The organism is Accumulibacter sp., assembly GCF_029255125.1.
Taxonomy (GTDB): domain Bacteria; phylum Pseudomonadota; class Gammaproteobacteria; order Burkholderiales; family Rhodocyclaceae; genus Accumulibacter.
The window spans coordinates 1-55,410 of record NZ_JAPUVR010000086.1; the positions used below are offsets into that span (position 1 = coordinate 1).

At 66.2% G+C, this 55,410-nt stretch carries 50 protein-coding genes; 21 read left to right on the forward strand and 29 right to left on the reverse strand.

The features are described 5' to 3' along the window. The first annotated feature begins 588 nt into the window (after nt 1–588). On the forward strand, nt 589–1,011 hold the full coding sequence (locus tag Q1L59_RS06790; protein ID WP_300329909.1) for a PEP-CTERM sorting domain-containing protein: 423 nt from the start codon (nt 589–591) through the stop codon (nt 1,009–1,011). Between the two features lie 402 nt (nt 1,012–1,413). Here the strand turns inward: Q1L59_RS06790 and Q1L59_RS06795 are convergent, their stop codons facing one another. Continuing rightward, nucleotides 1,414–1,554 (reverse strand): hypothetical protein, encoded by a 141-nt coding sequence (locus tag Q1L59_RS06795; RefSeq protein WP_300329912.1) that lies wholly within the window; start codon nt 1,552–1,554, stop codon nt 1,414–1,416. A gap of 74 nt (nt 1,555–1,628) precedes the next feature. Beyond that, entirely contained in the window at nt 1,629–3,407 is a 1,779-nt protein-coding gene (locus Q1L59_RS06800; protein WP_300329914.1) for an alpha/beta hydrolase, read from the reverse strand. Between the two features lie 260 nt (nt 3,408–3,667). Here Q1L59_RS06800 and Q1L59_RS06805 point away from each other — a divergent pair, with 260 nt between their 5' ends. Continuing rightward, a complete protein-coding gene (locus Q1L59_RS06805; RefSeq protein WP_300329917.1) occupies nt 3,668–4,867 on the forward strand; it encodes an OmpA family protein in 1,200 nt (399 codons plus the stop codon). Nucleotides 4,868–4,901: 34 nt separating this feature from the next. After that, a complete protein-coding gene (locus tag Q1L59_RS06810; RefSeq protein WP_300329919.1) occupies nt 4,902–7,898 on the forward strand; it encodes a caspase family protein in 2,997 nt (998 codons plus the stop codon). Here Q1L59_RS06810 and Q1L59_RS06815 read toward each other — a convergent pair. From Q1L59_RS06815 to gloA, 5 genes are read right to left on the reverse strand one after another with little or no spacing between them, the layout of a single operon-like run. After that, the gene (locus Q1L59_RS06815; protein WP_300329922.1) at nt 7,895–8,434 is read right to left on the reverse strand and encodes an HD domain-containing protein; all 540 of its coding nucleotides are present in this window, start codon (nt 8,432–8,434) and stop codon (nt 7,895–7,897) included. The genes Q1L59_RS06810 and Q1L59_RS06815 overlap by 4 nt on opposite strands. Then, nucleotides 8,427–9,476: a sterol desaturase family protein gene (locus Q1L59_RS06820; RefSeq protein ID WP_300329925.1), complete on the reverse strand. Its 1,050-nt coding sequence runs from the start codon at nt 9,474–9,476 to the stop codon at nt 8,427–8,429. Before Q1L59_RS06820 ends, Q1L59_RS06815 begins: the two co-directional genes overlap by 8 nt. Then, nucleotides 9,473–10,225, reverse strand: coding sequence for a polysaccharide deacetylase family protein (locus Q1L59_RS06825; RefSeq protein ID WP_300329928.1), 753 nt, complete (start codon nt 10,223–10,225; stop codon nt 9,473–9,475). The genes Q1L59_RS06820 and Q1L59_RS06825 overlap by 4 nt, the downstream gene beginning before the upstream one ends. Beyond that, nucleotides 10,222–11,196 (reverse strand): YncE family protein, encoded by a 975-nt coding sequence (locus Q1L59_RS06830; RefSeq protein WP_300329931.1) that lies wholly within the window; start codon nt 11,194–11,196, stop codon nt 10,222–10,224. The genes Q1L59_RS06825 and Q1L59_RS06830 overlap by 4 nt, the downstream gene beginning before the upstream one ends. A gap of 7 nt (nt 11,197–11,203) precedes the next feature. Beyond that, nucleotides 11,204–11,590 carry a lactoylglutathione lyase gene (gene gloA, locus Q1L59_RS06835; RefSeq protein WP_300329934.1) on the reverse strand — a complete coding sequence of 129 codons (387 nt, stop codon included), beginning with the start codon at nt 11,588–11,590 and terminating at the stop codon, nt 11,204–11,206. A 166-nt stretch (nt 11,591–11,756) separates the two neighbouring features. Here gloA and Q1L59_RS06840 point away from each other — a divergent pair, with 166 nt between their 5' ends. Then, complete coding sequence (locus Q1L59_RS06840) at nt 11,757–12,422, forward strand: OmpA family protein (RefSeq protein ID WP_300329936.1); 666 nt, start codon at nt 11,757–11,759, stop codon at nt 12,420–12,422. Nucleotides 12,423–12,484: 62 nt separating this feature from the next. Here the strand turns inward: Q1L59_RS06840 and Q1L59_RS06845 are convergent, their stop codons facing one another. After that, entirely contained in the window at nt 12,485–12,850 is a 366-nt protein-coding gene (locus Q1L59_RS06845; protein ID WP_300329939.1) for a carboxymuconolactone decarboxylase family protein, read from the reverse strand. Between the two features lie 33 nt (nt 12,851–12,883). Between Q1L59_RS06845 and Q1L59_RS06850 the strand changes: the two genes are divergently transcribed. Next, a complete protein-coding gene (locus Q1L59_RS06850) occupies nt 12,884–13,435 on the forward strand; it encodes a hypothetical protein (protein WP_300329940.1) in 552 nt (183 codons plus the stop codon). Between the two features lie 77 nt (nt 13,436–13,512). Here Q1L59_RS06850 and Q1L59_RS06855 read toward each other — a convergent pair whose 3' ends face one another. Together Q1L59_RS06855 and argH are read right to left on the reverse strand one after the other, a co-directional pair. Next, nucleotides 13,513–14,799 (reverse strand): serine/threonine-protein kinase, encoded by a 1,287-nt coding sequence (locus tag Q1L59_RS06855; protein ID WP_300330084.1) that lies wholly within the window; start codon nt 14,797–14,799, stop codon nt 13,513–13,515. Between the two features lies 1 nt (nt 14,800). Beyond that, nucleotides 14,801–16,216, reverse strand: a complete 1,416-nt coding sequence (gene argH / locus Q1L59_RS06860) for an argininosuccinate lyase (protein WP_300329943.1) — start codon at nt 16,214–16,216, stop codon at nt 14,801–14,803. A 62-nt stretch (nt 16,217–16,278) separates the two neighbouring features. Here argH and Q1L59_RS06865 point away from each other — a divergent pair, with 62 nt between their 5' ends. The 7 genes from Q1L59_RS06865 to Q1L59_RS06895 all read left to right on the forward strand — a co-directional run bounded on the left by Q1L59_RS06865 (nt 16,279) and on the right by Q1L59_RS06895 (nt 22,984). Beyond that, a complete protein-coding gene (locus tag Q1L59_RS06865; RefSeq protein ID WP_300329945.1) occupies nt 16,279–17,313 on the forward strand; it encodes a histidine kinase in 1,035 nt (344 codons plus the stop codon). Next, nucleotides 17,310–18,086: a LytTR family DNA-binding domain-containing protein gene (locus Q1L59_RS06870; protein ID WP_300329948.1), complete on the forward strand. Its 777-nt coding sequence runs from the start codon at nt 17,310–17,312 to the stop codon at nt 18,084–18,086. The genes Q1L59_RS06865 and Q1L59_RS06870 overlap by 4 nt, the downstream gene beginning before the upstream one ends. Nucleotides 18,087–18,179: 93 nt before the next feature. Continuing rightward, the gene (locus Q1L59_RS06875; protein ID WP_300329950.1) at nt 18,180–18,854 is read left to right on the forward strand and encodes a c-type cytochrome; all 675 of its coding nucleotides are present in this window, start codon (nt 18,180–18,182) and stop codon (nt 18,852–18,854) included. A gap of 113 nt (nt 18,855–18,967) precedes the next feature. After that, nucleotides 18,968–19,915, forward strand: a complete 948-nt coding sequence (hemC, locus tag Q1L59_RS06880) for a hydroxymethylbilane synthase (protein ID WP_300329953.1) — start codon at nt 18,968–18,970, stop codon at nt 19,913–19,915. Continuing rightward, a complete protein-coding gene (locus tag Q1L59_RS06885; protein WP_300329956.1) occupies nt 19,912–20,688 on the forward strand; it encodes a uroporphyrinogen-III synthase in 777 nt (258 codons plus the stop codon). Before hemC ends, Q1L59_RS06885 begins: the two co-directional genes overlap by 4 nt. Then, on the forward strand, nt 20,685–21,821 hold the full coding sequence (locus Q1L59_RS06890) for a uroporphyrinogen-III C-methyltransferase (protein WP_300329959.1): 1,137 nt from the start codon (nt 20,685–20,687) through the stop codon (nt 21,819–21,821). Before Q1L59_RS06885 ends, Q1L59_RS06890 begins: the two co-directional genes overlap by 4 nt. Then, nucleotides 21,818–22,984, forward strand: a complete 1,167-nt coding sequence (locus Q1L59_RS06895) for a heme biosynthesis HemY N-terminal domain-containing protein (protein ID WP_300329962.1) — start codon at nt 21,818–21,820, stop codon at nt 22,982–22,984. The genes Q1L59_RS06890 and Q1L59_RS06895 overlap by 4 nt, the downstream gene beginning before the upstream one ends. A 16-nt stretch (nt 22,985–23,000) precedes the next feature. On the opposite strand, the gene hemF is transcribed toward Q1L59_RS06895, so the two are convergent. From hemF to Q1L59_RS06955, 12 genes are all read right to left on the reverse strand, one after another. Next, the gene (hemF, locus tag Q1L59_RS06900; protein WP_300329965.1) at nt 23,001–23,918 is read right to left on the reverse strand and encodes an oxygen-dependent coproporphyrinogen oxidase; all 918 of its coding nucleotides are present in this window, start codon (nt 23,916–23,918) and stop codon (nt 23,001–23,003) included. Between the two features lie 40 nt (nt 23,919–23,958). Further along, nucleotides 23,959–25,236 (reverse strand): phosphoribosylamine--glycine ligase, encoded by a 1,278-nt coding sequence (gene purD, locus Q1L59_RS06905; protein ID WP_300329968.1) that lies wholly within the window; start codon nt 25,234–25,236, stop codon nt 23,959–23,961. 96 nt (nt 25,237–25,332) lie between these two features. Continuing rightward, nucleotides 25,333–26,898, reverse strand: coding sequence for a bifunctional phosphoribosylaminoimidazolecarboxamide formyltransferase/IMP cyclohydrolase (purH, locus tag Q1L59_RS06910; RefSeq protein WP_300329971.1), 1,566 nt, complete (start codon nt 26,896–26,898; stop codon nt 25,333–25,335). Nucleotides 26,899–26,947: 49 nt separating this feature from the next. Beyond that, nucleotides 26,948–27,196 (reverse strand): helix-turn-helix domain-containing protein, encoded by a 249-nt coding sequence (locus tag Q1L59_RS06915; protein WP_300329974.1) that lies wholly within the window; start codon nt 27,194–27,196, stop codon nt 26,948–26,950. Then, on the reverse strand, nt 27,193–28,242 hold the full coding sequence (gene dusB, locus Q1L59_RS06920) for a tRNA dihydrouridine synthase DusB (RefSeq protein WP_300329976.1): 1,050 nt from the start codon (nt 28,240–28,242) through the stop codon (nt 27,193–27,195). The genes Q1L59_RS06915 and dusB overlap by 4 nt, the downstream gene beginning before the upstream one ends. 50 nt (nt 28,243–28,292) lie before the next feature. Beyond that, the gene (gene minE, locus Q1L59_RS06925) at nt 28,293–28,559 is read right to left on the reverse strand and encodes a cell division topological specificity factor MinE (protein ID WP_300329979.1); all 267 of its coding nucleotides are present in this window, start codon (nt 28,557–28,559) and stop codon (nt 28,293–28,295) included. A 1-nt stretch (nt 28,560) separates the two neighbouring features. Further along, complete coding sequence (minD, locus tag Q1L59_RS06930; protein WP_300329982.1) at nt 28,561–29,382, reverse strand: septum site-determining protein MinD; 822 nt, start codon at nt 29,380–29,382, stop codon at nt 28,561–28,563. 101 nt (nt 29,383–29,483) lie between these two features. Next, the gene (minC, locus tag Q1L59_RS06935; protein WP_300329985.1) at nt 29,484–30,338 is read right to left on the reverse strand and encodes a septum site-determining protein MinC; all 855 of its coding nucleotides are present in this window, start codon (nt 30,336–30,338) and stop codon (nt 29,484–29,486) included. A 128-nt stretch (nt 30,339–30,466) separates the two neighbouring features. Then, complete coding sequence (locus Q1L59_RS06940; RefSeq protein WP_300329988.1) at nt 30,467–31,618, reverse strand: FAD-dependent monooxygenase; 1,152 nt, start codon at nt 31,616–31,618, stop codon at nt 30,467–30,469. After that, the gene (locus Q1L59_RS06945) at nt 31,611–32,918 is read right to left on the reverse strand and encodes an aminopeptidase P N-terminal domain-containing protein (RefSeq protein ID WP_300329991.1); all 1,308 of its coding nucleotides are present in this window, start codon (nt 32,916–32,918) and stop codon (nt 31,611–31,613) included. Before Q1L59_RS06945 ends, Q1L59_RS06940 begins: the two co-directional genes overlap by 8 nt. Continuing rightward, nucleotides 32,915–33,607 (reverse strand): N-acetylmuramate alpha-1-phosphate uridylyltransferase MurU, encoded by a 693-nt coding sequence (murU, locus tag Q1L59_RS06950; protein ID WP_300329994.1) that lies wholly within the window; start codon nt 33,605–33,607, stop codon nt 32,915–32,917. Before murU ends, Q1L59_RS06945 begins: the two co-directional genes overlap by 4 nt. Beyond that, entirely contained in the window at nt 33,607–34,638 is a 1,032-nt protein-coding gene (locus Q1L59_RS06955; RefSeq protein ID WP_300329996.1) for a phosphotransferase, read from the reverse strand. Before Q1L59_RS06955 ends, murU begins: the two co-directional genes overlap by 1 nt. Before the next feature lie 109 nt (nt 34,639–34,747). Here Q1L59_RS06955 and lptD point away from each other — a divergent pair, with 109 nt between their 5' ends. Genes lptD through rsmA form a run of 4 tightly spaced genes read left to right on the forward strand, consistent with a single transcriptional unit; the run spans nt 34,748 to nt 40,670 of the window. Continuing rightward, nucleotides 34,748–37,525, forward strand: a complete 2,778-nt coding sequence (gene lptD / locus Q1L59_RS06960) for an LPS assembly protein LptD (RefSeq protein WP_300329999.1) — start codon at nt 34,748–34,750, stop codon at nt 37,523–37,525. Between the two features lie 24 nt (nt 37,526–37,549). Then, on the forward strand, nt 37,550–38,860 hold the full coding sequence (locus tag Q1L59_RS06965) for a peptidylprolyl isomerase (protein WP_300330002.1): 1,311 nt from the start codon (nt 37,550–37,552) through the stop codon (nt 38,858–38,860). 2 nt (nt 38,861–38,862) lie between these two features. Beyond that, nucleotides 38,863–39,876 (forward strand): 4-hydroxythreonine-4-phosphate dehydrogenase PdxA, encoded by a 1,014-nt coding sequence (gene pdxA / locus Q1L59_RS06970; RefSeq protein ID WP_300330005.1) that lies wholly within the window; start codon nt 38,863–38,865, stop codon nt 39,874–39,876. 14 nt (nt 39,877–39,890) lie between these two features. Beyond that, nucleotides 39,891–40,670: a 16S rRNA (adenine(1518)-N(6)/adenine(1519)-N(6))-dimethyltransferase RsmA gene (rsmA, locus tag Q1L59_RS06975; RefSeq protein WP_300330008.1), complete on the forward strand. Its 780-nt coding sequence runs from the start codon at nt 39,891–39,893 to the stop codon at nt 40,668–40,670. A gap of 109 nt (nt 40,671–40,779) precedes the next feature. Here rsmA and Q1L59_RS06980 read toward each other — a convergent pair whose 3' ends face one another. The 3 genes from Q1L59_RS06980 to xth all read right to left on the reverse strand — a co-directional run bounded on the left by Q1L59_RS06980 (nt 40,780) and on the right by xth (nt 42,521). After that, nucleotides 40,780–40,977 (reverse strand): DUF2892 domain-containing protein, encoded by a 198-nt coding sequence (locus tag Q1L59_RS06980; protein ID WP_300330010.1) that lies wholly within the window; start codon nt 40,975–40,977, stop codon nt 40,780–40,782. A gap of 99 nt (nt 40,978–41,076) precedes the next feature. Next, the gene (locus Q1L59_RS06985) at nt 41,077–41,754 is read right to left on the reverse strand and encodes a Crp/Fnr family transcriptional regulator (protein ID WP_300330014.1); all 678 of its coding nucleotides are present in this window, start codon (nt 41,752–41,754) and stop codon (nt 41,077–41,079) included. Then, nucleotides 41,754–42,521, reverse strand: a complete 768-nt coding sequence (gene xth / locus Q1L59_RS06990; RefSeq protein WP_300330017.1) for an exodeoxyribonuclease III — start codon at nt 42,519–42,521, stop codon at nt 41,754–41,756. The genes Q1L59_RS06985 and xth overlap by 1 nt, the downstream gene beginning before the upstream one ends. A gap of 200 nt (nt 42,522–42,721) precedes the next feature. Between xth and Q1L59_RS06995 the strand changes: the two genes are divergently transcribed. The 5 genes from Q1L59_RS06995 (at nt 42,722) to Q1L59_RS07015 (ending at nt 50,609) form a co-directional block, all read left to right on the forward strand. After that, nucleotides 42,722–45,235, forward strand: a complete 2,514-nt coding sequence (locus tag Q1L59_RS06995; RefSeq protein WP_300330020.1) for an FtsX-like permease family protein — start codon at nt 42,722–42,724, stop codon at nt 45,233–45,235. 126 nt (nt 45,236–45,361) lie between these two features. Then, nucleotides 45,362–46,327 carry a histidine phosphatase family protein gene (locus tag Q1L59_RS07000; RefSeq protein ID WP_300330023.1) on the forward strand — a complete coding sequence of 322 codons (966 nt, stop codon included), beginning with the start codon at nt 45,362–45,364 and terminating at the stop codon, nt 46,325–46,327. Nucleotides 46,328–46,584: 257 nt separating this feature from the next. Continuing rightward, nucleotides 46,585–47,847 carry an NnrS family protein gene (locus Q1L59_RS07005; RefSeq protein WP_300330026.1) on the forward strand — a complete coding sequence of 421 codons (1,263 nt, stop codon included), beginning with the start codon at nt 46,585–46,587 and terminating at the stop codon, nt 47,845–47,847. Nucleotides 47,848–47,960: 113 nt separating this feature from the next. Then, nucleotides 47,961–49,088 (forward strand): FIST N-terminal domain-containing protein, encoded by a 1,128-nt coding sequence (locus Q1L59_RS07010; protein WP_300330029.1) that lies wholly within the window; start codon nt 47,961–47,963, stop codon nt 49,086–49,088. Nucleotides 49,089–49,127: 39 nt separating this feature from the next. Then, entirely contained in the window at nt 49,128–50,609 is a 1,482-nt protein-coding gene (locus Q1L59_RS07015) for an ATP-binding protein (protein ID WP_300330032.1), read from the forward strand. Here the strand turns inward: Q1L59_RS07015 and Q1L59_RS07020 are convergent. The 4 genes from Q1L59_RS07020 to Q1L59_RS07035 all read right to left on the reverse strand — a co-directional run bounded on the left by Q1L59_RS07020 (nt 50,606) and on the right by Q1L59_RS07035 (nt 55,401). After that, entirely contained in the window at nt 50,606–51,505 is a 900-nt protein-coding gene (locus Q1L59_RS07020) for a recombination-associated protein RdgC (protein WP_300330037.1), read from the reverse strand. The genes Q1L59_RS07015 and Q1L59_RS07020 overlap by 4 nt on opposite strands. A gap of 152 nt (nt 51,506–51,657) precedes the next feature. Beyond that, the gene (gene lolA, locus Q1L59_RS07025; RefSeq protein WP_300330040.1) at nt 51,658–52,314 is read right to left on the reverse strand and encodes an outer membrane lipoprotein chaperone LolA; all 657 of its coding nucleotides are present in this window, start codon (nt 52,312–52,314) and stop codon (nt 51,658–51,660) included. Then, a complete protein-coding gene (locus tag Q1L59_RS07030; RefSeq protein WP_300330087.1) occupies nt 52,311–54,656 on the reverse strand; it encodes a DNA translocase FtsK in 2,346 nt (781 codons plus the stop codon). The genes lolA and Q1L59_RS07030 overlap by 4 nt, the downstream gene beginning before the upstream one ends. Before the next feature lie 34 nt (nt 54,657–54,690). Continuing rightward, nucleotides 54,691–55,401, reverse strand: coding sequence for a Crp/Fnr family transcriptional regulator (locus Q1L59_RS07035; protein ID WP_300330042.1), 711 nt, complete (start codon nt 55,399–55,401; stop codon nt 54,691–54,693). Between the last annotated feature and the right edge of the window lie 9 nt (nt 55,402–55,410).

Here is a 55,410-nt window from a genome sequence, read left to right on the forward strand (position 1 = left end):
GATCCGTTCCAGGGTCGAGAAGTCGGCCTCGGCCAGCCATTCGCCGGGCACCCAGTCGCGCAGCAGGTCGCGCACCATCTCGGGGTGCGCAAAGAGGCGCTTGTAGCCGGTATCGTGGGTCATACAGGAATTGTACGGTCAACTCCCTGCCAAGACTCGGCTTCGGCAGACGCACGCGGTCGGAATGCGGGCGCCGGCGGCATCTCTGCTTGCCGCTCGCGCTGGTCAAACGGCACTGGCTGGTTTCCCCGGCGTGGGACGCGCCGCAAGCTCGCGTGAATCTTGAGCCTGCAGGCGCGTGCGCAGAATCTTGCTCAGCTCAAGCTCATTGTCGCTGGGTAGCACCGGATTCGTCTGCATGTTGCCCGCACGGCGGGCGACGAAGACGCGCGGCACTTTGGCCAGTCCGACGCCGTCGGCCGACAGGAGAGCGGCATCGCCAACAACTCGCCCGGCAGTGCAGCCGGCTGTCGACGAGCTAGCGGCAGGCGGCGGGATCCGTCAAGTCATTCTGTCTGGCGAAGCGACGACCGACCTCGGCGCACCTGCGCTGAGCCGGGTGCTCCGGTGCGCGCTTCGAGCGCGGGGATGCTGGCAGCCGTCGTCGCAGCGACCAGCGTACCGCAGGCGACGGTTGCCGACCACTCCTTCCTGACCAGCGACACGCCGAGCGGCGCCGCTGTGCCCAGGTATTTTGCGATCCAGTTCGAATCGCCGATTTCCTTTTTAATTTTGACGATGATCGGTTATGCCAACGGCGTCGGTGGCGTCGGCCCTATGGACGGCGATTTCGAGTACTCGATCGGAAAAGGGCCGTTCAGTCAATCGGAACCGCGTTCGAGGCCGGATTTCAACATCGCCGTGCTGCGTCTGGACACACCGGATAGCAGCGTCGGCTTCGACAATCTGATCATCGGTGGTCATGACGTCCCCGAACCGGCCGCCTGGTCGCTGTTGGCGGCGGGTCTTGGCCTGCTCAGCTTCAGCCTTGCCAAGGGGCGTCGCGGCTAGGGCAAGGCGGGCGCGTCCACTCGGTAAGATCCGCGCTCGCCAGTTTGGCGTCGGAGAATTTTTCGGTTTTTCGGCTCCTCAAGCCGCATTCCAGCAGCTTGAGTCGGCGCGACCGGCAATGATGCCGATGGTCGACATGACGTTCGACACCTGCAAGCTCGCGTCGCAACATGTTGATGCGCGATGAGGTTCCGTTCGGCGGCACGGCGGGCGGAAAAGGTCGCTGCTCCCGAGGCGTCGGCTTCTGCGCCGGATACACCCTGGCGGCTATCGCAGGAGAATTCGAGCCACGTGGCGAGATACATTCGCACGCTGCGCTAGCGCGCGTACGGAAGTCGCTCGACCACATACAGGCACGAGCTGCAAACGACCGAAAGCAGGCCGAAGCGCTGCGGGCGACGCTCATTGCGGCGCGCTCGGTGGGCGCGGCGGGCTCGCGCGATACTGCGTGTAGGCGTCGCTCAGGCTGGTCTGGTGGCGCAGGCTGAAAAGGGTGAAGGAAAGGACCAGGGCCGCGGCTGCGGCGAGCAGGAGACGTTTCATGCGCTACTTTCCTGACTGGGGGAGGGCGCTGGCCGGGCCGGTCGGGGCTGGCCGCTGGCGGTGGCGACGAGGGTTCACTTTGCCCGGCTCGAGGGCGGAGCGCTCGGCGCATATTTCTTGACCAGTTCCCAGGTGAGCTGGCCGGTTTCGCGCGTGTAGATGTCGCTGTGCGCGTCGCCACCGTGATACGGCGTGTCGTAGCGGACAAATCCGGCGCCGTCGATCAGCAGGACTCGCCGGTCGTGCGCCGCGAGCTGACGGACGCGTGAAATGACTTCGCTGGACGGGGGAAGCGGGCTGCGGTCGTCGCCGGCTGCCGGGTCGTCGAGATGCTGAAAGAGGTCCTGATTACCCGGCGCGCGCGTACGTTCGACTTCGTTGTTGCCGCCGATCATCGCCGACAGCGAGGTGGCGCTGTCGTAACGCGACCAGAGGTACGCCTGTTTGGCACGATACGCGGCAAACTGCGAGTAATCGGTGTAGGGGATGCCTTCGTGATGCATGGGGTGAACGGCGATCGCTTCCTGCCAAGCGGGAGAAAGCCCATGCCGGAAGCGGCTGCGGCCGAAGGCCGACTGCAGCCCGACGACGAGGTCGACGGTGTTCTGGCAGTCGCCCGGCGTGGCCAGCCAGGGGCAACTGTACAAGGCGCGCGAGACGGCGCGCGCGCCGAAGCTGTGCCCGACGAGTACGACGCGCAGCCGCTCGTGCACTTGCTTGATTCGGGTCAGCACCTCGTTGACCAGATAGTTTGCCCAGGTCGTGCCGAGTTCGTCGGCGTCGTTCTTCTTGTTCCAGAAGCTGACCCCGCGGACGAACTGGTCCCAGGCGCTGGTTCCGAACGACCAGGTGGAGGGCCAGGTGAGGCCGATGAAGAGCGGGCGGAAGTGGCTGCCGGCGCTTGCGTCGACCGCAGCGGCGTCGAGCAGGTAGCCGAACAAGGCATTGAAATTTTCGATCGACGCCGCTTCGCCCGTGTTCCAGCCCATCACGTAAACGAAAACGTGCGAGTACGGCTTGCCGCTCTGCTGCGCGCTGAGCAGGTCGGCGCGCAATGCGTTTTCGAGTTCGGCGAGCCCCTGCGCGCGACCGGCAAAGAAGACGCCCTTCTCCCATGCCGGCGGCTGCCCGGTGGCGGCTGCCTGCTGGATCGTACACAGCAGGTCGTTGCGCGCATAGGCATCGTAGAGGACGGCGCCGCCAATGCGCGTCGTGGCGTTGGCGTTCAGCGTGCGGAAGGCAACGACGTGCGAGAGGAACATCCGCCGGCGATCGTCCAGGCGGCGTTTGAGCAGGCAGGTGGGATCGTCGAAGCCGCCGCCGTTGCGCAGCGGAACACGCAGAAACGCCTGCCGGAAGATGTCTTCGCTGTCGCTGTCGGAGCAGGCGCCAAAAGGCCCGCCGAGCAGGCCGAGCGTCTGGCGCGAAGTCTTCTCGACGCCGAGCAGATAGCCCGGGAAGTGCAGACCCAGGCCACGTACCGCGATCTCTCCGGGCTGTCGGGGGGCCAGCCGGCAGAAGTCGGGCGGGCGCCTCGCGCGCTGCCCGCCGTCCGGCGCTGCGCCGCCCGGCGTCGGCCGGGTATCCGCAGGCGCGGCCGGCAGGTCGTTGTCGGTGCTTTTGTACTCGAGCAAGGCATGGAAGTTCCAGGCGAGTTCTTCTTCCGCCGTGCCCAGGACCTGTTCGGCGAAGCGCAGGTGCTTCGGCTCGCTCACCGGTTCGCCGGCGCAACCGAGCAGACCGCCGAGGAGTAGCGCCAGCAGGCCAAAGCGCACGCCGGCTGGGAGGCGGGCGAAGTTTGGTCGGCCGGCGCGCCGCGTCGGCGGGTGCAAGCAAGCGGGTATCTGAGTCATGTTGCCCTCCTGTCAACACGAATGCTGGCGTCTACGTGCGAAACGGCAGACCACCCGCGCACTGTCGCGCGGACGTATGCGCGTGTCAAGCCGGCCGGCCGAGCCGCCTTGGCCGGTATCGGCGAAGCCGTCTTTGCCGGAGCTGGCGAAAGCACCTTGACCGCGCCGCGCGCGAACGCGACGGCGAGCGCCGTGTCTAACCGCCACCGGCGGGCGGAAGGCCGGCGGCATACCGAACAATCAACAGGGGGAGTCGTCCAATGTCGAGCAAGTCGAGTCTACTGGCCAGCGTTGGTCTGGCCATTGTCATTGCAGCCGCTGGCTGCAGCACCACCGAGGAAAAGCCGAAATCCGCCGCAGCGCCGGCGCCGGCGCCGATCGTCGCGCTGCCTTACGAGCAGGCGGTGCGCAAGGCGGCACAGGATCTGCTGGCGAACGCCAATCTGGCGCGCGACCAGAAGTACAGCGTAGTCGTCGATCCGCTGGTCGACGGGAACAGCGGCGTGCAGAGTGAGGCGACGGCGGCGATGGAGCAGTCGGTCGTGCAGGTGATCCGGGAGAATTATCAGCAGATCGAGGTCAAGCCGTTCACCAGCGAGACGGTGTCGGGTCTGCCCTTGCTGATGGTCGGCACATTCACGCCGATCAATCTGCAGGGCAAGGCGGACGGCGAGCGCGACGCCTACCGCATCTGCTTCGCGCTGGCCGACCTGAAGACGGGCAAGATCATCAGCAAGGGGCTGGCGCGCTCGCTGCCCGAGGGTTTCGATCCGACGCCGCTCGCCTTCTTCCGCGAACTGCCGGTCTGGTCGAAGGACAGCGCGGTCGACGGTTACATCCGGACGTGCCAGGGGACGAAAGCGGGCGACCCGATCAATCCGGCGTACGTCGACAGCGTGCTGGCGGCGGCGACGATCAACGAGGCGCTGCGTGCTTACCAGGCAAAGCGCTACAAGGATTCGCTGGCGATCTACCAGTCGGTGCTGACCAATCCGGCCGGCAAGCAGGCGCGCGTGCACGCCGGCATCTACCTGAACAACCAGAAGCTTGGGCGCAAGCAGCCGGCGCTGCAGGCTTTTGGCCGGCTGGTCGAGATGGGGCTGGCGACCGATCGCCTGGCCGTCCGCTTCGACTTCAAGCCGGGCGCGACGGCGTTCACCCAGGAGCAGCAGCCGTACGCGCAGTGGCTGGGCGAGATCGCTCGCCAGTCGGCGCGCCAGGACGCCTGTCTGGAGGTCGCCGGACATACCCGGCGCGGGCCGTCGGAACAGATCGACGACCGGCTCTCCTTGCAGCGCGCCGAATTCGTGCGTCAGAAGCTGGTCGCGCTCAATCCGTCGCTCGCCAAGCGCACGTCGGCGCGTGGCTACGGTTCGCAGCGGGCGATCGTCGGCACCGGCAAGGCGAACGAATCCGATGCGCTCGATCAGCGCATCGAATTCAAGAAGGTCTCGTGCTGATCGTGCGCGTGACTGACGCCGCGGGGGGCGTGTGATGCTGTTGCGGGCACGCGAGCCGGCTGGCGGGGCCGGGGCGGTGTGGGCGCTGGGGCGCGCGCTGGCGGCCGGCTTCGTGCTGCTCGCGCTGCTGGTCGGGATCAGCGCGCCAGCAAAGGCGGATCAGGAAGCCGGCGCGGGGGCGAGGGAGGGTGCTGGCGCGCCGAGTCTGCGCATCGAGATCGGTGCACACCTGGCGCCGATCCGCTCGCTGGTCGCCGACCGCAGCGGCGTGCATGTGGTTACGGCTGCCGAGGACAAGACGGCGCGTATCTGGGACGCGGCGACGGGTGCGCTGCTTTCGGTTTTCCGCCCGCCGTCGGGTCCTGGTAACGACGGCAAGCTGTACGCCGTCGCCATGCTGCCGGACGCTTCGCTGTTTGCCACCGGCGGTTGGTCGGCTGGCAACGAGGTGTATCTGGTCCGGCGTAACGACGGGCGCATCGTACACCGCCTGCCCGGCTTGCCCGAGGTCGTCACGCATCTGTCGTTTTCGCCCGACGGCCGGATGCTCGCAGTCGGCCTCGCCGGGCGCAACGGCGTGCGTGTCTTTCAGGCGGTCGATGCGTGGACCGGCGCGCGCGAACTGGCGGGCGACGCGCAGCTTGCCGGCGAGGTCAACGCAACCGCCTGGGCGCCCGACGGCAAGACGCTCGTCGTCAGCAGCGCCGACGGCTACGTCCGCGCTTACGAGGCGACGAGTCAGGGACTGCGCCGACTGGCCAGCGCTGCGCTCTCCGGCGCCGGCGTTCCCTTTGGCCTGGCGTTTTCGCCCGACGGAGCGACGATTGCCGTCGGCACCGCCGATCAGGGGAGCATCGACCTCTTCGAGGCGCGCACGCTGAAGCTGCGACGCGTCCTGCCGCCACCGAGCGAGCGGCCGGGACGGAGTCTGAGCGTCGTCGCCTGGGCGGCGGACGGCCGCCACGTCTTCGCGGCGGGAAGCTGGACCGACGAGCGCGGACGCTTCGTCGCTTGCCTCTGGCCCGCGCGCGGCGACGGCGCGGCGCGCCTGATCCCGCTGGCGCGCAATACGATCACCGCGCTGCACGCGCTGGCCGACGGCCGGCTGCTGTTTGCCGCCGCCGATCCGGCGTGGGGAGCGCTGGGTGCCGACGAGCGCGTGGCGTTTGTCAGTAGCGCCGGCTTGCTCGACTTTCGCCACCAGCGCAGCCGCTTTCGCCTGGCGCCCGACGGCAGCGCGATCAGCCTGCGCGAGCGTTCGGCGGCGGGCGACGACGCGTTCGACCTGCGACAACTCGCCTGGGGCCGTTCGGGCAAGGAGTGGTCAGCGCCACGCCACGCGGCCGGGCGAACGACGGTGGATGACTGGTTCGAGCGCCAACGGCCGCTGATCAACGGCAAGGCGCCAACGCTGGCGGCCAACGAGTGGTCGCTTTCGGCCAGCGTCTCGCGCGACGGCAATCGCGTCGCGCTGGCGACCAGCCAGTATCTGCGTTCCTTCGACCGCAACGGCAACGAGCGCTGGAAGACGCCGGTGCCAGCGACGCCCTGGCAGATCAATACGAGCGACGACGGCCGCTGGCTGGTCGTCGGTTTCAGCGACGGCAGCCTGCGCTGGTACCGGCAGGAAGACGGCAGCGAGCAACTCGGGCTTTTCCAGCACGCCGACGGCCGGCGCTGGGTGGCGTGGACGGCAGCCGGGAATTTCGCCGCCAGTCCGGGCGGCGAGGATCTGGTCGGTTGGCAGGTCGGGCACGGGCCGGCGCAGGCGGCCGACTTCTACCCGGTGTCGCGCTTCCGCTCCGACTACTATCGGCCCGAACTGATCGGCGAGATGTTCGGCAAGAGCGCTGCGCCGGCGGCGCCGGCGAATGCCGGGCAGGCGATCCGGCAGCGTCTGCCACCGACGCTGCGCATCGTTTCGCCCGACGCGCTGAGCACGCAGCGCAGCAGCGAAGTGAAGGTCAAGCTCGCTGTGCGCTCGTCGGCCGAGGCGCCGGTGACGCGCTTGCGGGCGCGCGTCAATGGCCAACTGGTCGCTCTGCCGCAGATCGCAGCGCTGCCCGCGACGCGCTCGGAGCAGGCGGACGAGACGGTGTATGAAGTGGCTTTGCCGCTGCCCGGGATCGAGGCGCAGATCATGCTTTTCGCTGAGAACCGCTACGGGGTCTCACCGGAGGCCATGCTGATCGTCAAACGGCCACCCGCCGAGCCGGCCGCGGCGACCGCCGATTCAGCGGCTGCCGTTAGCAGTTCGCCGGCAGCTCCCGGCGTCGATCTGCGGCCGGCGCTTTATGTTCTGGCAATCGGCATCAGCAGGTACCAGGACCCGTCGATCCAGCTCGAATTCGCCGCCAAGGATTCGACCGATCTGGCGAATTTCTTCAAGGCGCAGGAGGGCGGGCTGTATCGCAAAGTCGCTGTCCGCCTGCTTACCGACGCCGGTGCCAAGCGCGACGACGTACTCGACGGCCTCGAATGGATACGCCGCGAACTGACCGCGCGCGATGTGGCGATGGTCTTCATTGCCGGGCACGGGGTGAACGACGCCGACGGCACGTACTACTTCCTGCCGCAGGACGTCAATGTCAAGCATCTGAAACGCTCGGCGGTGATTTTCACCGAGATCCGCAATACGCTCGTCGCGCTGCCCGGCAAGGCGATGTTCTTCATCGATACCTGTCATTCCGGCAACGTGCTCGGCACCGGGCTGCGCTCCTTGCGTCTCGACACGACGGCGGTGATCAACGAGCTGTCGAGTGCCGACAACGGGGTCATCGTCTTTGCCGCGGCGACCGGACGCCAGTATGCGCAGGAATCACCCGAATGGGGCAACGGCGCTTTCACCAAGGCGATCCTCGAGGGTCTGCGCGGCAAGGCCGACTACAACCGTTCGGGTCGGGTGACGCACAAGATGCTCGACCTTTACGTTTCCGAGCGCGTCAAGGCGCTGACCGAAGGCGCCCAGTCGCCGGTGACGATCGTTCCCAGCGGCGTGCCCGATTTTCCGCTCGTGCTCGGCCAGCGCTAGGCCGGCGCGCGGCTCGCCGGCGCGTCCGGCGTCGACCCGGCGCCGGCGAGCAGGCGGTCGAGTTCGGCCCAGAAAGGCTCGCACAGGCCGGGGCGATACGCCGCCTGACGGAAAGCCGGGTATTCGTCGCGATAGACCTCGCGCAGGCGACGTCCGTGCTGTCCGTCGTCGCGCTGGCAGGCGCGCACGTTGGCCAGCCGGTCGGCGACCTTGACCAGCAGCGCCAGTTCCCCCTCTCCGTTGACGCGGGCCAGCCGGCTGTAGGTGGCCGCCTTGCGCTCGGCACGCGTTGCGCCGGGCGCATCGGTCAACAGCGCGACGCAGTCGGCAATCGGCGCGCCGAAGCGAGCGCGTACCTCGCCTTCGGTGACTGCGGTATCCTCGACGACGTCGTGCAGGTAGGCGATGACTTGCGCTTCGTTTCCGTACGGCGCGAGCAGCTCGGCGACCGCGTCGAGATGGACGACGTAGGGACGCGATCCGTAGCGCTGGTCGCCGTGCGCGGCAAGAGCGAAGGCGCGCGCTTCCTCAAGCATGGCTGCCCTCGGTCTGCTCGCTGCGCTCGGCCTTCGCCGAACGCTCGGCGCTGATGCTTGCCGGCTCGCTGGCGAGAGCGACGCGCTGTGGGCGGAGCGCCGCCACCAGGCCGCGTATCCCTTCCCATTGCTGTCGCCAGTAGCCGCTGTCGGCGTGCGTCAGCGCCGCCGGGCCTTCCTCGATGCCGGTTGGCGGCAGCGCGCGCGCCATGTACTGCGTGCCGAAGATGCGATCCCAGATCGGGAAGAGAACGGCGAAGTTGCATCCGTAGCGAAATCTGCGCTCGGCCGGCAGGGCGAGTGCATGGTGCCAGCGATGGTAGCGCGGGCTGACCAGGACGTGCTCGCCGAAGCGCCCGAAAGACAGCCGGGCGTTCAGGTGCGAGAGGTTTTCTATCGTCCGCACGACCATCAGCAGGCCGACGAACTGGCCCGGCGGAACGCCGACGAGCAAGGCGACGATGGCGAACCAGAAGCCGTTGCTGAGGTCGTCGAACCAGTGGTTGCGGCTGTCGGTCCACAGCGTCATCTGGCGCTGGCTATGGTGAATCGCGTGCAGCGCCCACCACCAGCGCCAGGTGTGCGAAAGGCGGTGACGCCAGTACTCGGCAAAATCGAGAATCACCAGATAGACGAAAAAACTGAGCAGCGGGCGGCTTTCCAGCGCCGGGATCAGGTCTTCGATCTGCCACGGAATGTAGCCGTGGAAGCGCAGCCAGCCATCGATCGCAACGAAGAGCGGTGCGAGCAGCGCAAAGACGGCGAGCGGGACGACGCCGAGCCGGTCGAGCAGCGTATAGATCACGTCGACCCGTACTGCCTTGCGATCGGGCCAGACCTCGATGGGTTTCCAGGTCTCCAGCGGGCGCAGCAACAGGTAGGCGGCGCTGATCTGCAGCACGCCGCAGAGAAAGAACTCGATGCCGTCGAAAGCCAGTTCGAGGTAGCTGCCGAAGCCCAGCGCGAGCAGCGGCGGCTGGACGAGGTGCTCGAGCAGCCAGCCTTGCAGGCGGACGAAGATCTCGATCAGTTGGTCGATCACGGGCGTTCCCGCAGCGGCGCGAAGCAGAAACCCTTGGCGCGCAGCGCGCCGAGCAACGGATCGAGCATTGGCGCGAAAGGATCCTTGCGCGACCAGATCCCCAGGTGCGCCATGACGATGTCGCCGTCGCGCAGGCGCGTCAGCGCGCGCTCGACGAGCATCGCGTTGGGATGCGTCTCGGACGGGAGTTCATCGCCGAGGAAGCCGGCGCCGGCCCAGCCGACGTGCTCGTAGCCGCATTGGCGCGCGGCAGCCAGCGTGTTGCGCGTCGTGCGCCCGCCGGGCGCGCGCCACAGGCGATCGAGGCGGCGTCCGGTCAGGTCCTGGAAGCGCGCGTCGCTGCGCGTGAGCTCGTCGCAGACGCCCTGCGCGTCGAGCGCTTCGTGGCGCCCATCGACGAAATACTGCACGCGCTCGCCGACATCCTGCCGAAAGCTGCCGTGCCGCCAGGTGTGCGTGCCGAATGCGTGGCCTTCGGCAACGCGCGCCTGCCAGTAGGACGCCCAGCTCGCGTCGAGCGAGTGATCGCCGCGCATCGTCTTTTCCTGCGCGACGAAAAAAGTCGCCTTGGCGCCGTGCCGCGCCAGCGTCTGCGCGATCAGTTCGGCGTGTCGCATGTTGCCCGTGTCGAAGGTCAGGTAGAGCGTTCCCTTGCAGTCGGCGCTGCTCGCAGCAGTCGCCGACGCGCTGCCCACCGCAGTGAGCAGAGCCAGCCCGCCGACGGTACGGAGAAACGGCGCGCGGCTCATCTGAGGCCGGCGTGGTTGAGGAAGAAAACGCCGTGCGGCGAACTGCCGACCGGAATCGATTGCTTCAGTTTCTTGCTGACCAGATCGATCACCTGCACCTTGCGCGCGAAGCGGGCGGTGGCCCAGATTTCCTTGCCGTCGGCGCGGACGATCATGTCGTCGGGCCCGCCGGGAACCTCATACTTCTCGACGACGCTCATCGTCTTGCTGTCGAAGAGCGAGATGCTGCCATTGATCGAGCGGTTGGAGACGTAGAAATGGCGCCCGTCGCCTTTCGGTTGCAGGTTATGCGCAGCGGTATCGGTGGGAACTTTCTTGACGCTCTTCTGGAAGCGCCATTCGATGACCTCGACGACGCCATCGCCCATGCAGGCGACGAGCAGGTGCCGGTTGTCAGGCGCCATGACGATGCCGGCAGGCGTCTTGCCGACCGGCATCACCCAGGCGACCTTCTGCGTTCCCAGGTGAATCGCCATCACTTCGTTCGAATCCTGCAGCGTGATGAAGACGAACTCGCTGGCGTTGTCGAAAGCCATGTGCGACGGTGTGCGCGGCGCCGGCAGGCGCGCCTTCAGACGGAAATCGACCGGATCGTAAAGGTCGACGCGGTCGAGGCGCAGCGAGTTGACGACGAACCATTTGCGATCCGGCGAATAACCCAGGTGGTAGGGGTCGGAAACGTCGCGTATGCGCTTCTGTTCGCGACCGCTGGCCGGGTCGAAAAAGACCAACTGGTTGGCCGCCGCGCAAGCGACGATCAGCGACTTGTCATCCGGCGTCGGCAGCAGGTGGTGCGGCTCCTTGCACACCGTTGCCGTGCCGGTCACCTGGTAGGTTTCGGTGTCGATCAGGCTGATCGTGCCGTCACCCGAATTGAGTGCGATCGCCAGTCCGGCATACACAGGAAAGTTCAGGCCGGCAAGCAGGGCGGCGAGCCAGGCCGGCCGGCGGAGCAGGTGCGGGAAAGTCATCGTCGCTTCAGGTCTTTTTCTGGATCAGTTCGATTTTATACCCGTCGGGGTCTTCGACGAAGGCGATGACGGTGCTTCCGTGCTGCATCGGACCGGCTTCGCGGACCACTTTGCCGGCGCGCGCCTTGATCTCGGCGCAGGCGGCGTAGGCATCATCGACTTCGATCGCGACGTGGCCAAAGGCGTTGCCGAGTTCGTAGGCGGCGGTATCCCAGTTGTGCGTCAGTTCGAGCACGGCGGCTTGCGTTTCGGCGTCGTAGCCGACGAAAGCCAGCGTGAAGCGCCCGCCCGGATAGTCCTGGCGGCGCAACAGGCGCATGCCGAGAACCTCGGTGTAAAAGGCGAGCGAGCGTTCGAGGTTGCCAACGCGCAGCATCGTGTGCAGAATCCTCATTTCTTTCCCCAGGTTGCTTGCGGTGGCGTGGCGCGCCGGCCGCTTTTTCGGCGTATCGTCCGGCGAGACCGGAATGATGCGCGAAGATACACGAGAAGCGCCGTTTTTGCTTGCCGACGTGCGACGTTCATCGTCTGCGACGCCAATCAACGGAGGTTCGAAGAGAATGAAGAAGCTGATCATCACCCTGAGCGCCGCGGCGCTGGCTGCCGGCGGGCTCACCGGTTGCGCCAACATGAGCGAGACGCAGCGCGATACGGGCACGGGCGCTGCGATCGGCGCGGTTGCCGGAGCGGTCATCGGGATGGCCACCGCCGGCGGCCATTCGGGCCGCAGCGCCGCCACCGGCGCGGCCGTCGGCGCGGCCGTTGGCGCTGGCGGCGGCTACCTGTGGTCGCAGCACATGCAGCAGCAGAAGGCAGCGATGGAGCAGGCGACACGCGGAACCGGCGTCGGCGTCTCGCAGACCGCCGACAATCAGCTCAAACTCGATATTCCGAGCGATGTTTCCTTCGACGTGGGCCGCGCCGACATCAAGCGGAACATGGCGCCGGTGCTCGATCGTCTCGCCGCCAGCCTGACGCAGCACCCGGTGACGACGGTCAAGATCATCGGCCACACCGACAGCACGGGCAGCGACTCGATCAACGAACCGCTTTCGGTCAACCGTGCGGCGGCGACGCGCGACTATCTGGTGGCGCGCGGGGTCGGCGGCAGTCGCATCGCGATCGACGGCCGCGGAGCGCGCCAGCCGGTCGCCGACAACGCGACGGCGGGCGGACGGGCGATGAATCGCCGGGTGGAAATCTTCATCGGCGAAGCCGCGCGCTGAGCCGGGCTGGGCGCGCGCCTCGCGCGTTGCGGCCGGCGGCGTGGCGCGCGGCGCAGGTCTACTCAGGCACCGCCAGCCGCCGCTTTGCCGCCGGTGAATTCCTCGTAGGCGCGCACCGCTTCAGCGGCGTACATCAGTGCCGGTCCGCCGCCCATGTAGGTGCACACGGCCAAGGTTTCCATCAGTTGTTCGCGGCTGACGCCGAGGCGGATCAGCGCTTTGACGTGAAAACCGACGCACGCGTCGCAGCGGCTGGTGACGCCGATCGCCAGCGCGATCAGCTCCTTGTCGAGGGCAGACAGCACGCCGGGAGACAGTGCCGCCTTGGACAGAGCGTTGAAACCCTGGATCGTTTCCGGAATGTCGTGGCGCAGCGTGCCCAGTGCCTTCGAGACATCGTGCGTGATGGTGGAAAAGGACTTGCTCATCGTCGGAGGATTCCTGTGAATAAGAAAACGCTAATGTACCTCAGCCGTTGCGTGTCGGCAATCGTCGCCCGCGTCGGCCGCGCGTTGCCGCTTGCCGCTACGCTGGTGCTCGTCGGCTGCGCTGGCTACAGCGGCAGCGGGCTGCAACCCGGGGTGGCGACGCTGGCCGACGTTCTGGCGCTGATGGGCAGTCCGGCGCTCGCCTGGCGCGATGCCGACGGGAGCGAGCAACTGGCGTTTCCCCGCGGCCCCGCCGGGACGCAGACGTTCATGGTCTTCATCGCGCCGGATGGGCGCTTGCGCGCCCGGAAAGGCGTGCTCGACACCGAGCACTTCGCACGCATCGAAGCAGGCCGCAGCAACCAGGACGCGGTGCTGCGCCTGATTGGTCCGCCGGTGGCGCACTGGACGGCGTATTTTCCGGCGCGCAACGAATTGGTCTGGGAATGGCGCTTCTGCGATAGCTGGAACCAGGTGGCGCGCTTCGCGGTGCTGTTCGATGCCACGACAGGTATTGTCCGGACCACCCAGCAGCACCAGGAACTGGCCGGCTTTGACGGTGTGGCGCCTTTCTGCGGGCATTAGCCGGGGCGTGCCGCGGACGATGCGCACGCGCGCGAGAGGCACTGCCGAGCCCGCCAGGCGGGCTCGGCAGTGTTTGGTCAGAAGGAGACCAGGCGAATGTTGGCCGAGGTCAGGCGCTGGCTGAGGACGGTCAGGAACGATTGGTAGAAGTGCATGCGGCAGGCATCGGACGATTTGCGCAGTGCTTCTCCGGTGATCGTCACCAGCTTGACGTTGGTCAGTGTGACGATGTCGGCCCCGCGCCGCGAGGCGGCGTTACCGAGCACCGCCATTTCGCCGAAGCAGTCGCCGCTCGACAGCACATCGAGAATCACGCCATTCTTGAGCACCTTCAATTCGCCCTCGGCAACGAAGAAGAAGCAGTCACCCGCTTCTCCGTCCTGAATCACCGCGGTGCCCGGGGCGACCTTGCTCCAGCGCGCGAAACGCAGCGCTTCCCAGATCTCGACGTCGGAAAATGCAGCGAAGAAGGGAAACGAACGCAGCGTGTCGAATTTCTCGGAGTCAGCGACCTGGTCGCGCGCCATGGTCAATTGGCGCTCGCGGAAAGTGCGCGCCAGATCGTGCGAGAACTCTGGCCAGCTTGCGTAGCGCGCCTCGACATCCTTGTGCATGGCGCGCGCGACGATCGCTTCCAGCGCCGGCGGAATTCCGCTGCGCAGCGACGACGGTCTGGCCGGTTCGGCGTTGATGATCTGGTAGATCATGTCGTAGCTGTTGCGCGCCTGAAACGGTAGCCGCCCGGTGAGCAACTGGTACATGACGACGCCCAGCGAATAGATGTCGGTCTGCTGGTCGAGCGTTTGCTCCTTCACCTGCTGCGGCGACATGTAGGCTGGCGAACCGATACCAAGGACCAGCGTACGGTCGGGCGCGCCGGTGATCGCGGCGCCGAAGTCGGAAACCTTGATGTCGCCGAGCATAGGATCGGTGCTGGCAAAGAGGATGTTCGCCGGCTTGATGTCGCGATGAATGATCCCGGCGTGCACGGCAAAGTCGAGCGCGCGCGTGCACTTGAAGATGATCTCGACGACACGTTCGATCGGCAGCAGGCGATCCGGCGTACAGACGGCCTCCAGCGTTCCGCCCGGAACGTACTCCATGACGATATAGCAGATATTGTCGTCGACCACCGCGTCGTAGGTCTGCACGATGTGCGGGTGCTGTAATTTGCCGACCAGCGCTGCTTCGTTGAGGAATTGGTGCGAATACAGCCTGCCGCGCACGGGGTCTTTGAGGACGCCCGGAAAAGCCATCTTGATCGCGACGCGACGTTGCGTGAAGGGATCGTGCGCCAGGTGTACCGTCGACGTCGCGCCGCGCCCGATCTCGCAGAGCAACTCGTACTTGCCGATCTTGTCCATTCTATCCATCAGCCGGGCCAGGTGCGCCAGCCAGCGTGCGACGCGCGCGGTCGATCGCCGCCAGCACCTGGGTGGGCGCCGTGCCGCCCGGGTGCTGGCGCGCGGCCAGCGAGCCGTCGATGCTCAGCAGGCGATCGACATCATCCTCGATCAGCGGCGAGAAGCCCTGCAGTTCGGCGAGCGGGAGTTGCGCCAGATCGACCCCCAGCTCTTCCGCGCGCCGCACGGCCCGGCCGACTACCGCGTGCGCGTCACGGAAAGGCAGACCCCGGCGGGTCAGGTAATCAGCCAGATCGGTCGCCGTCGCATATCCCTGGCGCAAGGCGGCGCGCATGTTGGCGGGCTCAGTGGTGATTCCCGGAATCAGTTCGACAAAGACGCGCAGGGTGTCGGTCAGCGTGTCGACGGTGTCGAACAACGGCTCTTTATCTTCCTGATTGTCCTTGTTATAGGCGAGCGGCTGTCCTTTCATCAGGGTGAGCAAGGCGAGCAGATGGCCAAAGACTCGCCCGCTCTTGCCGCGTGCCAGTTCGGGCACGTCGGGGTTCTTCTTTTGCGGCATGATCGAACTGCCGGTGCAGAAACGATCGGCGATCCGGATGAAGCCGAAACGCGGGTTCATCCAGAGGACGAGTTCTTCCGCCAGGCGCGACAGGTGCATCATCAGCAGCGAGCCGGCGGCACAGAATTCGATCGCGAAGTCGCGGTCGGCGACCGCGTCGAGCGAGTTGGCGCAGATTTCGTCGAAGCCGAGGAGTTCGGCGACCAGGTGGCGGTCGATCGGGTAGCTCGTGCCGGCCAGCGCGGCCGCGCCGAGTGGCAAGCGATTGGTGCGCGCGCGGCACTCGGCGAAGCGTTCGCTGTCGCGCCGGGTCATCTCGAAGTAGGCGAGCAGGTGGTGACCGAAAGTGACCGGCTGCGCCACCTGCAAGTGCGTGAAGCCGGGCATCGCGGTTGCCGCTTCCTGCTCGGCGAGCTCGAGCAGAGCGGCCTGAAAGCGGGCGAGGAGGGCAAGGATCGCGTCGATCGCCTCGCGCAGGTAGAGCCGGATGTCGGTGGCCACCTGGTCGTTGCGCGAGCGGCCAGTGTGCAGTCGCTTGCCGGCGTCGCCGACCAGCGCGGTCAGGCGCTTTTCGATGTTGAAATGCACGTCTTCCAGGTCTACCGACCAGACGAATTCGCCGGCTTCGATTTCCCGGGTGATCTGCGCCATTCCCCGTTCGATGTCGGCGAGGTCGTCCTGGCTGATGATGCCCTGCCGCGCAAGCATCGTGGCGTGTGCGAGCGAAGCGCGAATGTCCTGCCGCCACATGCGACAATCGAAGGCGACCGATGCGGTGTAGCGGGCGACGAGTTCGGAGGTTGGCTCGGAGAAGCGGCCCGCCCAGGTGTACTGGGGCAAATCTGATCGGCTCATTGAGGAAAGGTTTCCTGGGCTAAAATCACTCGTGGAACCTTGGACAGGCGCGACGGCGAGCAATGAGAAGTATAAAGCAAAACCTGGCCGCTCAGCCCTTGCCCGATTTTCGCAACGCCGGCGTCATCCTGCGCATTCTGCTCGGGGTCAACCTCCTTGCGCTGGCCGCGGCACTCGTACAAGGTCAGGGCGTCGACGAATGCGTGCAGCGCTACATGGAAATGGCCGTCTGGGTGCAGCCTCTGCTGCTCGCCAACGTGGCCTGCCTCGCCTGGCTCGACGGTGCTCTCCGTCGCCTGGCGGTGTGGCCGGGACGCCTGCTGGTCGTTTTCCTGGCGGCAGTCTCGGCCGTCGGCTTCGTCGAACTGTGGGCGGCGGCGGGTTTCGACGCCGGCGGCGCGCAGCGCCTGTTGCGCGCCGGCCTGCTCGCCGGCAGCGCGGCCGCGGCTCTCCTCTGGTACTTCGCGCAGCGGTCGAGCGTACTTTCGCCGGCGTTGGTCGAAGCGCGCCTGCAAGCGCTGAGCGCGCGCATCCGGCCGCACTTTCTGTTCAACAGCTTGAACGCCGTGTTGGCGCTGATTCGCGTCGATCACCAGCGCGCCGAGACGGCGCTTGAGGAACTGGCCGAGCTCTTTCGTGCGCTGATGCGCGACCACCGCGAAATGGTTCCGCTGGCCGACGAAATCGCCCTCTGCCGGCAATACCTCGATCTCGAAACCTTGCGCCTGGGCGAGCGGCTGCGCGTCGAATGGGAGCTGCACGACATCCCGGAAAGACTCAATGTACCCCCCCTGATGATGCAACCCTTGATCGAGAACGCGGTTTACCACGGCATCGAACCGGGCAGCACACCAGGGACGATCCGCATCCGGCTTGCCCGTCAGTCCGACGAGCTGCACATCGAACTGGTCAATCCCTGCCACGCCGACGGCGATCACCAGCGCGGCAACCGCATGGCCTTGGAAAACATCGGCGAACGCCTGTCGCTGTACTACGATCTGGAGGCGCGCCTGGAGACCGGTGAAGTCGTGTTGGCCGACGGTGCGCGCGAATACCGGGTGCACATCGTCCTGCCGTGCCGAGGCGAGCGCACATGAACGACGCGTCGCCGCTCCTCACGCTGCTGATCGTCGACGACGAAGCGCCTGCCCGCCTGCGTCTACGCGAGCTGCTCGCCGATCTGGCCGGCGAGTTGCCCAACCAGGTGCTCGCCGAGGCGGCCGACGGCCTGGCCGCGCTCGCCGCGCTCAGCCAGCAGCGGGTCGATGTGGCGCTGCTCGACATTCGCATGCCGACGATGGACGGGATCGAGTTTGCCCGCCATTCGTCGCAACTCGCCGATCCACCGGCGATCATCTTCGTCACTGCTTTCGACGCCTATGCAATTCAGGCCTTCGAACTCAACGCGATCGATTACCTGCTCAAGCCGGTGCGTGCGCCGCGCCTGCTCGCTGCCCTGCGCAAGGTGGGTGGCCGCCGTCCGCCGGCTCCAGACGTGCTCGCCAGCCTGTCGCTGGGCGCGCGCCGCCACCTTGCCTGCCATGAACGCGGGCGCCTGCTGCTGATCCCGTTGGGCGATATCATCTACTTCCGGGCTGACCTGAAATACGTTGCAGCGTGCACGCGCGAGCGCGAGTACCTGCTCGACGAGTCGCTCAATCATCTCGAGGACGAGTTTCGCGAGCGCTTCATTCGCCTGCACCGTAGTGTGCTGGCGGCAAAGGAGGCGATCTGCGGTTTTCAGCGCAACGCCCTGGACGATAGCGATGCACAGTGGCAGGCGATCCTGCGCGATATTCCGGAGCGGCTGCCAATCAGCCGCCGGCAGTGGCCGGTGGTCAGGTCGCTGCTGCGCGCAGCGCGCGCGTGACCGCCGCTGGTGCAGCTCCTCGGCGCCTTGATTCTCATCAAGGCAAGGCGCGGCGGCTTGCCTAAAATGGGCCGTTTTTTGGACCCGGTCTTCATGCGCCCGACTCTTCGTTTTTCTGGCGCGCTGTTCGCCGTCGCGCTTGCCTCGCCGGTTGTGGCGCTCGACCTTGAACGCGCGAAGGACATCTACGGCCCGTGTGCCGCCTGCCATGGCGAATTCGGCGCGGGCGGCAAAAAGGGCGAGTATCCGCGTGTCGCCGGGCAGTTGCCGAAATACCTCGAACAGCAACTGAAGGCGTTTCAGAAACAGCAGCGGGTCAACCTGCCGATGTACCCTTACGCCAACGAGCGCGAGCTGCCCGACGACGACATGAAGCTGGTTGCTGCCTATCTGGCGCAGATCGAGCTTCCCACCCGACCGCCCGAGTTCAAGGCCGGCGACGACGCGCTGACGCGTCTGCTGGCGATGGAAAAGGTGATGATCATCGCGCGTGCCGAAGGCGACATCGAGAACGGCCGCGTCGTCTACCAGAAGCACTGCGCCGCCTGCCACGGGCGGAACGGGCGGGGGCGGGGAATGTTTCCGATGCTCGTCGGGCAATACACGAACTACCTGAAGAAGCAGATCGACGCCTACCTGAAGGCTGATCGGCCGCACGACGAGGAGGGCGCACGCGAAGGGGTGCTGTACACGCTATCGGCGAAGGACATCCAGGACGTGCTCGCTTATCTGACCGCGATCCAGGAAGTTCACGAAGCCGATCGCTGAGCGCGCGCCGGCGGGCAGGGCAGGTCGCCTGACCCGGGCATGTTAGAATCGCGCCTTCGCTCGCGCCAGCGTCGGCGCTGCGCGCCTGATGGCGTTTCGAATGGAATCGTCCCGTGCCCTCTGAACCGTCCACCGCTGCCCGTCTGGTCATCGCTTCGCGCGAGTCACGCCTTGCCCTGTGGCAGGCCGAACACGTCCGACAGCGGCTGCGCGAGGCGCACCCGCAACTGACCATCGACATCCTCGGCATGACGACGCGGGGCGACCGGATTCTCGACCGTCCGCTCGCTGCGATCGGTGGCAAGGGCCTGTTCATCAAGGAACTCGAGCTGGCGATGGTGGAAGGCTCGGCCGACCTGGCGGTCCATTCGATGAAGGACATGCCGATGGAGATGCCCGAGGGCTTTCTCCTGGCGGCGATCTCGCCGCGCGAAAACCCGTGCGACGCCTTCGTGGCCAATCGCTTCGCGACGCTCGACGAACTTCCGACGGGGGCCGTCGTTGGCACCTCCAGCCTGCGCCGCGAGGCGGTCCTGCGCGCGAACCATCCGCGACTCGTGGTCAGAAGCCTGCGCGGCAATCTCGATACCCGTCTGCGTAAACTGGACGCCGGTGAGTACGACGCGATCATTCTCGCCGCCGCCGGTTTGCTGCGCCTCGGTCTGGCGCATCGGATCAAGTCGCTGCTCACGCCCGAACAGTCGTTGCCGGCGCCCGGGCAGGGTGTCCTCGGGATCGAGGTGCGCGCCGCGCGTGGCGATGTCTGCGCGCTGGTCGCCGCGCTCGACGACGCCGACAGCGCACGTTGCGTGCGTGCCGAGCGGGCTTTTTCGCGCGCGCTTGGCGGCAGTTGTCAGGTTCCGCTGGCGGCGCACGCGGTGCTCGAGCAGGGAATGCTCTGGCTGCGCGGTTTTGTCGCGCTGCCCGACGGCAGCCGGATGATCCGCGGCGAACTGCGCGGCGAGGCGGATGCGGGCGAAGCGATCGGCCAGGAACTGGCGCAGATGCTGCGCGAGCGCGGCGCCGACAAGATACTCGCGGCGCTCGCCGGCAGTCGATGAGCAGCGCCTTGGCTGGCCGGCGCATCGTCGTCACGCGGCCGCGCGCGCAGGCGGCGCGCCTGGCCAGTCTGATCGCCGAACGCGGTGCTTCCCCCTTGCTTTTTCCGCTGCTGGAAATCGCGCCCGACGAAGACCCGGCGCCACTGCAGGCGGCCATTGCGCGCCTCGACGAATACTCGCTGGCGATTTTCATCAGCCCGAATGCGGTCGACTACAGCCTGCCGCACATTCTTGCTCGACGGGCTTGGCCCGGCGCTCTGTCGGCGGCGGCAATCGGCCCGAGCACCGTCGAGCGCCTGCACGCGTATGGCGTCAGGCAGACGCTGCTACCCGTCGACCGCTTCGATTCGGAGGCGCTGCTCGAACTGCCCGAGCTTCAGGCGGAGCAGGTGGCGGGCCGGCGCATCGTCCTCTGGCGTGGCAACGGTGGGCGCGAACTGCTCGCGGCGACGCTGCGCACGCGCGGCGCCGAGCTGGACGCAGTTGCCTGCTATCGCCGTTCGGCGCCGGCCGATGTGGCAGCCTGGCACGCGCTGCACGCGGGCGGCACGATCGACGCGTGGACGATTTCGTCCAGCGAGGGCCTGCGCAATCTCTACGAACTGCTCGACGATGCGCAGCGTGAGCGCCTGTGCAGCACACCGGTGTTCGTTCCGCACGCGCGGATTGCCGAGGTGGCGCGCCAGCTCGGCTTGCGCGAGGTCGTTCTCGGCGCTGCGGCAGACAGCGGAATCGTCGCTGCTCTGGGTGCCTACGACTGGCCAGCGCGATGAACGACGGCGAGCGCGAGACGCCGCGCGCCGCTCCGGTCGAGGCGGCTCCGGCGGCGCCGCCAGCGGCTCCCTCGGGACCGGCAGCGCCGCTGCCAGTAGCGCCGGTGGTTGCCCCGACAGCCAGTTGGCGGGCTGACCCCTGGCTGCTGATCGCTGTTTTCGCGCTCGGCCTGGCCGCCTGGCAGTGGTTTGAAACGCGTCTGAAGCTGAGCGACACGCAACAGGAACTGGCCCGCCGCCTGGCCGAGAGCGAAGCGCTGGGCGCCGAGAGCCGCGCCTTGGCGAAACAGGCGCAGGAACAGCTTGCCGGCGTGCTCGGCCGGCTGGGGGCGCTGGAAGGCCGCATCGCCGATTCGCAGAGTCAGCAGGCATTGCTGGAGAGCCTCTATCAGGATCTCGCGCGCAGCCGCGAGGAATGGGTGCTGGCCGAGGTCGAACAGGGCGTCACGCTGGCCGCGCAGCAGTTGCAGCTTGCCGGCAACGTGCAGGGCGCGGTGCTCGCGCTGCAAACGGCCGACGCCCGGCTGGCAGCGAGTAGCCGACCGCAGTTCATCGCTTTGCGCAAGGTCTTTACGCGCGATCTCGAGCGTCTGCGCGCCTTGCCGCAGGTCGATGTGGCAGGGATGAACCTGCGCCTGGAGAACGTGATCAACGCGATCGATGGCTTGCCCTTGGCGGTCGATGGGCGCCCGCGTGTAAAGGAAGAGCCGGTCACCCCCGCGGCCGAGTCAACCGACGAGCCTGCTTCTGCGGTCAGCCTCGCCTTCTGGCGCCGCTTGGCGGGCGAGTTCTGGAGCGAGCTCAGGAGCCTGGTGCGCATTCAGCGTTTCGATCGCGCCGAACCGGCTTTGCTGGCGCCAGGGCAGGATTTCTTTCTGCGCGAGAACCTCAAGCTGCGCCTGCTGAATGCACGCCTCGCCTTGCTTGCGCGCGACCAGTGGACCTTCCGCAACGAGTTGAGACATGCCCAGGCCTGGCTGGAACGCTATTTCGACCCGCATAGCGCGGCGCTGCCGACGGCGCAAGCGGCGATCAGGCAACTCGCCTCGACCGAGATCAGCATCGAGTTGCCAACGCTCGGTGAAAGCCTGGCCGCGATCAAGACCTTCCGGCTGGGCAAGGAACGCCGTTGAGACGCCTGTTCCGGCTGCTTGCCCTGTTTGCGCTGGCAGTCGGTATTGCTGTTGCGGTGCGCTTCAACGAAAGCTATCTGCTGCTCGTCGTGCCACCTTACCGGGTGGAGGTATCGCTTGCCCTGGCGCTCTTTGTTCTCGTCCTTGCCTTTCTGCTTTTCTACGGCGTCGTGCGCGGCATTGGTCTGGCGCTCGCCTTGCCCGCGCGGGTCGGCGGCTTTCGCCGGCGCCGGCAGCGCGAGAAAGCTGCCGAAAGCCTGCGCGAAAGCTGGCGATTGCTTTTCGAGGGTCGTTATTCGCAGGCCATGCGCCTGGCCGGCGAGGCCCGCGCGGCGGGGGAGTCGCCCGGGCTGGCGGCGCTGCTCGCGGCGCGCGCGGCGCAGCATCTGCGCGAGGTTGGCAAGGCGCAGTACTGGCTGGAGCAGGTTGATCGTGACGATCGGCGGATGACGCCGGCGCGCCTGATGGTCGAGGCCGAGATCCATCTCGAGTCGCGCTGCTTTACCGAAGCAGCCGAGACCCTGCAGCGGTTGCAGGAGATTTCCGGCCGGCACATTGCCGCGCTGCGTCTGGAACTGCGCGCGAACGAAGGCTGCGGCAACTGGTCGGAGGTCATCCGTCTGACGCGCCTGCTCGAGAAGCGCGCCGCGCTGGCACCCGAGATCGGCGAGCAGATCAAGCTGCGCGCGTACCGCGAACTGATTCGCCAGCGCAGCGACCTCGGCCAACTGCTCAAGATGTTGCGCCGCTTGCCGGAGGCCGAGGGCAGCGGGCGTCTGGCCAGCCTCTTTGCCGAAGCGCTGCTCGCCGACGGTGCGCACGACGAGGCGCAGAGCCTGATCGAAGGGCGGCTCGCTGTCGAGTGGGAGAGCGCACTGGTCAGGCTTTACGGCCAGTTGTCGCCGAGCGATCCGACCGCCTGCATCGCGCGTGCCGAAAGCTGGCTGCCCGAGCATCCGGACGACGCTGAACTGCTGCGCAGCCTGGGTCGTCTCTGTCTGCAGCAGCGCCTGTGGGGGAAGGCGCAGAGCTACCTGGAGGCCTCGCTGGCTTTGGCCGATCGGCGCGAAGTCCGCCTCGAGCTGGCGCGCCTGTTCGAGCAGACCGAGCGCGCGCCGCTGGCGCTACCTCATTACCGGGCGGCGGCCGAGCAAGCAAGCTGAAGCGCGTCCGGCGCGGCTAGACCCAATTGCGCGGGGTCAGCACCTCGGCGAGTTGCGCCTCGGGCGAACCCGGTTGCGGGTGCCAGTCGTAGCGCCACTTGACGACCGGCGGGAGCGACATCAGGATCGATTCGGTGCGCCCGCCCGACTGCAGCCCGAACAGGGTGCCACGGTCGCAGACCAGATTGAACTCGACGTAGCGGCCGCGCCGGTACGCCTGGAAGTCGCGCTCGCGTTCGCCAAACGGGGTCTCCCGGCGACGTTCGACGATCGGCAGATAGGCGTCGGCGAAGGCGTTACCGACCGCGCGGGTGAGCGCGAAACAGCGCTCGAATCCGCCCTCGCTCAGGTCGTCGAAAAAGATGCCGCCGACGCCGCGCGCTTCCGCGCGGTGCTTGAGGAAGAAATACTCGTCGCAGGATTGCTTGAAGCGCGGGTAGAGTTCGCCGCCAAAGGCTTCGAGCGCGTCGCGGCAGACGCCATGAAAGTGGCGGATGTCTTCGACGAAGGGGTAATACGGCGTCAGATCCATGCCGCCACCGAACCACCAGGCAGGCGCTTCGCCATCGCTCGTGGCGAGCAGCGCGCGCACGTTCATGTGCGCCGTCGGGCAGTAGGGATTGGCCGGGTGAAAGACCGCTGAAACGCCCATGGCTTCGAAGGCGCGGCCGGCCAGCTCGGGGCGTCGGGCGCTCGCTGAGGGGGGTAGCGCATCACCACGCACATGCGAGAAGGCGACGCCGGCACGCTCGAAAACGGCACCGCCCTCGACGATGCACGTGCGCCCGTCGCCGCTCAGCGTCTGCGTCGCCGGTTTTTGCCAGGGATCGCTGCGAAAGCGCGCGCCGTCGTCGTCAGCCAAGGCTTCAGCGGCCGCGACCAGGCGCGTTTGCAGATCGGTGAAAAAGCCGCGTAGCGCGAGCGGATCGATCATCGCGCCGTTCCGTCCGCGCGTCGGCGCGCTGGTCGCCGGTTCACCGGCCGAGCGCGCGATGGCCGATGTCGCGGCGATATTGCATGCCGGCGAAACGGATCTCGTCGATCAGGCTGTAGGCGCGCTTCTGCGCCAGCCTGATGTTGTCGCCGAGCGTCGTGACGCAGAGCACGCGACCGCCGGCGGTGACTATCCGACCCTCGCTTTCGCGCGTTCCCGCGTGGAAGACGTGACTGTCCTCGCTGCTTTTCGGCAAACCGCTGATCTCGTCACCCAGGCGCGGCGCGTCCGGGTAGTTTGCGGCAGCGAGGACGACGCCGAGCGCGACGCGTCGGTCCCAGTTCGCCTCGATCCGGTCAAGCCGGCCGTTGACCGCGTGTTCGAGCAGTTCGAGCAGGTCGGATTTCAGGCGCATCATGATCGGCTGCGTTTCCGGGTCGCCCAGGCGGCAGTTGAACTCGACGGTCTTCACTGATCCGTCAGGCGCGATCATCAGCCCGGCGTAGAGGAAGCCCGTGTAGGGAATTCCTTCGGCGGCCATCCCGCGCACCGTCGGGAGGATGATTTCGCGCATCGTTCTCGCGTGCACCTCGGGCGTCACGACCGGGGCCGGCGAATAGGCGCCCATGCCGCCGGTGTTCGGACCGCGGTCGCCGTCGCTAATCCGCTTGTGGTCCTGACTGGAAGCGAGCGCCAGAACATTCTTTCCATCCACCATGACGATGAAACTGGCTTCCTCGCCTTCAAGGTACTCCTCGATCACCACGCGTGCCGGCGCGCCGGCTTCTGGCGCGTCGAGTGTCGGCGGCAGGATGCGGTCGAGCGCAGCGTGCGCAGTCGCCAGGTCCATGGCGACGACGACGCCTTTGCCGGCGGCCAGTCCGTCGGCCTTGATCACGATCGGCGCACCGTGTTCGTCCACGTGTGCGTGCGCCGCGGCGCGGTCGGCAAAGGTCGCGAAACGCGCCGTCGGGATCTGGTGCCTGGCCATGAAGCGCTTGGCAAAGTCCTTCGAACTCTCGAGTTGCGCTGCCTCGCGCGTTGGACCAAAAATGCGCAGACCGCGGGCGCGAAACAGGTTGACGATGCCCCCGGCCAGCGGTGCTTCGGGCCCGACGACAGTGAGCTGGACGCGCTTATCTTCGGCAAAGTCGGCGAGCGTCGCGGGATCGCTGAGTGCGACGTTTTCCAGTTCGTGCTCGCGCGCCGTGCCGGCGTTGCCGGGGGCGACGAAAACCTTCGGCCGGCTGGGCGACCTTGCCAAGCGCCAGGCGAGCGCGTGCTCACGGCCGCCGGAGCCGACGATCAATACGTTCATTGCTCTCCTTTCACGGCGCTTGGCCGTTGGCCAGCGCTGGTCGGCGTGCTGCCCACCGGCAGCCGGATGAGTTCGCGCACGGTGCCGGCAAGAGACTCAGTGCCGGAAGTGGCGGGTGCCGGTGAACACCATCGTCAGGCCGTGTTCGTTGGCCGCCGCGATCACTTCCTCATCGCGCAGCGAACCGCCGGGCTGGATGACCGCTGTCGCTCCCGCCTCGGCAAGAACGTCGATCCCGTCACGGAACGGGAAGAAGGCATCCGAGGCGACGCACGATCCGCGCACCTCGAGTCCGGCGCTCGCCGCCTTGCTGGCCGCGATGCGCGTCGAATCGACGCGGCTCATCTGACCAGCGCCGACGCCCAGCGTCATGCCGCGGGCGCAGAAGACGATGGCGTTCGATTTGACGAACTTGGCCACCCGATAGGCGAAAAGCAGGTCGGCGATCTGCTCGGCCGTGGGCGCCAATTGGGTGACCACCCGCAGGTTGGCGGCCTGCACATTGAAGCGGTCGGGCGTCTGTACGAGCAGTCCGCCGCCGACACGTTTCATTTCGCAAGCGTGATGAGCACGTGCCAGCGGCAGTTCGAGAACGCGCAGATTCTGTTTGGCAGCGAGCAGTTCGCGCGCGGCGGGCGTGAAGCCGGGCGCGAGGAGGACTTCGACGAAATGCTTGCGCGCGTTCATGGCCGCGACGACGTCGACGTCGACCGTGCCGTTGAAGGCGATGATGCCGCCGAACGCCGATGTCGAGTCAGTTTGGAAAGCCTTTTCATAGGCGCTCAGCAGGCGATCATCGATCGCCACGCCGCAGGGATTGGCGTGCTTGACGATGACGCAGGCCGGCGCGTCGAAAGTCTTGACGCACTCCCAGGCCGCATCGGCGTCGGCAATGTTGTTGTAGGACAGCTCCTTGCCCTGCAGTTGGCGATAGTCGGCAATCGCGCCCGCGGTGTGCCACTGATCACGATAGAAAGATGCTTGCTGGTGTGGGTTCTCCCCGTAGCGTAGCGTCTCGACGCGGTCGAAAGCAAGCTGCAGGTGCTCGGGAAACTGTTGCGGCTGTCCGCCTTCATCGAGTGCGGTCAGCCAGTTGGCGATCGCCGCATCGTAGCGCGCGGTATGCACAAAAGCCTTCTTGGCCAGCGCAAAGCGGGTTTCCAGGCTGAGGCTGCCGCCGTTGGCGGCGAGTTCGGCGAGTAGCGCCGGATAGTCGTCGGGGTCGGTGACGACGGCCACGCCGCCGTAGTTCTTGGCCGCCGAGCGGACCATCGCCGGCCCGCCGATGTCGATGTTCTCGATCGCTTCGTCGAGCGTCACGCCGGGCCGGGCGACCGTCTCGCGGAAGGGGTAGAGGTTGACGCAGACCAGGTCGATCGTCGGGATGGCGTGCTGCGCGATCGTCTGCACATGCTCGGGTAGATCGCGGCGGGCCAGAATGCCGGCATGAACTTTCGGATGCAGCGTCTTCACGCGTCCGTCGAGCATTTCCGGGAAACCGGTGTAATCACCCACCTCGGTGACCGGCAAGCCGGCCTCGCGCAGCATCTTGGCCGTGCCGCCGGTGGACAACAGGGTGACTCCCTGCGCGACGAGACCGAGGGCGAACTCGCGCGCTCCGGTTTTGTTGGAAAGGCTGATCAGGGCTTGGCGGATTTTCATGGTGGGCGGGAAGGAATCGATGAGGGACGAGGAAAGTGTCGGGTGCGCGTCAAGCAACGATCTGATGATCGAGCAGCTTCTTGCGCAGCGTATTGCGGTTGATGCCGAGAATCTCTGCCGCCAGCGTCTGGTTGCCGCCGGTCATTTCAAGCACGACCTCGAGCATCGGACGCTCGACGCTGCGGATCACCATGGCATAGACGGCGGCCGGTTTTTCCCCGTCGAGCTGCTGAAAATAGGTCTGCAAGGCGGCGCGCACGCAGGCGGCGATGTCATTGTCACGAGGCGTCGGGATCATGCGGCGAGTTCCTGGCGATCGTCGGCAGCCGCGAGAGAGGCCGACGGTTGCGGCGACGCCGGCAGATACTCCGTTTCACCGGCGAGGAGGAAGAAGAAGTCATTCACCGCCTGGCGTTGCCCGCTGGCGGTCGGCACGCGGTTCATCGCCCGGCGGAAAGCGGCCGAACCCGGCAGCCCGCGCGTATACCACGAGATGTGCTTGCGCGCCATCAGGACGCCGGTCGCGCAGCCATAGAACGAATACAGGTCTTCCAGGTGGGTGAGCAGGATTTGGTGGATCTCGGCGATGCGCAAGGCTGGCGCGTGCCGGCCGCTGCGCAGGAAATGGGCAATCTCGCGAAACAGCCACGGCCGGCCTTGCGCCGCGCGCCCGATCATCAGCGCGTCAGCGCCGGTCGTGGCGAGAACGAAGCGCGCCTTCTCGGGTGAATCGATGTCGCCATTGGCGATGATCGGGATGCACGCCGCCGCCTTCACCGCACGGATCGTCTCGTATTCGGCCTGTCCGCTGTAGCCACAGGCGCGCGTCCGGCCATGCAGGGCAAGCGCTCTGACTCCGGCGGCTTCCGCGATGCTCAGGATGCGGCCGGCGTTGCGGCTGTTCTTGTCCCAACCGGTGCGGATCTTCAGCGTCACCGGCGTCGTCGGGACTGCGTTGACGACGGCCTCAAGAATCCGGCCGACGAGCGGCTCGTCGCGCAGCAGCGCGGAGCCGGCCATCACGTTGCAGATTTTCTTGGCCGGGCAGCCCATGTTGATGTCGATGATCTGCGCTCCGCGGTCGACGTTGTAACGCGCTGCGTCGGCCATCATCGCCGGATCTGCGCCGGCAATCTGGACGGCGATCGGGGCCACTTCACCATCATGGTTGGCGCGCCGCCGCGTCTTCACGCTGCCGTAGAGCAGAGAGTTCGAAGTCACCATCTCGGAGACCGCCAGGCCGGCACCCATGGTCTTGCAAAGCTGGCGGAAGGGGCGGTCGGTGACCCCCGCCATGGGCGCGACGAAGAGGTTGCTGGGCAGCGAAAAACCGAGGAATTGCATGGCCGAGAGGTGCCGGTAGCGAGCGGGAAAAGGAAGAAAAAGGAAGAATTTTACAGCTTGCCGGCTTTGTCCGGCATGACGATATTGACTTCCAGGACCTCGCAGTTCCCCTGTTTTTCGAGCGACACCTTGATGTCGTCCTCGCTGACCGACACGTACTTCGAAATGACCGCGATCAACTCCTTCTGCAAGGCCGGCAGGAAATCCGGCGTTCCGTTGCTTGCCCCTCTTTCATGGGCAATGATCAGTTGCAGACGTTCCTTGGCGATCGCCGCCGTCTTGGGCTTGTTGCCGAATATCAGCGAAAACAGCGACATCCTACTTACCCCCGAACAGTCGCTTGAACAGACCGGGCTTTTCGTAGTCGACGTAACGCAGCGGGATCGTCTCGCCGAGGAAGCGTCCGACGACGTCGAGATACGCTCCAGCAACATCGGTTCCGGCGAGATGCACCGCCGGCGTACCAGCGTTCGACGATTGCAGGACCGCCTCGGATTCCGGAATGACGCCGATCACCGGGATGCGCAGGATTTCTTGCACGTCCTTGTACGAGAGCATTTCGCCTTCATTCACCCGCTTCGGTGAGTAGCGGCTGATCAGCAGATGTTCCTTGACCGGTTCGCCGCCAAGCAGTGCGCGGCGTGACTTCGCCTGGATGATGCCGAGGATGCGGTCGGAGTCGCGCACCGACGAGACCTCGGGGTTGGTGACGATCAGCGCCTCGTCGGCGAAGGTAAGCGCCATGACCGCACCGCGTTCGATGCCGGCCGGCGAATCGCAGACGACATAGTCGAAACCCATGTGTTCGAGTTCCTTGAGCACGCCTTCGACGCCCTCTTCGGTGAGCGCGTCCTTGTCGCGCGTCTGCGAAGCGGGCAGCACGAACAATTGGCCGTTGCTGCAATGCTTGTCCTTGATCAGCGCCTGGGTGAGTGTCGCTTCGTGGTTAAGTACGTTGACCAGGTCGTAGACGACCCGGCGTTCGCAACCCATGATCAGGTCGAGATTGCGCAGACCGACGTCGAAGTCGATCACCGCCGTCTTGTAGCCGCGCAGGGCGAGGCCCGAAGAGAAGCTGGCGCTGGTGGTGGTCTTGCCGACCCCGCCCTTGCCGGACGTTACGACGACGATACGGGTCACCGGTCATCCTCCGCAAAATAAAGGCGAGATTCTACTCGCAGAAAGCGTCTTCTGCCGCAAGCGGCGGCGCGCGTCGTTGCGACCTGCCTGGCGCGCGTCGGTCAATCGGTCTTCATCGGCTCGACCAGCAGCGTGCCGGCCGCATCGCCGCTTCCGCCGGCCAGTCTGACCTGGACCGCATGGCCGGCGAGTTCGGTGGGAACGCCGCCATCAAAGGTGCGGTAGAGGCCGGCGATGGACACCAGTTCGGCATCGAAGCGCGTGCACAGGATACGTGCGCCATTGTCACCAGCGGCGCCGGCGAGCGCGCGCCCGCGCAGCGGTGCGTAGATATGGATGCTGCCGTCGGCAATCACTTCGGCGCCGGCGTTTACCGCGCCGAGGACGACCAGATTGCTAGCGCGTGCGTAAACCTGCTGGCCAGAGCGCAGCGGGCGGTCGATGAACAGCGTCGGAAGGGGGCTGAGCGGCGGCTTGGCGGCGGCTGGCGTGGTCGCCGAAGCCTCTGGTGCTGCCAGGGTCGCCGGTGCTTCCGAGGTGGTCGGCGCTGCTTGTGCCGGCGTTGCTGCGGGTGAAGTGGCGCTCGCCGCCGCACACGCCTCGGCTTCGTCGGCCGCGGCTGGCGCGCGCGCGGCGCGTGCACTCGTCGCGTACGTCGGCAAGGCGGATGCCGCGGCACTTGCGCGCAGCGCCTCGCTGCCGCCGCACACGCCGATCAGGTTGAGCCCGTGCGATCGCAGCGTTTGCGCGAGTGCTGGCCAGTCGGCCGGTGTCTGATCGACGAGCGCCGAGAGTTCGAGCAAGGCGGGATCGCCGTCGAAGAACGGATCGTCGCCGAACAGATCCCGGGCGGCCACGGCCACATCCTCGACGACAAGCGAGCGCAAGGTGACGACGACGACGGCTAGCGTTGTACCCTTGAATTCGATCAACTGACTTGTTTTTCTGGTCTGCATGTTCTTCTTGTCACCGGTCTGCGCGGCCGCTGGTCTGAAGCCCGCCAGTCTAGCCGAAAGTGCCGGGAAAAACGAACCGCCCGTCTTGCCGTCTTGCCGTGCGTGGCTGCCGCGCTGATGCAGCGCGCCTACGGCCAGGCGCGCGCACCCCAGATCATTCGTTTGGCGACGAAGTGGCGCAGTGCAGGCAGCGTGTCGAGCGCCAGCAGGCCGAGGCCGCGCGCGGCGCGCAGCGGCGCGATGTCGTTGGAGAAGACGCGCACGATGCCGTCGGTGAAGGCCATGCTGCCGCTGCGGTCGAGCCAGCGCCGGCGCGCGTAACGATCGAGGATCTGCGCTGAACCGGGATCGTCGCGGGAGTCGCCGAGCGCTGCGGCAAGTTCGCAGGCATCGCGCAGGCCGAGATTGAAACCCTGACCGGAGACCGGGTGCAGGCTTTGCGCGGCGTTGCCGATCCAGACCTGGCGCGCGCCGGCCAGTCGTCGGCGGACACGCAGTGCGAGCGGAAAAGCGGCGCGCCGCCCGCTGGCGAGGAAGTCGACACGGCGACCGAACTGTTCGCGCAGCGCGGCGATAAAGTCTTCGTCGGAAAGCGTCTGCAAGTGCTCGGCGCGCCCGGGCGGGACGGTGAAGACGATCGAATAGTCGTTGCCAAGCGGTAGCAGGGCCAGCGGTCCGTCCGGCGTGAAGCGCTCCCAGGCGCGTCCGCCGGGTGGCGCGTTGGGCCGCACTTCGGCAACGACGGCGTGCTGCCGGTAATCGAAGACGCGTACGTCGCTGGCCGCGCCGGGCGTGCCTTCGGCATGGACGACCAGGCGGGCACACAGCATGCGCTCGCCGTTCGCACCGCCAAGTCTGAGCGTCACCGTCTGCGCGTCGACCGCGAGGCCAACGACCAATGTGTCGTGCAGCAGGCTTTGCGCGTCGAGGCGCGAGGCCAGGCGGCTGGCGAGCTCGCGGTAGCGCATGACGTAGCCGAGCGCCGGGATGTCATAGTCGCTGGCTTCGATCAGCGTTCGCCCGAAACCGCCGCGCTGCGAGACGTGGATCGTCGTGATCGGCGTTGCCGCCGCGTCATTCCAGGCGTCCAGGCCGGTGAGCACCTGTCGTGTGCCGTGCGACAGGGCGAGCGCGCGCGGATCGCTGGCCCACGCCGTCGGCGACCGGCTGTCGATCAGGCGCACGCGCCAGGGGCTGCCCGCCAGGGCGAGGGCGAGCGTCATACCGACCGGGCCGGCGCCAATCACTGCGATGTCGGCAATCTCGATCGCTTCATTCATGGTGCATGACTTCCTCGATCTCGCCGACTGTACGCGGCGCATGCGTGTACACCAGGCTACCCGCGCTGGTGACCAGAACATCGTCTTCGATACGTACGCCGATGCCGTGCAGGTGTTCGGGCACTTTGTCGCTGGGTCGCAGATAGAGGCCCGGTTCGACGGTCAGCGTCATGCCGGGGGTGAGAATCACCCAGTCGTCGTCGCCGCTGCCCGTCCGATAGGCGCCGGCGTCATGCACGTCGAGCCCGAGCCAGTGCCCGGTGCGATGCATGTAGTAGGGCTTGTAGGCTTCGCTCTCGATCGCCGCGTCTAGCGTGCCGGTGAGCAGTCCAAGATCGATCAGCCCCTGGCAGAGGACGCGCACGGCGGCATGATGGTAATCGACGAAGCGTGCGCCGGGTCGGATCGCCGCGATCGCCGCCGCCTGCGCGGCCAGGACGATTTCGTAGACTGCACGCTGCTCGGCGCTGAAGCGGCCGGCGACCGGAAACGTGCGGGTGATGTCGGACGCGTAGCCTTCGATTTCGCAGCCGGCGTCGATCAGGACCAGCGCATGCCCCGAGAGCAGCTTGTCGTTCGCGACGTAATGCAGGATGCAGGCGTTGACGCCGCCGGCGACGATCGGCGTGTAGGCATGACCGCTGGCGCCGCGCCGACGAAATTCATAACTCAGTTCGGCTTCCAGTTCGTACTCGGCCATCCCCGGCCGGCAGGCGCGCATGGCGCGCGCGTGCCCAGCGGCGGCGATGTCGGCGGCGCGCTGCATGCAGTCGAGTTCGTGGCTGTCCTTGCACAGCCGCATTTCGTCGAGCAGACCGTGCAGGTCGCGGATCTCTCCCGGCGCCTGCTGGCCGTTGCGGTTGTCGGCGCGCAAGGCGGCGAGTGCTTCGCCGAGTCGTCTGTCCCACTCGGCATCGTGCCCGAGCGAATGCCAGAGCGTGTTGCGCTTGGCGAGCAACTGTGGCAGTCGGCTGGCGAGCTCGCTGATCGGCCAAGCCTCCGAAAAGCCGAAAGCCTGCGCCGCGCTTGTCGGGCCGTAGCGGAAGCCGTCCCAGATCTCGCGTTCCTCGCTCTTTTCGCGACAGAAGAGGATCGATCTCGCCTCGCTGCCGCCAATCAGGACGAGCACGGCTTCCGGTTCGGGAAAGCCGCTCAGGTACCAGAAGTAGCTGTCGAACCGGTAGGGATAATGGGCGTCGCGGTTGCGCAGGCGCTCGGGCGCGGTCGGGATGATCGCCACGCCGTCGCCCAGACGCTCGCAGACGCGCCGACGCCGATCGGAATAGGGCGCGTGTTTCATACCGGGAGTGTCAAGTCGTGATCGAGTTGCTGCAGGCGCTCGATCGTTCCAACGTCGACCCAGCGGCCGCCGTAGCGTTCGCCGGCGATCAGTCCGCGGCGGATGCCGTCGTCGAGCAGCGGGCGCAGCTTCATGTACGTGCCGCGCGACAGCGCAGCGAAGAACTCGGGCCGGAAGACGGCGATTCCGGCGTAGGTGAGCGTTGCCGGGTGGTGGTCGTCCGCCGCATACACGCGATCGCCGCGCAGGGTGAAGTCGCCGCCGGCGTGGTGCCCTGGGTTATCGACCAGAACCAGGTGTGCGAGACGCTCGCCCAGGGCGGCGGCGCGAGGCGCCGCCTGGGCGACATCCCAATCACACCAGACGTCGCCGTTGACGACCAGAAAGGGCTGGTCGGCGAGCAGCGGCAGCGCGGTCGCAATGCCGCCGGCGGTTTCCAGCGCGCCTGCCGGTTCGCGCGAATAGGCGATGCGCAGACCGAAGGCGCTGCCGTTGCCGAGTGACGTCTCGATCTGCCGCCCGAGGTGGGCGTGATTGATCACCACCTCGCGCCAGCCGGCAGCGGCCAGACGTTCCAGGTGCCAGACGATCAGCGCTTTGCCGCCGACCTGCAGGAGTGGCTTGGGTGTGTGGTCGGTGAGCGGCCGCAGGCGTTCGCCGCGGCCGGCGGCGAGGATCATCGCTTTCATCAGAAGGTGTAAGCGACTTCGCCGGGCTGCGCGTCGAGCGCGTCGAGGAGTTTGGCGAGTGGCGCCAACTCGCGGTAGCGCTGACAGGTTCGGCGCAAGTAGTGCATCACGCGCGGCATGTCCTTCAGGTAGTCGTCCTTGCCGTCGCGGTGCCAGAGACGGGCGAAGATGCCGAGGACCTTCAGTTGCCGCTGCGCGCCCATCCATTCGTAGTCGCGATAGAACGCCTGGAAGTCGTCGTACACCGGCAGCCCGGCGTGGCGCGCGGCTTCCCAGTAGCGGATGACGAAATCGAGTTCGAGGTCTTCCGGCCAGTCGATGTAGGCGTCGCGATAGAGCGAGACGAGGTCGTAGGTCAAGGGGCCGTACACGGCGTCCTGAAAATCGAGGATTCCCGGGTTGGCGGGAAAGCTGCGCGGCGCGTCGCCGACGACCATCAGGTTGCGTGAATGATAGTCGCGATGAACGTGGACCTGCGGCTGGCGCAGGTTGTTGTCGAGCAGCGCGGCGAAGACGCTCTGCAGCGTGCGCGTCTGCCGCTCGTCGAGCCTGAAACCGAGATGGCGCGCCAGGTACCAGTCAGGAAAGAGCGCCAGCTCGCGCGCCAGCAGGTTGTGATCGTAGGTCGGTAGAACGCCGGCACGGCTGGCGAGCTGAATGGCGACCAGCGCCCGGTTGGCGTCGCCATAGAGCCCGCTCGCCGCTCGCCGGTCGCCGAGCGCCTGCAGATAGGTGACCCGACCGAGGTCGGAAAGGAGGAGAAAGCCCTGTTCGAGGTCGTGCGCGAGGACTTCCGGTACATGCACGCCGGCTTCTCGAAACGTCCGGGCGACCGCCAGGAAGGGCTGGCAGTCTTCCTTGTCGGGCGGAGCGTCCATCACGATGCGGCTGGTTCCGTCGGGCAGCACGAGGCGAAAGTAGCGCCGGAAACTGGCGTCGGCCGAGGCTGTTTCGAGCTGCAGCGAGCCGGCCGGAAAGTCTTTCGCGAAAAGCTGATTGACCCAGTTCTGCAGCAGGGCTTTGCGCGGCATGCCGCTCCTCCTCGGGTGATGATGCTAGAATGGCCCGATTTTATCATCCGGCCCGCTGGCAGGCGCGGCGTCGGCAAACGTCGCATTCCCATTCGCTACTGACTCTGGTATGACGCTTCCTTCTCGGCCCGGACCTTTGCCCGTGCTCCTCTGCTGCGGCCTGGCCGGCGGTCTCGCCGCCGGAATTCCTGCGTCGGCCGACGCGCAGGGCACGCCGCCGCCTTTCCGCGTCGATCCCGCATTGCTCGGTTTGCCGCCCGTGTCGGCGGCACCGACGGTACGGCCGACGGCGGGCGCGGCGGCGCAGACGCAAGCCGTCGACCTGTCGACGACCGATGCGCGCCCACTGCCGGCAACGGGCGAGCGAACGGCTGAGCGCGCCGGCGAAGCGCCGGGTCGTGCCGGGCCGGCGAGGGCGGCGTTGGCGCCGGCCGTCCAGGCGCCGCAGGTTCCGTCGAGCGCTCAGTCGGCGGCGGCGCAGCCGGTTGGCGAGGGTTTGCCAGCGGCAAGCGCCGAGGCGCCGGAGACCGCGACGACGCCGCTCCAGTTGCGTTTGGCGAAGTCGATGGTCGCCCCGCCGAAAGAGACCAGCGAACCGCGGCCGGCGTTTCTCAGCGCACAGCGCATCAGCGGCGTGACTGACCGCGAACTGCTGGCCGAGGACGACGCCGAGCTGCGCAAACTGGGCACTGTGCTGACCGCCGATCGCCTGACCTACTGGCCGGTCGAAGACGAAGTCGAAGCGCTCGGCAATGCCCGTTTGCAGATCGACGAGGATGTGATTTCAGCGCCGAAGATGCGCCTGAAGGTCGAGGACCAAGTAGGCTTTGCCGATAACGCGTCGTACTTCCTGCGCCGCCAGGCGAACCCCGATAAGTCAGCCGCCGGTGGCGCGGCTGCCGACAAGCTGCCGGCCGGACCGGCGCCGGGCGATTTTTCCAGCGGTTTTGCCGCGCCGCGCCTGGTTGACCTGAAACCCGGCCAGACCAAGGTGAAGGGACCCAAGAAGCCGGTCAAGGAGCTCACTGAGGGACGCGGCGAGGCGCAGCGGATCGACCTTGAGGGTGAGAACCAGGTGCGCCTGAGTGGCGCTACCTACACCACGTGCAAGCCGGGCAACGACGACTGGATGCTCAGCGCGCGCGAACTGCAGCTCGATTACGACCAGGATGTGGCGACCGGCAGCGACGCGACGATCCGTTTCATGGACGTGCCGATTCTCTACTCGCCCTGGGTTTCGTTTTCGCTGAACAACGAGCGCAAGTCGGGTTTCCTGACGCCGACCTACGGGTCGAGCACCGAGAGCGGCGTCGAGTTCACCTTGCCGTATTACTGGAACATCGCGCCGAACATGGACGCGACGTTCGCGCCACGCATTCTCACCAAGCGTGGCGTCGAGCTTGCCACCGACGTGCGCTACATGAACGCTGCTTATGGCGGCGCGTATTTCAGCAAGGCGCGCGTCGAGATGCTGCCGAACGATCGCGTGCGTGGTCTCGACCGTTGGGGCGTGGCGTTGACGCACACGCAGACGACGGCCAGCGGGTTCACCGGATCGCTCAGTTTCAACCGGGTTTCCGACGACTACTACTACACCGACCTGTCGAGCCAGATCTCCAGCACGGCGAACACGCAGCTCCTGCAGCAGGGGCAGGTCACCTACGGTGGTGGCGGTTGGTGGAACATCAGCGGCATGCTGCAAACCTTCCAGACGCTGCAGCCTGATCCGCGCAACCCGGTCGGCCAGCCGTATCGGCTGCTGCCGCAAATCGTCGTCAACGCACGTCAGCCCGACCTCTACTTGACCGACAGCGCCTTCTTCGGGCAGTACAGCAACTTCACCAGCCCGGAAGCCAACCGGGTGACCGGGCAACGCATCGTCCTCCAGCCGCAGGTTTCGCTGCCCTACGTCACGCCCGGCTGGTACGTCACGCCGCGTCTGGGGGTAAACATTACGCACTATTCGCTGTCGCAACCGGCGACCGCGGTCACCGCCCCCTCGTCGATCAGTCGCAACCTGCCGATCTTCAGCGTCGATTCCGGGATGACTTTCGAGCGCGCAAGCCACTGGTTCGGACGCGAGTACACCCAGACGCTTGAACCACGCCTCTTCTACCTGAACATTCCGTACCGGAAACAGGACGATATCCCGATCTTCGACACGGCGCTGGCCGACTTCAATTTCGCCCAGATCTTCGCCGACAATAAGTTCTCGGGTTGGGATCGGATCAACAACGCGAATCAGTTGACCGCGGCAACCACCTCGCGTCTGATCGATCCGGCAAGTGGCGCCGAGATCATGCGCGCGATGCTTGGCCAGCGCCTGTATTTCGCCGACGACAAGGTCGCTTTGCAGCCCGGTACGGCGACCCGCAAATGGAAGAAGTCGGATCTGCTAGCGGCGTTCACCGGCCAGGTTCTACCGCACGTCTACACCGATGCCACGCTGCAGTACGACACCGGCGATCAGCAGTTCCAGCGTTATTCCTTCGGCGCGCGCTACCTGCCCGAGGCGGGCAAGGTGTTCAATGCGGCCTACAGTTATAACCGCAATGCAGCGACGCCGATCAGGCAGATCGACATTTCCGGTCAGTGGCCGCTGACCAGTCGCTGGCAGGTGGTTGGTCGCTACAACTACTCGTTTCTGCAGAATCAGCCGATCGAGATCATCGGCGGTGTCGAATACAACGCCGGCTGCTGGGTGCTGCGCGCGGTTGGTCAGCGCGTCGTAACCAGCGAGTCGCATGTCTCGACGCGCGCGTATCTGCAACTCGAACTGAGCGATTTCTCGCGCCTGGGGGCGAATCCGCTGGTGCTGCTGCAGCGGCGCATCCCTGGCTATGGAATCGCCAACCAGTCGCTCGACGAGCGCGCGTGGAATGAATAGCAAGAACAGCAAGCAGGTGAATTGATGATCTGGCTCCTGATGCGCAGCACGCTGCTGTCGCTTTGCCTGGCGGGTGTGACGATGGCGCAGGTGGCGGCCCGGCCGGGCCGCGAACCGGTTGCGGTCGATCGCATCGTTGCGGTGGTCAACGATGAAGTGATCACACTGAATGAGTTGCACGGCCGGCTCGAGGCGGCTACCGCGCAGTTGCAGAAACAAGGGGTGGCGCTGCCCGCGCGCGATGTGCTCGAAACCCAGATGCTCGAGCGCATGGTGATCGATCGGGTGCAGTTGCAACTCGCGCGTGAAATGGGGCTGCGAGTGGACGACGCGCAGCTCGAACAGGCGCTGCAGCGGATCGCCGCGAACAACAAGCTTTCGCTGGCGCAGTTTCGCGCGGCGCTGGAGAAGGATGGCATCGCTTACGCGAGCTTCCGCGAAGACATCCGCGGCGAAATGATGATCGCCCGGCTGCGCGAACGCGAGGTTGAGGCGAGGATTTTTGTTTCCGATAGTGAAATCGACCACTATCTGGTGAATGCGGCGGCCGGCGGTGCGAGCGAGGAGTACCAGTTGGCGCACATTCTGCTGCGCGCGCCGGAGTCGGCGAGTCCCGAGCAGATCCAGAAACTGCGCACAAAGGCCGAGCAGATTCTCGACCGCCTGCACAAGGGCGAGGACTTCGCGCAACTGGCAGCGGCCTACTCGGACGCTCCGGACGGTCTGCAGGGCGGCAATCTCGGCTGGCGGCCGAGCGAACGCCTGCCCTCGATGTTTGCCGAGGCCAGCGCCAAGCTCAACGTCGGCGAGGTCACGCCGGTACTCCGTAGCTCAAACGGCTTTCATCTGATCAAGCTCCTCGCCAAGCGCGGTGGCGGCGCGCTGCCGGCGGTCCAGCAGACGCACGCCCGGCACATCCTGATCAAGGTCAACGAGGTCGTTTCGGAAAGCGAAGCGCGTCACAAGCTCGAAGCGCTGGCCGAGCGCGTCCGCCATGGCGAGAGCTTTGCCCAACTTGCCAAACTGTTCTCGCAGGACGGTTCAGCGGCCAAGGGTGGTGATCTGGGCTGGATCTATCCGGGTGACACCGTTCCCGAGTTCGAACGTGCGATGAACGCGCTGGCTCCCGGTCAGGTCAGCGCACCGATCCAGTCGCCGTTCGGATTTCATCTGATCGAAGTGATCGAACGCCGCCTGCAGGACGTGTCGAGCGACCGCCGGCGCGCCGCTGCGCGCCAGGTGCTGCGCGAGCGCAAGCGCGACGAAGCGTATCAGGACTGGCTGCGGCAGGCGCGCGACCGCGCCTACGTCGAGCTCCGCCTGGTCGAGCGTTGAGCGTGGCGAACGCTGCTTCGCTGCCGGTCATCGCGATTACCGTCGGCGAGCCGGCCGGAGTCGGCCCGGATATCGTCCTCCGCCTGCCCGAACGGCTGCGCGCCGGCGACCTGTCAGCGCGCCTGGTCGTAGTCGGCGATCGTCGCCTGCTCGTCGAGCGTGCCGCGGCCCTGGCGATCGACGTCCGCGTGCGCGACTGGCAGCCAGCCTTGCCGCCAACAGCCGACACGCTTGATGTCGTCCATCTCCCGTTGGTCGCACCGGCCGTCGCCGGACGCCTCGATCCGGCCAATTCACCACATGTTCTGGCGCTGCTCGAGCGTGCGCTGAGCGGCTGCCTGACCGGAGAGTTCGCGGCGATGGTTACCGCGCCGGTCCATAAGGCGGTGATCAACGACGCCGGCATCGCCTTCTCCGGGCATACCGAGTATCTTGCCGAGCGCACCGGAACGAAGCGAGTCGTCATGATGCTGGCTGGCGGCGGACTACGCGTCGCGCTGGTGACCACGCATCTGCCGCTGAAGGACGTTCCCGCGGCGGTCACTGCGCTTGCCGTCGAGGAGAGTTTGCGCATCCTGCACGCGGAGATGAAGCGCAAGTACGGCCTCGCGCGACCGCGCATCCTGGTCGCCGGCCTCAACCCGCATGCCGGTGAAGGCGGTTACCTGGGGCGCGAAGAAATCGAAGTGATTGCCCCGGTGCTGGACAAACTGCGCGCCGCCGAAGGGATGAAGCTGATCGGACCGCTACCGGCCGACACGATGTTTTCGGCGCCGGTACTGGCGCAGGGCGACTGCGTGCTCGCCATGTATCACGACCAGGGGCTGACGGCGCTGAAATACGCCAGTTTCGGGCACGGGATAAACGTCACGCTGGGTCTGCCGATCATCCGTACCTCGGTCGATCACGGGACGGCGCTCGAGTTGGCCGGCAGCGGTCGAGCCGACCCGGGGAGCCTGTTCGCAGCCGTCGAACAGGCGATCGAGATGGTCGCCCGCGCCCACGCCGGCGACTGACGAAACCGGTGCCGATGCGGCAGCACCGCGCGCGCAAGCGCTTCGGCCAGCATTTTCTGGTCGATCGCCAGATCATTGCGCAAATCATCGAACACCTGGCTGTGGCGCGCGACGAGCTTCTGGTCGAGATCGGCCCCGGGCTGGGCGCTCTGACCGTACCTCTGTGTGCGCGCATCGATCATCTGCACGCCATCGAACTCGACCGCGATCTGCTTGCCCACCTGCAGCGCGCGTGTCCCGCCGAGCGCCTGACGATACACCTGGGTGACGCGCTGATCTTCGATTTTGCCCGCCTGGCGGAAACGCTCGGTGGCCCTTTACGTCTCGTCGGCAACCTGCCGTACAATATTTCGACACCTTTGCTCTTCCACCTGGCGGGCGCGGCGCACCGTCTGCGCGATATGCATTTCATGCTGCAGAAAGAAGTCGTCGAGCGCATCGTTGCGGCGCCGGGCAGCCGCAGCTTCGGTCGGCTATCCGTGATGCTGCAATATCGCTTTGCCGTCGAGTCTCTGTTCGAAGTGCCGCCGGCTGCTTTCGATCCGCCACCGCAGGTGCGCTCGGCCGTCATCCGGCTGCTGCCGCGCCCGGCGAGCAGCTTGACAGCACGTAACGAGGACCTGCTGGCACGCGTCGTGGCGCTTGCCTTTGGTCAGCGACGCAAAATGCTGCGCAACAGTCTCGAACGTCTGGTAAGCGTGGATCAACTCGCTGCCGCCGGCATTTCACCGCTCGCGCGGGCCGAGGAACTGACGGTCGCCGACTACGTTCGCCTGGCTAACAGTTTGCCGTAATAGCGAGGGCGCTTGACCTGCCTCGCCGACGGCGAGGGCGCTTGACCTGCCTCGCCGACGGCGAGAGCGCTTGGCCTGCCTCGCCGACGGCGAGGCAGGGTGAACCACTTCACTCGCTTTTCCGCATCGGGCAGGTGTTGACGCCAAGCAGCGAGTACGCCGGGCAGGTTCCGAACAGGCCGGTGAGCAGGGGCACGACGCCGATCCAGCCCCAGACGCCGACCACGCCGAGGGCAGCCATGGCGATCAGGGCGATGCCGACGACGATACGCAGGATTTTATCGATTCCACCGACATTGGTCTTCATGCTCTTCTCCGCAAGAATTGATCAGGAAAGCCGACAGCTTAGGCGGTGCGATGCGGCGAGTCTGTAACTGCGGTCACAGAGGCCGCGCGCCTCGTCCGGTCATCGTCCGCTGTCGGCAAGTTGGCGCAATCCCTCGCGATCGACAATGCTGATCTGCTCGCGTCCAAGAACGACCAGACCTTGTCCGGCGAGGCCTTTGAGCAGGCGGCTGACGATCTCGCGCACACTGCCGAGTTCGTCGGCCAGCGCTTGATGCGTTGCGCGCACGGTCTCGCCGCGTGCGAGCAGCAGTTTCGCCAAGCGCTGGTCGAGGCGATGAAAGGCCACTTCCTCGACGAGTTGCATCAACTCGGCGATCCGTTCGGCGAAAAGATGGAAAACGAAGTCGCGAAACAGCGGCTGCTCGGCGATCATCTGTTCAAAGAGCGGCGGCGGCAGAACGAGCAGCGTGAGCGGTAGTTCGGCGATTCCGCGCGCCGAGTAGCGACTGCGGCCGAGCAGGCAACTGGAAGTGATGATGCACGAGTCGCCTGGCTCGACCCGGTAGAGCAGCATCTCGCGGCCCGCCGCGGTGCTCTTCACGACTTTGATCGTGCCGGCAAGAATGAGCGGAAAGCCGGGGCAGTTCTGACATTCGTCGAAGACAGCTGCGCCTGCGGCAAGCTGCACCCGGCTCGCCGTCTGGCATAGTTCGGCGAGCGCGCGCGCCGATAGGCAGCGCAACACCGGATAGAGCGCGACGAGGCGCTCGGCGAGCTCGTCGTCGCTCGCTGCCATCAGGCGCTCAATTCGGCGGTGACCGGCGCATGGTCGGAAGGCCGTTCGAGTTTGCGCAGCGCACGCGCGATTCCGGCGGCGGTGCATTGCCCGGCGAGCGCTTCGCTGAGCAGAATGTGGTCGATGCGCAGCCCCAGGTTCTTCTGAAAACCGAGCATCCGGTAATCCCACCACGAGAAGCTTTTCGGCGCTTGCTCGAAGAGGCGGAAGCTGTCGCGCAGGCCGAGGCCAAGAAGTCCGCCGAAAGCCTGGCGTTCGGCGACAGAACAGAGGATCTGGCCGGACCAGGCGGCCGGATCGTGTACGTCACGGTCCTCCGGAGCAATGTTGAAGTCGCCGGCAACGAACAGCCGTGGGTGCTCGACGATTTGCCCAGCGAGCCACTCGCGCAAAGCTTTCAGCCAGGCCAGCTTGTACTCGTACTTGTCGCTGCCGATGGCTTGGCCATTCGGAACGTAGACACAGACGGCGCGCACTCCGCCGACGCTGGCCGCCAGCAGTCGCCGCTGCTCGTCGGGGTAGAGCGGATTGCCGACGACGACCTCGCGCGCTGGCTCGCGGCTGAGCAAGGCCACACCGTTGTAGGTTTTTTGTCCGGCGAAAAGCGAGAAGTAGCCGGCCGCCTGCAGTGCAGCCTGCGGAAAGGCATGATCCTCCAGCTTGGTTTCCTGCAGGCAGACGATGTCGGGCTGCCAGGCGGCGAGCCAGTCAAGCAATTGCGGCAGACGAACCTTCAGCGAATTGACGTTCCAACTGGCAATCTTCATGCGATGTGCTTCCTCGGCGCGCGACGGGCGCTCGCTGCCCGCCGGCCGGACGGCAGGCGGGTGAGGCCCGGTGAGTCAGGCGAATTGTGCCAGCCGGCAGCCCAACACGGAACCCCGGCGAGGCAATTTTGCTTTAAGCTCGGGCTTGATGATCGGCCGAAGGTGGTAGCGGAATGTGCGTGTTGTGTCTCTCCTGGAGAATGCTGCGCCGCGATGCGCGGGCGGGCGAACTGCATTTGCTGCTTGCCGCCTTGACGGTGGCGGTTGCCGCGCTCGCTGCCGTCGGATTCTTTGCCGATCGGGTGCGCCAGGCGTTGACGCGCGAGTCGCACCAGTTGCTCGGTGCCGACCTGCTGCTGACCGCCGACCACCCCTGGCCGGCCGAAATTGCCGACCAAGCGCGCGCGCGCGGCTTGCGCGTGGCCGAGACACGAACGTTTCCGAGCATGGTCGCGCATGCGGCCGAAGACGGCCAACGCGCGCAGTTGGCCGAAATCAAGGCGGTGGCGACGGGCTACCCCTTGCGCGGTTCATTGCGCATCGCGCCCACGGCAAACTCCGCCGATGCTCCGGCCGCTGGCGTGCCCGAGAGCGGCACGATCTGGGTCGACGAGCGCCTGGCTGCCGCCCTCGCCGTCAAAGTGGGGAGCAGCGTCGGCGTCGGTCAGATCCGGCTGCGCGTTGCTGCCATCCTGACCCTCGAACCCGATCGCGGAATCAACTTCTTCAGCGTCGCGCCGCGCTTGCTGATGAACCTCGACGACCTGCCGGCGACCGGCTTGCTGCAGGTCGGCAGTCGGGTCGCCTACCGCCTGCTGCTCGCCGGTGACGATTCCGCCATCAGGCGCTTTCAGGCCGACCTCGAACGCCGCCTGCAGCGCGGACAACGGATGGAAAGCCCGGAGAACGGACGGCCGGAAATTCGCAGCGCACTTGAACGGGCTGAGAAGTTCCTTGGCCTGGCGGGTTTGTTGTCCGTCGTTCTGGCGGCCGTCGCGGTGGGTCTGGCGGCGCGCCGCTACGTCGAGCGCCACCTCGACGGCTGTGCCGTGATGCGCTGCCTGGGCGCCGTGCAGAACCTGCTTCTGCGTCTCTATCTCGGTCAACTGGCGATGCTTGGCGTTTTCGCGGTCGCGCTCGGCGTCTTGATCGGCTATCTCGCCCATTTCGTCCTGCACGCCTGGCTGGCCGACTTGCTCGCCATGTCCTTGCCGTCGCCGAGCCTGCTGCCAGCCGGGCAGGGCGCGGCAATCGGCCTCCTGCTCCTCTTCGGCTTCGCCGTTCCGCCCTTCCTGCAGCTCCGAAAAGTGTCGACCCTGCGCGTTCTGCGGCGCGAGCTGGGTCCACCCCAGGGTAGTTTCATGGCCGGCTACCTGCTCGGTTTGCTGGCGCTCTCCGGCCTGATCTGCTGGCTCGCCGGCGAGCTGCAACTTGGTCTGACCATCGTAGGCGGCTTTCTCATCGCGTTGCTCGCCTTTGCCCTGGTCGCCCGCCTGGCGGTGCGCGCGGCAGCCGCTTTGCGCAGCCGCCGCGCTTTCGTCTCCACGCGCCCGCTGCAACTCGGCTGGCGCTACGGCCTGGCCAGCCTCGAGCGGCGCGCGACGGCGAGCGTCGTGCAGATCGTCGCCATGGCCCTTGGCTTCATGGCGCTGCTCCTGCTCACGGTGATTCGCGGCGATCTGCTCGAGGCCTGGCGGCGGGCGGTGCCGGCGGACGCCCCGAACCGTTTCGTGGTCAATATTCAGCCCGAGCAACGCGAGCCGGTGCGCACCGCGCTACTGGCCGATGGCATCGACGCCGAACTGGCGCCGATGGTGCGCGGTCGCTTGACGCGGATCAACGACCAGGAGGTGAGCGTAGCGAACTACACCGACGACCGGGCGCAGCGCTTGATCGAACGCGAGTTCAATCTGTCCGTGCGGCGCGCAATGCCTGAGGGCAACGAGGCGAGCGCCGGCCGCTGGTTCACGCTCGCCGAACTGAACGAGCGCAGCAGTGGCGCCGTCGCGTCGGTCGAGGACGGTCTTGCCCGGACGCTGAGTTTGGCGGTCGGCGACCAACTGGAGTTTCTCGTCGCCGGTGAGCCGGTCAGGGTACGCATCGTCGGCCTGCGCAAAGTGAATTGGGACACGATGCGGGCGAACTTCTTCGTCCTGACGCCGCCTTTGCTGCTCGAGGGCTACCCGGCAAGCTGGATTACCAGCTTCCATCTACCTTCCGGGCGCGAGGACGTGGTAAGCCGGCTGGTGGGCGAATTTCCCAACCTGACAGTGATCGATGTGGCTGCGATCGTGCAGCAGTTGCAGTCGATCATGCAGCAGGTGGCGCGAGCGATCCAGTTCGTCTTCCTGTTTACGCTGGCCGCCGGGGTGATCGTCTTGCACGCGGCTCTGGCTTCGGCGGCCGACGAGCGGCGCTACGAACTGGCCGTCATGCGCGCGCTCGGCGCGCGCCGTGAGCAGTTGCGGCGCGCGCTGCTCACCGAGTTTGCCGTGGTCGGCGGGCTGGCCGGTCTACTTGCCGCGTTCGCCGCGATGGGGGTTGGCGAGTTCCTGGCCAGTCGCGTGTTTCACTTCGAGCTTGCCGCCAACCCATGGTTGCCGCCGCTGGCGATGATCGGCGGCGCTGCGCTGGTGACTGCCGCTGGCTGGTTTGCCGCGGCTCGGCTGCTGCAGGCGCCACCAATAGAGGTCTTGCGCAACGGCAGCAGCTAGGCAGTCGCCCGTTTTTCCGGCGAGTGGCATCCGTTATCATACGTTTGCCTGGCGCGATCGCGCACGTGCCGCGGCGCACAGTGGCCGGCGGCATTCACCTCAAATTGAAAGAAAGAGAGTAGCGAAATGAAAGCCAAGACCTTGCTGATATTGCGTCACGGGAAATCCGACTGGACGACCGGTGATGAGGACTACCACCGACCGCTGGTCGCTCGCGGTCGCCAGGGTAGCCAGAAGATGGGCGCCTGGATCAGGCAGCAGAAGCTGGTTCCCGAGGCGGTGATCAGTTCACCGGCTGAGCGCGCGCGGGCGACGACCATGCTGGCCTGCAAGGCCATGGGTCTGCCCGCGAAAACCGTCCGTTGGGACGAGCGCTTGTACGCGGCGCCAGTCGAAGCCTTGCTGGCGGCGCTCGCCGAATGCCCAAAGAACACTCGCCGGGTGATGCTGGTTGGCCACAATCCTGGCCTGGAGGAACTCGTAGAGTATCTGGCGAGTCACGTTGACGTTCCCGAGGACGGCAAGATCCTGCCCACCTCGGCGCTTGCGCGACTCGAGCTGCTCGAGGATTGGCGCAACTTGGCACAAGGTTGTGCGACAGTGGTTTCGCTGACGCGTCCGGGCGAACTGGGCGATGATCTGCTCGTCAAGGCGGCCGAGGACGCCGATGCGCGCGGACCGGTACCGGACTATTTCTTTACCCAGTCGGCCGTGCTGCCGTATCGCCGGCGCGACGGCAAGCTCGAGATGATGATCGTTGCTTCCCGGCGGGGAACGCGCTGGGTCTTGCCGAAGGGTGTCAAGGAGCCTGAACTTTCGCTGCGCGATTCAGCAAGCAAGGAAGCCCTCGAGGAAGCCGGCATACGCGGCGAGCTGGACGAGGAGCCAATCGGCCATTATGACTACGCCAAGTGGGGTGGCGTTTGCAGCGTGGCGGTCTTCCCGATGGCCGTCAGCGAATGCATTCCGGACGCCGAGTGGGAGGAAAACCACCGTCAGCGGCGCTGGGTCCCGGCGAAGGAGGCCAGGCGCCTGCTCGACGAGCCCGCCTTGCGCAAGCTGGTCGACAAGCTGGAGAAGCGGCTGAAGTAAGCGCTGGCAGCTATCCCGGCGGCGGGCGGGCTGCGTGCGCACAAGCTCGTCGAGCGATGCTGCTTCCCTATCCACTGCGTACCGACCGCGATTAGGAATCGCCAGGATCGCTGACTATGCCGGGGTCCACCATAAAAAGTCGCCAGTTTCTGCGCCGCCCCAGGTCAACAGTTGCCTCGCACAGATATAAAAGGAGAGCCGCTGCCATTGATCCACATCATGGCCATCGGGGGGCTTCGCCCCTATTGTGCACGCCGATGAAACCGAGCTTTCCTGCTTCTCATGACGCTGCTGGCCCCGGCGCGGCGGCTTCGGCGCCGGCCTCGGCGACGGCACCGGCACCGGCACCGGCAGCCGGCTGGCCGCTGCTCGCGCTCGGTTTCCGGCCGTTCTATCTGCTCGCCGGAGCATACGCGGCGCTTGCCGTGCCGCTCTGGGTTGCTGTGCACGGCGGCGCACTGCCGGCGCTCGGGGCGCTGGCCGGCAGCGTCTGGCACGCGCACGAGATGATCTTCGGCTATGCCTTCGCTGTGATCGCCGGCTTCCTGTTTACCGCCGTGCGCAACTGGACGAACCGGCCGACGCCGTCAGGCGGCGCGTTGGCGCTGGTCTGCGCGCTCTGGCTGGCGGCCCGCGTCTGCGTGTTGACACCGTGGATCGAGCTGGCGGCCGCGTTCGACCTGCTCTTCGCCGTTGCCGTGGCAATCGGTATTGCGCGGCCGATGATCGCCAGCGCCAACCGGCGCAACTACTTTTTCATCGGCCTGGTGGCGCTGCTCGGTCTGGCCGGCGCGACGCTGCTGATCGGCGCCGGGCGTGGCAGCAGCGCTCTCGCCCCGCTGGCAAGCACGCTCGGCCTCGATCTCGTCGGGTTGATCATCGCGATTATCGCCGGACGCGTCGTGCCGATGTTCACCAACAACGCCGTTCTCGGCGCCGGCGCGACGCGCGTCGAAGCGCTCGAGCGCAGCGCACTCGGCGTGTTGATTGCGCTGTTCGCCGTCGACGCTTTGGCGACGCTGCTTCCCGCTGTGCCGTCGGCGCTTGTTACCGGCGTTCTGGCGCTGCTCGCCGCCGGCGTGCACGCGCTGCGTCTGGCGCGCTGGCGCCCGCTGCGCACGCGCGCACTGCCCATCCTGTGGATTCTGCACGTCTCCTACGCTTGGCTGGTCATTCATCTGGCCTTGCGCGGAGCAGCGGCCGTCGATCTCTTTCCGGCCAACCTGGCGACGCACGCCCTGACCATCGGCGCCATCGGCGGCATGACGCTTGGCATGATGACGCGCACGGCGCGTGGGCACAGCGGGCGGCCGCTGCTTGCCGGGCGCGCCGAACTGGCGGCCTACCTCCTGATCCAGCTCGCGGCGCTCGTCCGCGTCTTCCTGCCGCTCGTACTGCCGGGGGCGTACGGCACCAGCCTGACCCTGTCAGCCCTCTTCTGGAGCAGCGCTTTCGCTTTGTTCACGGTGCGCTTCTGGCCGATTCTCAGCCGACCGCGGGTTGACGGCCGGCCAGGCTGAGCCGGCCGGCGGCAGGCGCCTTGACCCCCTGCGAGGGCGGCCAATATACTGTTCCTCTCGTCGCCGATTTCGTGATTGGTGCCTACGTTCAGGCACCGGAGGGCAATTAAACCATGTCGATGTTGTCCGTGAAGCGCGCTATTTCCAGCCGCAGCGATGCCGCGCAGGCGGTTGCCGAGGTGCGGCGCGCGCTCGAGCAGACCGATGCCAGTCTGGTCATTCTCTTCGTTTCTGCGCGCTACGACCTGGCGGCGGTCGAGGATGCGCTGCGCGGCGCGTTCGGCTGCCCGGTGATTGGTTGCACGACGGCCGGCGAGATCAACTCGGGGGGCTATACCGCCGGCGGAATGGTCGGTGTCAGCCTGGCATCGCCGAATCTTTTCGTGCATCCGAGGCTGATCGCGCCACTCGATTCCTTCGGTTTGGTCGAGGGCGAGCAACTGGCCGGTGAACTGCACGCCGAGCTCAGGCTGAGTGATGATTTCGACACCCGCCGGATGTTCAGTCTGCTCCTCGTCGATGGCCTGTCGATGCTCGAGGAGCAGGTGGTTGCGACGCTGCACCGGGCGCTTGCCGGCGTACCGCTGTTCGGCGGATCGGCCGGCGACGATCTCTCGTTCACGCGCACCCACGTCCTCTTCGACGGCCAGTTCCGCAGCAACGCGGCGGTGTTGACGCTATTCGAAACGACGCTGCCCTTCGTTCTCTTTCAGACGCAGCACTTCGCTCCGACCGACACGCGGCTGGTGATCACGGAGAGTGATTGCGCGTCACGTACGGTGACCGAGATCAACGGCGGCCCGGCAGCCGAAGAATACGCACGTGCAGTCGGTCTGGACATTTCGGAGCTGAATCCGCAAATCTTTGCTGCTTACCCGGTGATGCTGAAGATCGGCGGCGAGTACTATGTTCGCTCGATCCAGAAAGTCAATCCGGACGGCAGCCTGACCTTCTATTGCGCGATCGACAATGGTCTGGTGCTGACCGTCGGCCGCGGCAAGGAGCTCGTCGAGAGTCTGGCCGAGACGCTCGCCCGCTTACGCCATGAGTTGCCGACGATGAAACTGGTTCTCGGTTGCGACTGTATCCTGCGCCGGCTCGAGCTGCAGCAGAAAGAACTCGTCGAGGCGGCCGGCGAGGTTCTGAAGGACGTAGACTTCGTCGGCTTCTCGACCTACGGCGAGCAGGTCAACGGCATCCACGTCAATCAGACGCTGACCGGGATTGCACTTGGCGAGTAGCGCTGGTCATCGGCTGCAGGGCGCACGCGGGCTGGCGCAATGACCGACGCAGCCGATCTGCCGAAACGCCTCGCGGCGCTCGAGCGCGAACTCGCCATGCAGCGCAAGATCAACCGGGTCCTGATGGAGCGCGTCGAGCGCAGCGTCAATGACAGCGGCAGTTCGTATTCGCTCTTCGAGCGTAACATCACCTTGCAGCGCAGCGTCGATGCGCAGGTACGCGAGCTCGAGCGCGTCAATGCCGAGTTGCATCGGCTGATCGACACGGCGAATCGGGCGCAGCGCGCGGCCGAGGCGGCAAGCCAGGCGAAAAGCGAGTTTCTGGCGACAATGAGTCATGAGATCAGAACGCCGATGAATGGCGTGCTGGGCATGACTGAATTGCTGCTTGGTACGCGCCTCGATCCGGTACAGCGCCGTTATGCCGAGTCGGTGTTCAGCTCGGGTCGCCATCTGCTCGGGATCATCAACGACATTCTGGACTTTTCGAAGGTCGAGGCGGGGCGCCTGGAACTCGAAGCCGTACCGTTCTCACCGGCTGATCTGGTCAGCGAAGCGGTCGCCATGTTCGCGCAGCCAGCGGCCGAACAAGGGCTGGCCTTGTCCTGCGCGCTGTCGCCGGCCCACGACGCCGTGCGCCTGCGCGGCGACCCGTTCCGCCTGCGCCAGGTGCTGCTCAACCTGCTCAACAACGCAATCAAGTTCACTCGTGCCGGCAGCGTCACCGTACGCGCGTCGGTCGGCGAAGCGGCGGCGGGCCGGCGCCGCTTCGCTTTCAGCGTTGAGGATACGGGCGTCGGGATTCCGGCGGCGGTGCGCGACAAGATATTCGAACACTTTGCCCAGGCGGATGGTTCGACCACCCGGCAGTTTGGTGGCACCGGCCTCGGCCTGGCGATTTGCCGGCGCCTGGTCGAACTGATGGGCGGAACGATAGGCGTGGAAAGCGAGCTTGGTGTTGGCAGCCGTTTTACCGTCGATCTCGTGCTGCCCGAGCTCGCTCGGGAAGACAAGCGCGTGAGCAGCTTGGCGGCAGCGGAAAATGCCAACGCAGCGGTCGCTGACCAGACGATCGGTGCTGTCCGATCCACCGGCGGCGGAGAGTCGGCGAACCCGCTGCGCGGACGTGTCTTGCTGGTTGAGGACAATCCGATCAACCAGGTGGTTGCCGAGGCGATGCTCGCGGCGCTCGGCATGACCGTCGAACTCGCTCGCAACGGCCAGGAGGCCTTGCTGCTGGCGGCCGTGCAACGTTTCGACATCGTCCTGATGGATTGCCAGATGCCGGTGCTCGATGGCTACGAGGCGACTCGGCGGCTGCGCCAGCGCGAGGTCGATGGCAGCGAGCGCGTGCCGGTGATCGCGCTGACCGCCAACGCGCTCGAGGACGACCGCCAGCAATGCATCGAGGCCGGCATGGACGACTATCTGAGCAAGCCGTATTCGCAGACACAACTGGCTACGCTGTTGCGCCGCTGGCTCCTGCCGGCGGCCGGCGCCACCGCGCGTCAGGGAAATTAGGCGGCTGACTTGGCTTCGCCGCCGAGCGCAGCGAGCAGGTCGTCGAGCAAGCGCGCGACCTCGCCAGTCATCAGAGTGAAGTCGATGGCGAAGCGTTCGTCTTCGTTCTCGCCCTGGCCCTCCGCCTCATCTTTCAGCAGATCGAGGAAACTCAGCCGCTTGAGCTGCAGGTTATCGTCGAGGATGAACGAGATACGGTCGTTCCAGGTCATTGCCAGGCGAGTGACGACCTTGCCGCCGGCGATGTGGCGGCCAATTTCCTCGCCTTCCAGCGGGTGATGGGCGTAGCGTACGATCGCCTTTTCCGGCGAGCGCAATTCGAGGTCCTGGTCGAGCGTGAAGCCGGGCGGCGCTTCGCCAGCGGCGACCCAGGCGGTCATCGCCGCTGAAGGGGAGAGCATCACCTTGAGCAGCTTGGCGGGCAAGCCCTCGACGCTCTTGTGCAGAAGTTCAAGGAACTCGTCCGCCTTTGCCGGCGAGGCGCAGTCGACAACCAGCCAGCCATTGACCGGGTCGATCCAGCCGTAGGTCGTCCGTTGGCGGACGAAGGCGCGCGGCAGCAGGGTCAGCGTCGTCTCCTCGAGGATCTCGCGCAGTTCACGGCGACCGACGCGGCGCCCTTCGTTTTCCTCGATCGCCTTGACTTTGTCGGCGGCGAAGCGCTTGACGACCGACGTCGGCAGCAGCTTTTCCTCGGCTCCGAGAGCCAGCAGGAATTGCCGCTCTGCCGTGTAGAGCAAGCTGCCATCAGGCCCTGGTGGCTGCCAGCCGAGGCTACGCGGGTCGGTTGCAGCGCACGCCTGTAGCGTGCGGCGGGCGAGCTGTTCAGCAAGTTGTTCGGCTTCGACAGCACAGTTTTTCGGCAGACGGTAGAGGCTAAGGTTCTTGAACCACATGCGGCGGGACTCCAGACAGACGGGAAAACGGATCGAAGGATGCGGCTTGGCCGAGGCTCGCTAAGCCTTGATCAGGCGGTTGGGAAGTGAAATGGCGGCAGCCGCTGAAAGCCGCTGGCGGCGGGCGCCAGCGCAAGCTTGGGCGCGCCGCTTCATTCGCCGACAAGGTCGGCGTCGGCCGGCGGAACGAAGCGGAAGAGGGTGGGTGGCAAGCGCGGGTTGCGCTCGATGCGGCTGAAGCTGAGTTTCGTCGTCTGGCCGAGGCTGTCGTGCAGTTCCATCATCTTCAGCTCGTGCGCCGCGAAACCCAGGCGGATTTTCTCGAATCCGCTCTCCGCCGTCTTCGGCCGTGCTTCCAGCCAGGCGATGCCGTCGCTGGCCTCGCGCGATCGCGTCTCGCCGAGTTTGTCCTCTTCGCGCAGGTTGAAATTCTTCTCGATCGTGTTGTCGCCGGCGAGCAAAGCCGCCGGGCTGCCGCCGAGCGCCGCGCCGACCTTGCGCACCGTCACCTGGCGCAGCTCTGGATCGTGCATCCAGACCTTCTCGCCGTCGCCAACCAGCAATTGGCTGTACGGTTGTTCGATCTGCCAGCGAAACTTGCCGGGACGCGCGATCATCATCACGCCGCTTGCCGTCTGTACGTTGCGACCGTTACGCGCGACGACGGTCTGCGCGAAGTCCGCGCGCAGCGTGCGCGTGCCACTCAGGAAGCGATGCAGGTCGTCGATCGTCCCCGCGTGCGCAGTGTGCGGGCCACTGAGCAGCGCCGCGAACAGGACGCCGGCCAGGCAAGGCGGCTTGCGGCTCATTCGTCTTCCTTGCGGGCGATGACTTCACGCCCGCCGCGCGGGTCCATCGCGGAAACGAGTCCAGCCTTCTCCATCGCCTCGAGCAGGCGGGCGGAACGGTTGTAGCCTATGCGCAGATGGCGCTGAACGAGCGAGATCGACGCCCGGCGGTTCTTCAGAACGACTTCGACTGCTTGGTCGTACACGGGATCGGCCTCGCCGTCGGTCTCGCCGCCACCGCCTTCGCCGCCGCCAGCACTCGCGCTGCCTTCATCGCTGCCACCGCTGAGCACGCCGTCGACATAGTTCGGCGTACCGACCTTCTTCAGATAGTCGACGACGCGATGAACTTCGTCATCGGCGACGAAAGCGCCGTGCACGCGCGTCGGATAGCCGGTACCTGGCGCCAGGAAAAGCATGTCGCCCTGGCCAAGCAGCGCTTCGGCGCCCATCTGGTCGAGAATCGTGCGCGAATCGATCTTCGACGAAACCTGAAACGAGATGCGCGTCGGGATATTCGCCTTGATCAGGCCGGTGATCACGTCAACCGAAGGCCGCTGCGTGGCGAGAATCAGGTGGATCCCCGAGGCGCGCGCTTTCTGCGCCAGGCGGGCGATCAACTGCTCGACCGTCTTGCCGGAAACCATCATCAGATCGGCCAGTTCGTCGATGACGACGACGATGTAGGGCAGAACCGTCAGCGGTTCCGGCGTTTCAGGGGTCAGTGAAAGCGGATTGGCGATCTTTTCGCCGGCTTTTTCGGCTTCACGCACGCGATGGTTGAAACCGGAGACGTTGCGCACGCCCATGGCGGACATCAGCTTGTAGCGCTTTTCCATCTCGGCGACGCACCAGTTGAGCGCGTTGCTCGCCTGCTTCATGTCGACGACGACCGGCGCCAGCAGGTGCGGGATGCCCTCGTAGATCGACAGTTCAAGCATCTTCGGGTCGACCAGGATGAGCCGCACCAGGTCGGGCTCGGACTTGTAGAGCAGCGAGAGGATCATCGCGTTGATGCCGACCGACTTGCCCGAGCCGGTCGTCCCGGCGACGAGCAGGTGCGGCATCCGGGCCAGATCGACGACCACCGGCTGGCCGCCGATGTCCTTGCCGAGGGTCATCGCCAGCGGTGCGTTGAGATCACTGTACTGCCGGCTGGAAATGATTTCGAGCAGGCGAACGGTCTGCCGTTTCGGATTCGGCAGTTCGAGCGCCATCGAAGACTTGCCCGGGACGGTCTCGACGACGCGCACCGAGACGAGTGACAGCGAGCGCGCCAGATCCTTGGCCAGATTGAGAATCTGCGCCCCCTTGACGCCGACTGCGGGTTCGATTTCGTAGCGCGTGACCACCGGGCCGGGGTAGGCCGCGGTGACCGTAACCTGGACGCCGAAATCGGCGAGTTTGCGCTCGATCAGGCGCGAGGTGTACTCCAGCGTCTCGTGACTGACGCTGTCGGCATGCGGTGGTGCCGGTTCGAGCAAGTGCAGCGGTGGCAACATGCCGCCGACGACCGCTTCCGGAAAGAGGACGGCCTGGCGTTCGCGTTCGATGCGCTTTTCGACCTTCGGCGGCAAGGGTGGGGGAGCGCTGACCTCGGGCGGTGTTTCGATGAGCACCGGTTCATGCGTCTCGACGCGTCGCTTTTCGACCTCGACGACCGCTTCGCGCTCGCGCGCGATTTCCCGCCCGATGCGTCGGTCGCGCCAGCGATCGAGCAGGTCGCGCAGGGCGAAGACGCCTTGTTCGAGCAGCGTTCCACAGCGTTCGGCAGCGCTGATCCACGACATCCCGGTGAAGATGCTCCAGCCGAGAACGAGCAGAGCGAACAGGGTCAGCGTGGCGCCCGTGTAACCGAGATGGCGAACGGTGAAGGCGCCGATCTCGATCCCGACGATCCCGCCGGGGCCAACCGGCAACGGCGCCGTATGCGTGTAGAAACGCAGCGTTTCGAGCCCGCTGCTGGCCAGGAGGAGGACGAGGAAGCCGCTCAGCGCGATCAAAAGGGGGCGGCGGTCGGCGGGCTGCCGGCTATCCAGGCTGCGGTAACCCCACCAGACGAAAGCGAGCAGGAGGACGATCCACCACCACGCCGAGAGACCGAAAACGGCCAACAGCAGATCGGCCAGCCAGGCGCCGCTACGGCCTGCCGGGTTGTGCAGCGTCAGCGCATGCACGGCATGCGACCAGCCGGGATCGGACCGGTGGTAGCCCGAGAGCGAAAGCGCCAGAAAACCGGCGATGACGATCAGGATCAGCCAGCGCGATTCCTGCAGCAGAAGCGCGATTTTTTCCGGCAGGGGGTTGCTCGCGGCGCGCGAGCTCGAACCCCCTCTACCGGTAAGTCTGTTCAACAAGGCCATCAGTGGGAGCGCAGCAGGCGGGTTCACCAGAGGATCAGCTTTGCCGGCCAGGCGCGCTGGGCATCGGCGCATCCTTGTCGGTGAGAATGATGCGGCCTTCCTCGACGCGGAAATAACCGCGGTTTTCAAGGTCCTTCATCACCCGGCTGACCATTTCGCGCGAGGCGCCGATCATCTTGGCGATGTCCTGCTTGGTCAGGCGGCGTTTGATCACGCGCCGACCGCGCTCGTCTTCGGAAAAGTCGATCAGCAGTTTGGCGACCCGCCCGTAGACGTCGAGCAGGGCCAGGCTCTCGATGTTGCGGTCGGCTTCGCGCAGGCGCTGGACGAGACTCTTCATGATGTTCAGGCAAAGATCGAAGTTCTCGGCCAGACAGCGTTTGAAGTCGTTCTTGGTAATCACCAGCAACTCGCAGGTTTCGGTGGCGACGACATCGGCCGAGCGCGGGCTGCCGTCGATCAGGCCCATTTCGCCAAAGAATTCCCCCGGGCCGAGCAGCGTGAGGATGACCTCGCGCCCCTCTTCGTCGCTGTTCAGAACCTTGGCTCCGCCGCTGATCAGCACATAGAGCGAGTCGGTGCTGTCGCCAGCGCGCACGATCGTCGTCAGGCGCGTCACGCGGCGGTGGAAAGCGACCTTGGCAATCTGTTCGAGCTGGGAATCCGGAACTCCGGCGAAAATCGGAATGCTGTGCAGCAATATCAGGCTTGGTCCTCTCCTGGGCTGCTCGACCTGCGTGTTCATTGGCATTCT

What these genes read in the sequence shown, in the direction of transcription:
- purD (WP_300329968.1), bottom strand. Translation starts at nt 25,236, where the DNA reads ATGAACGTATTGATCGTCGGCTCCGGCGGCCGTGAGCACGCGCTCGCC.
- gloA (WP_300329934.1), bottom strand. Translation starts at nt 11,590, where the DNA reads ATGAGGATTCTGCACACGATGCTGCGCGTTGGCAACCTCGAACGCTCG.
- argH (WP_300329943.1), bottom strand. Translation starts at nt 16,216, where the DNA reads ATGAGCCGATCAGATTTGCCCCAGTACACCTGGGCGGGCCGCTTCTCC.
- murU (WP_300329994.1), bottom strand. Translation starts at nt 33,607, where the DNA reads ATGAAAGCGATGATCCTCGCCGCCGGCCGCGGCGAACGCCTGCGGCCG.
- Q1L59_RS06830 (WP_300329931.1), bottom strand. Translation starts at nt 11,196, where the DNA reads ATGACTTTCCCGCACCTGCTCCGCCGGCCGGCCTGGCTCGCCGCCCTG.
- rsmA (WP_300330008.1), top strand. Translation starts at nt 39,891, where the DNA reads ATGCGGCAGCACCGCGCGCGCAAGCGCTTCGGCCAGCATTTTCTGGTC.
- Q1L59_RS06840 (WP_300329936.1), top strand. Translation starts at nt 11,757, where the DNA reads ATGAAGAAGCTGATCATCACCCTGAGCGCCGCGGCGCTGGCTGCCGGC.
- Q1L59_RS06855 (WP_300330084.1), bottom strand. Translation starts at nt 14,799, where the DNA reads ATGGACAAGATCGGCAAGTACGAGTTGCTCTGCGAGATCGGGCGCGGC.
- Q1L59_RS07015 (WP_300330032.1), top strand. Translation starts at nt 49,128, where the DNA reads ATGACCGACGCAGCCGATCTGCCGAAACGCCTCGCGGCGCTCGAGCGC.
- Q1L59_RS06985 (WP_300330014.1), bottom strand. Translation starts at nt 41,754, where the DNA reads ATGGCAGCGAGCGACGACGAGCTCGCCGAGCGCCTCGTCGCGCTCTAT.
- Q1L59_RS06980 (WP_300330010.1), bottom strand. Translation starts at nt 40,977, where the DNA reads ATGAAGACCAATGTCGGTGGAATCGATAAAATCCTGCGTATCGTCGTC.
- Q1L59_RS06815 (WP_300329922.1), bottom strand. Translation starts at nt 8,434, where the DNA reads ATGCTTGAGGAAGCGCGCGCCTTCGCTCTTGCCGCGCACGGCGACCAG.
- Q1L59_RS07020 (WP_300330037.1), bottom strand. Translation starts at nt 51,505, where the DNA reads ATGTGGTTCAAGAACCTTAGCCTCTACCGTCTGCCGAAAAACTGTGCT.
- minE (WP_300329979.1), bottom strand. Translation starts at nt 28,559, where the DNA reads ATGTCGCTGTTTTCGCTGATATTCGGCAACAAGCCCAAGACGGCGGCG.
- Q1L59_RS06805 (WP_300329917.1), top strand. Translation starts at nt 3,668, where the DNA reads ATGTCGAGCAAGTCGAGTCTACTGGCCAGCGTTGGTCTGGCCATTGTC.
- Q1L59_RS07030 (WP_300330087.1), bottom strand. Translation starts at nt 54,656, where the DNA reads ATGGCCTTGTTGAACAGACTTACCGGTAGAGGGGGTTCGAGCTCGCGC.
- purH (WP_300329971.1), bottom strand. Translation starts at nt 26,898, where the DNA reads ATGAAAATCCGCCAAGCCCTGATCAGCCTTTCCAACAAAACCGGAGCG.
- Q1L59_RS07005 (WP_300330026.1), top strand. Translation starts at nt 46,585, where the DNA reads ATGAAACCGAGCTTTCCTGCTTCTCATGACGCTGCTGGCCCCGGCGCG.
- Q1L59_RS06940 (WP_300329988.1), bottom strand. Translation starts at nt 31,618, where the DNA reads ATGAATGAAGCGATCGAGATTGCCGACATCGCAGTGATTGGCGCCGGC.
- Q1L59_RS06795 (WP_300329912.1), bottom strand. Translation starts at nt 1,554, where the DNA reads ATGAAACGTCTCCTGCTCGCCGCAGCCGCGGCCCTGGTCCTTTCCTTC.
- Q1L59_RS06945 (WP_300329991.1), bottom strand. Translation starts at nt 32,918, where the DNA reads ATGAAACACGCGCCCTATTCCGATCGGCGTCGGCGCGTCTGCGAGCGT.
- Q1L59_RS06810 (WP_300329919.1), top strand. Translation starts at nt 4,902, where the DNA reads ATGCTGTTGCGGGCACGCGAGCCGGCTGGCGGGGCCGGGGCGGTGTGG.
- Q1L59_RS06965 (WP_300330002.1), top strand. Translation starts at nt 37,550, where the DNA reads ATGATCTGGCTCCTGATGCGCAGCACGCTGCTGTCGCTTTGCCTGGCG.
- Q1L59_RS06955 (WP_300329996.1), bottom strand. Translation starts at nt 34,638, where the DNA reads ATGCCGCGCAAAGCCCTGCTGCAGAACTGGGTCAATCAGCTTTTCGCG.
- lolA (WP_300330040.1), bottom strand. Translation starts at nt 52,314, where the DNA reads ATGAGCCGCAAGCCGCCTTGCCTGGCCGGCGTCCTGTTCGCGGCGCTG.
- Q1L59_RS06790 (WP_300329909.1), top strand. Translation starts at nt 589, where the DNA reads ATGCTGGCAGCCGTCGTCGCAGCGACCAGCGTACCGCAGGCGACGGTT.
- hemF (WP_300329965.1), bottom strand. Translation starts at nt 23,918, where the DNA reads ATGATCGATCCGCTCGCGCTACGCGGCTTTTTCACCGATCTGCAAACG.
- Q1L59_RS07000 (WP_300330023.1), top strand. Translation starts at nt 45,362, where the DNA reads ATGAAAGCCAAGACCTTGCTGATATTGCGTCACGGGAAATCCGACTGG.
- lptD (WP_300329999.1), top strand. Translation starts at nt 34,748, where the DNA reads ATGACGCTTCCTTCTCGGCCCGGACCTTTGCCCGTGCTCCTCTGCTGC.
- Q1L59_RS06995 (WP_300330020.1), top strand. Translation starts at nt 42,722, where the DNA reads ATGCTGCGCCGCGATGCGCGGGCGGGCGAACTGCATTTGCTGCTTGCC.
- dusB (WP_300329976.1), bottom strand. Translation starts at nt 28,242, where the DNA reads ATGCAATTCCTCGGTTTTTCGCTGCCCAGCAACCTCTTCGTCGCGCCC.
- Q1L59_RS06885 (WP_300329956.1), top strand. Translation starts at nt 19,912, where the DNA reads ATGAGCAGCGCCTTGGCTGGCCGGCGCATCGTCGTCACGCGGCCGCGC.
- Q1L59_RS06865 (WP_300329945.1), top strand. Translation starts at nt 16,279, where the DNA reads ATGAGAAGTATAAAGCAAAACCTGGCCGCTCAGCCCTTGCCCGATTTT.
- Q1L59_RS06875 (WP_300329950.1), top strand. Translation starts at nt 18,180, where the DNA reads ATGCGCCCGACTCTTCGTTTTTCTGGCGCGCTGTTCGCCGTCGCGCTT.
- Q1L59_RS06845 (WP_300329939.1), bottom strand. Translation starts at nt 12,850, where the DNA reads ATGAGCAAGTCCTTTTCCACCATCACGCACGATGTCTCGAAGGCACTG.
- Q1L59_RS06890 (WP_300329959.1), top strand. Translation starts at nt 20,685, where the DNA reads ATGAACGACGGCGAGCGCGAGACGCCGCGCGCCGCTCCGGTCGAGGCG.
- Q1L59_RS06850 (WP_300329940.1), top strand. Translation starts at nt 12,884, where the DNA reads ATGTACCTCAGCCGTTGCGTGTCGGCAATCGTCGCCCGCGTCGGCCGC.
- minC (WP_300329985.1), bottom strand. Translation starts at nt 30,338, where the DNA reads ATGCAGACCAGAAAAACAAGTCAGTTGATCGAATTCAAGGGTACAACG.
- xth (WP_300330017.1), bottom strand. Translation starts at nt 42,521, where the DNA reads ATGAAGATTGCCAGTTGGAACGTCAATTCGCTGAAGGTTCGTCTGCCG.
- Q1L59_RS06915 (WP_300329974.1), bottom strand. Translation starts at nt 27,196, where the DNA reads ATGATCCCGACGCCTCGTGACAATGACATCGCCGCCTGCGTGCGCGCC.
- Q1L59_RS06870 (WP_300329948.1), top strand. Translation starts at nt 17,310, where the DNA reads ATGAACGACGCGTCGCCGCTCCTCACGCTGCTGATCGTCGACGACGAA.
- Q1L59_RS06800 (WP_300329914.1), bottom strand. Translation starts at nt 3,407, where the DNA reads ATGACTCAGATACCCGCTTGCTTGCACCCGCCGACGCGGCGCGCCGGC.
- Q1L59_RS07035 (WP_300330042.1), bottom strand. Translation starts at nt 55,401, where the DNA reads ATGAACACGCAGGTCGAGCAGCCCAGGAGAGGACCAAGCCTGATATTG.
- Q1L59_RS07010 (WP_300330029.1), top strand. Translation starts at nt 47,961, where the DNA reads ATGTCGATGTTGTCCGTGAAGCGCGCTATTTCCAGCCGCAGCGATGCC.
- Q1L59_RS06825 (WP_300329928.1), bottom strand. Translation starts at nt 10,225, where the DNA reads ATGAGCCGCGCGCCGTTTCTCCGTACCGTCGGCGGGCTGGCTCTGCTC.